At 69.8% G+C, this 51786-nt stretch carries 46 protein-coding genes and 1 riboswitch; of the genes, 34 read left to right on the forward strand and 12 right to left on the reverse strand.

From position 1 onward, the window contains the following. Positions 1 to 110: 110 nt before the first annotated feature. The gene (locus tag ACFWBQ_RS35490; RefSeq protein WP_385507161.1) at positions 111 to 941 is read left to right on the forward strand and encodes a S1 family peptidase; all 831 of its coding nucleotides are present in this window, start codon (positions 111 to 113) and stop codon (positions 939 to 941) included. A gap of 106 nt (positions 942 to 1047) precedes the next feature. On the opposite strand, the gene ACFWBQ_RS35495 is transcribed toward ACFWBQ_RS35490, so the two are convergent. Continuing rightward, entirely contained in the window at positions 1048 to 1281 is a 234-nt protein-coding gene (locus ACFWBQ_RS35495) for a hypothetical protein (protein ID WP_073803639.1), read from the reverse strand. Positions 1282 to 1715: 434 nt separating this feature from the next. Here ACFWBQ_RS35495 and ACFWBQ_RS35500 point away from each other — a divergent pair, with 434 nt between their 5' ends. The 6 genes from ACFWBQ_RS35500 to ACFWBQ_RS35525 all read left to right on the forward strand — a co-directional run bounded on the left by ACFWBQ_RS35500 (position 1716) and on the right by ACFWBQ_RS35525 (position 8506). Then, positions 1716 to 3842, forward strand: coding sequence for a type IIA DNA topoisomerase subunit B (locus ACFWBQ_RS35500; RefSeq protein ID WP_385507163.1), 2127 nt, complete (start codon positions 1716 to 1718; stop codon positions 3840 to 3842). 138 nt (positions 3843 to 3980) lie between these two features. After that, the gene (locus ACFWBQ_RS35505) at positions 3981 to 4517 is read left to right on the forward strand and encodes a DUF1453 domain-containing protein (protein WP_385507164.1); all 537 of its coding nucleotides are present in this window, start codon (positions 3981 to 3983) and stop codon (positions 4515 to 4517) included. Next, positions 4514 to 5677, forward strand: a complete 1164-nt coding sequence (locus tag ACFWBQ_RS35510) for a sensor histidine kinase (RefSeq protein WP_385507166.1) — start codon at positions 4514 to 4516, stop codon at positions 5675 to 5677. Before ACFWBQ_RS35505 ends, ACFWBQ_RS35510 begins: the two co-directional genes overlap by 4 nt. Then, positions 5674 to 6342: a response regulator gene (locus ACFWBQ_RS35515; protein ID WP_385507168.1), complete on the forward strand. Its 669-nt coding sequence runs from the start codon at positions 5674 to 5676 to the stop codon at positions 6340 to 6342. The genes ACFWBQ_RS35510 and ACFWBQ_RS35515 overlap by 4 nt, the downstream gene beginning before the upstream one ends. A 98-nt stretch (positions 6343 to 6440) precedes the next feature. Continuing rightward, a complete protein-coding gene (locus ACFWBQ_RS35520; protein WP_385507170.1) occupies positions 6441 to 6917 on the forward strand; it encodes a DUF485 domain-containing protein in 477 nt (158 codons plus the stop codon). After that, positions 6914 to 8506: a cation acetate symporter gene (locus tag ACFWBQ_RS35525; protein WP_385507172.1), complete on the forward strand. Its 1593-nt coding sequence runs from the start codon at positions 6914 to 6916 to the stop codon at positions 8504 to 8506. Before ACFWBQ_RS35520 ends, ACFWBQ_RS35525 begins: the two co-directional genes overlap by 4 nt. Positions 8507 to 8531: 25 nt before the next feature. Here the strand turns inward: ACFWBQ_RS35525 and ACFWBQ_RS35530 are convergent, their stop codons facing one another. Both ACFWBQ_RS35530 and ACFWBQ_RS35535 read right to left on the reverse strand, forming a co-directional pair. Then, positions 8532 to 9209, reverse strand: coding sequence for a response regulator (locus ACFWBQ_RS35530; RefSeq protein ID WP_385507175.1), 678 nt, complete (start codon positions 9207 to 9209; stop codon positions 8532 to 8534). Continuing rightward, positions 9206 to 10879 (reverse strand): ATP-binding protein, encoded by a 1674-nt coding sequence (locus ACFWBQ_RS35535; RefSeq protein ID WP_385507177.1) that lies wholly within the window; start codon positions 10877 to 10879, stop codon positions 9206 to 9208. Before ACFWBQ_RS35535 ends, ACFWBQ_RS35530 begins: the two co-directional genes overlap by 4 nt. Positions 10880 to 11144: 265 nt before the next feature. Here ACFWBQ_RS35535 and ACFWBQ_RS35540 point away from each other — a divergent pair, with 265 nt between their 5' ends. After that, the gene (locus tag ACFWBQ_RS35540; protein WP_385507179.1) at positions 11145 to 12170 is read left to right on the forward strand and encodes a LacI family DNA-binding transcriptional regulator; all 1026 of its coding nucleotides are present in this window, start codon (positions 11145 to 11147) and stop codon (positions 12168 to 12170) included. Here the strand turns inward: ACFWBQ_RS35540 and ACFWBQ_RS35545 are convergent, their stop codons facing one another. After that, on the reverse strand, positions 12171 to 13523 hold the full coding sequence (locus ACFWBQ_RS35545; RefSeq protein WP_385507181.1) for a citrate/2-methylcitrate synthase: 1353 nt from the start codon (positions 13521 to 13523) through the stop codon (positions 12171 to 12173). It abuts the gene before it with no gap. Between the two features lie 132 nt (positions 13524 to 13655). On the opposite strand from ACFWBQ_RS35545, the gene ACFWBQ_RS35550 reads away from it, so the two are divergent. After that, complete coding sequence (locus ACFWBQ_RS35550; protein ID WP_385507184.1) at positions 13656 to 14819, forward strand: citrate synthase/methylcitrate synthase; 1164 nt, start codon at positions 13656 to 13658, stop codon at positions 14817 to 14819. Between the two features lie 21 nt (positions 14820 to 14840). Further along, positions 14841 to 15905, forward strand: coding sequence for a CobW family GTP-binding protein (locus ACFWBQ_RS35555; protein WP_385507185.1), 1065 nt, complete (start codon positions 14841 to 14843; stop codon positions 15903 to 15905). Positions 15906 to 15933: 28 nt separating this feature from the next. On the opposite strand, the gene ACFWBQ_RS35560 is transcribed toward ACFWBQ_RS35555, so the two are convergent. Then, the gene (locus tag ACFWBQ_RS35560; RefSeq protein WP_385507188.1) at positions 15934 to 18384 is read right to left on the reverse strand and encodes a DNA topoisomerase (ATP-hydrolyzing) subunit A; all 2451 of its coding nucleotides are present in this window, start codon (positions 18382 to 18384) and stop codon (positions 15934 to 15936) included. Between the two features lie 248 nt (positions 18385 to 18632). On the opposite strand from ACFWBQ_RS35560, the gene ACFWBQ_RS35565 reads away from it, so the two are divergent. From ACFWBQ_RS35565 to ACFWBQ_RS35580, 4 genes are all read left to right on the forward strand, one after another. Further along, positions 18633 to 19994: a M16 family metallopeptidase gene (locus ACFWBQ_RS35565; RefSeq protein WP_385507191.1), complete on the forward strand. Its 1362-nt coding sequence runs from the start codon at positions 18633 to 18635 to the stop codon at positions 19992 to 19994. A gap of 26 nt (positions 19995 to 20020) precedes the next feature. Further along, on the forward strand, positions 20021 to 21403 hold the full coding sequence (locus ACFWBQ_RS35570; RefSeq protein WP_385507248.1) for a M16 family metallopeptidase: 1383 nt from the start codon (positions 20021 to 20023) through the stop codon (positions 21401 to 21403). A 192-nt stretch (positions 21404 to 21595) separates the two neighbouring features. Further along, positions 21596 to 21764, forward strand: a riboswitch (cyclic di-AMP (ydaO/yuaA leader). A 12-nt stretch (positions 21765 to 21776) separates the two neighbouring features. Then, entirely contained in the window at positions 21777 to 22571 is a 795-nt protein-coding gene (locus ACFWBQ_RS35575) for a M23 family metallopeptidase (protein ID WP_385507193.1), read from the forward strand. Between the two features lie 222 nt (positions 22572 to 22793). After that, positions 22794 to 23498, forward strand: coding sequence for a GntR family transcriptional regulator (locus ACFWBQ_RS35580; RefSeq protein ID WP_385507196.1), 705 nt, complete (start codon positions 22794 to 22796; stop codon positions 23496 to 23498). A gap of 170 nt (positions 23499 to 23668) precedes the next feature. On the opposite strand, the gene ACFWBQ_RS35585 is transcribed toward ACFWBQ_RS35580, so the two are convergent. Next, positions 23669 to 23950 carry an HPr family phosphocarrier protein gene (locus tag ACFWBQ_RS35585; protein WP_385507198.1) on the reverse strand — a complete coding sequence of 94 codons (282 nt, stop codon included), beginning with the start codon at positions 23948 to 23950 and terminating at the stop codon, positions 23669 to 23671. 161 nt (positions 23951 to 24111) lie between these two features. On the opposite strand from ACFWBQ_RS35585, the gene ACFWBQ_RS35590 reads away from it, so the two are divergent. The 5 genes from ACFWBQ_RS35590 to ACFWBQ_RS35610 all read left to right on the forward strand — a co-directional run bounded on the left by ACFWBQ_RS35590 (position 24112) and on the right by ACFWBQ_RS35610 (position 30934). Then, positions 24112 to 27189, forward strand: coding sequence for a GNAT family N-acetyltransferase (locus ACFWBQ_RS35590; protein WP_385507199.1), 3078 nt, complete (start codon positions 24112 to 24114; stop codon positions 27187 to 27189). Between the two features lie 60 nt (positions 27190 to 27249). Beyond that, positions 27250 to 27846 (forward strand): DUF5998 family protein, encoded by a 597-nt coding sequence (locus ACFWBQ_RS35595; protein ID WP_329206686.1) that lies wholly within the window; start codon positions 27250 to 27252, stop codon positions 27844 to 27846. Beyond that, the gene (locus tag ACFWBQ_RS35600; protein WP_385507201.1) at positions 27846 to 29033 is read left to right on the forward strand and encodes an alkaline phosphatase family protein; all 1188 of its coding nucleotides are present in this window, start codon (positions 27846 to 27848) and stop codon (positions 29031 to 29033) included. The genes ACFWBQ_RS35595 and ACFWBQ_RS35600 overlap by 1 nt, the downstream gene beginning before the upstream one ends. Before the next feature lie 42 nt (positions 29034 to 29075). Continuing rightward, positions 29076 to 29726: a thymidine kinase gene (locus tag ACFWBQ_RS35605; RefSeq protein WP_385507204.1), complete on the forward strand. Its 651-nt coding sequence runs from the start codon at positions 29076 to 29078 to the stop codon at positions 29724 to 29726. A gap of 539 nt (positions 29727 to 30265) precedes the next feature. Then, entirely contained in the window at positions 30266 to 30934 is a 669-nt protein-coding gene (locus ACFWBQ_RS35610; RefSeq protein WP_385507207.1) for a hypothetical protein, read from the forward strand. 48 nt (positions 30935 to 30982) lie between these two features. Here ACFWBQ_RS35610 and ACFWBQ_RS35615 read toward each other — a convergent pair whose 3' ends face one another. Beyond that, positions 30983 to 31759 carry a VOC family protein gene (locus tag ACFWBQ_RS35615; protein ID WP_385507208.1) on the reverse strand — a complete coding sequence of 259 codons (777 nt, stop codon included), beginning with the start codon at positions 31757 to 31759 and terminating at the stop codon, positions 30983 to 30985. 239 nt (positions 31760 to 31998) lie between these two features. Between ACFWBQ_RS35615 and ACFWBQ_RS35620 the strand changes: the two genes are divergently transcribed. After that, on the forward strand, positions 31999 to 32826 hold the full coding sequence (locus tag ACFWBQ_RS35620) for a sulfurtransferase (protein WP_385507209.1): 828 nt from the start codon (positions 31999 to 32001) through the stop codon (positions 32824 to 32826). Between the two features lie 82 nt (positions 32827 to 32908). On the opposite strand, the gene sepH is transcribed toward ACFWBQ_RS35620, so the two are convergent. Further along, a complete protein-coding gene (sepH, locus tag ACFWBQ_RS35625; RefSeq protein WP_385507211.1) occupies positions 32909 to 33970 on the reverse strand; it encodes a septation protein SepH in 1062 nt (353 codons plus the stop codon). Positions 33971 to 34467: 497 nt separating this feature from the next. Between sepH and ACFWBQ_RS35630 the strand changes: the two genes are divergently transcribed. Beyond that, positions 34468 to 35439: a hypothetical protein gene (locus ACFWBQ_RS35630; RefSeq protein ID WP_385507213.1), complete on the forward strand. Its 972-nt coding sequence runs from the start codon at positions 34468 to 34470 to the stop codon at positions 35437 to 35439. A 130-nt stretch (positions 35440 to 35569) separates the two neighbouring features. Here ACFWBQ_RS35630 and ACFWBQ_RS35635 read toward each other — a convergent pair whose 3' ends face one another. Both ACFWBQ_RS35635 and ACFWBQ_RS35640 read right to left on the reverse strand, forming a co-directional pair. Then, positions 35570 to 36889 carry a D-arabinono-1,4-lactone oxidase gene (locus tag ACFWBQ_RS35635; RefSeq protein WP_385507215.1) on the reverse strand — a complete coding sequence of 440 codons (1320 nt, stop codon included), beginning with the start codon at positions 36887 to 36889 and terminating at the stop codon, positions 35570 to 35572. Continuing rightward, the gene (locus ACFWBQ_RS35640; RefSeq protein WP_385507217.1) at positions 36849 to 38093 is read right to left on the reverse strand and encodes an MFS transporter; all 1245 of its coding nucleotides are present in this window, start codon (positions 38091 to 38093) and stop codon (positions 36849 to 36851) included. Before ACFWBQ_RS35640 ends, ACFWBQ_RS35635 begins: the two co-directional genes overlap by 41 nt. Positions 38094 to 38220: 127 nt before the next feature. Here ACFWBQ_RS35640 and ACFWBQ_RS35645 point away from each other — a divergent pair, with 127 nt between their 5' ends. Both ACFWBQ_RS35645 and ACFWBQ_RS35650 read left to right on the forward strand, forming a co-directional pair. Further along, positions 38221 to 39348, forward strand: coding sequence for a ferrochelatase (locus ACFWBQ_RS35645; protein ID WP_385507219.1), 1128 nt, complete (start codon positions 38221 to 38223; stop codon positions 39346 to 39348). Between the two features lie 41 nt (positions 39349 to 39389). Further along, positions 39390 to 40190, forward strand: coding sequence for an inositol monophosphatase family protein (locus ACFWBQ_RS35650; protein ID WP_385507222.1), 801 nt, complete (start codon positions 39390 to 39392; stop codon positions 40188 to 40190). A 97-nt stretch (positions 40191 to 40287) separates the two neighbouring features. On the opposite strand, the gene ACFWBQ_RS35655 is transcribed toward ACFWBQ_RS35650, so the two are convergent. Next, positions 40288 to 40461: a hypothetical protein gene (locus ACFWBQ_RS35655; RefSeq protein WP_164992724.1), complete on the reverse strand. Its 174-nt coding sequence runs from the start codon at positions 40459 to 40461 to the stop codon at positions 40288 to 40290. A gap of 362 nt (positions 40462 to 40823) precedes the next feature. On the opposite strand from ACFWBQ_RS35655, the gene ACFWBQ_RS35660 reads away from it, so the two are divergent. The 4 genes from ACFWBQ_RS35660 to ACFWBQ_RS35675 all read left to right on the forward strand — a co-directional run bounded on the left by ACFWBQ_RS35660 (position 40824) and on the right by ACFWBQ_RS35675 (position 44387). Continuing rightward, complete coding sequence (locus ACFWBQ_RS35660) at positions 40824 to 41477, forward strand: response regulator transcription factor (protein WP_073721987.1); 654 nt, start codon at positions 40824 to 40826, stop codon at positions 41475 to 41477. Positions 41478 to 41484: 7 nt separating this feature from the next. Next, positions 41485 to 42717, forward strand: coding sequence for a sensor histidine kinase (locus tag ACFWBQ_RS35665; protein WP_385507227.1), 1233 nt, complete (start codon positions 41485 to 41487; stop codon positions 42715 to 42717). A 404-nt stretch (positions 42718 to 43121) separates the two neighbouring features. Next, the gene (locus tag ACFWBQ_RS35670) at positions 43122 to 43418 is read left to right on the forward strand and encodes a DUF4193 domain-containing protein (protein WP_003965732.1); all 297 of its coding nucleotides are present in this window, start codon (positions 43122 to 43124) and stop codon (positions 43416 to 43418) included. 12 nt (positions 43419 to 43430) lie between these two features. After that, on the forward strand, positions 43431 to 44387 hold the full coding sequence (locus tag ACFWBQ_RS35675) for a hypothetical protein (RefSeq protein WP_385507230.1): 957 nt from the start codon (positions 43431 to 43433) through the stop codon (positions 44385 to 44387). Between the two features lie 3 nt (positions 44388 to 44390). Here ACFWBQ_RS35675 and ACFWBQ_RS35680 read toward each other — a convergent pair whose 3' ends face one another. Beyond that, the gene (locus tag ACFWBQ_RS35680; protein WP_385507233.1) at positions 44391 to 44846 is read right to left on the reverse strand and encodes a DUF3093 domain-containing protein; all 456 of its coding nucleotides are present in this window, start codon (positions 44844 to 44846) and stop codon (positions 44391 to 44393) included. Between the two features lie 58 nt (positions 44847 to 44904). Between ACFWBQ_RS35680 and ACFWBQ_RS35685 the strand changes: the two genes are divergently transcribed. The 7 genes from ACFWBQ_RS35685 to ACFWBQ_RS35715 all read left to right on the forward strand — a co-directional run bounded on the left by ACFWBQ_RS35685 (position 44905) and on the right by ACFWBQ_RS35715 (position 51723). Further along, positions 44905 to 45489 carry a PaaI family thioesterase gene (locus tag ACFWBQ_RS35685; protein WP_385507235.1) on the forward strand — a complete coding sequence of 195 codons (585 nt, stop codon included), beginning with the start codon at positions 44905 to 44907 and terminating at the stop codon, positions 45487 to 45489. Beyond that, positions 45489 to 46016, forward strand: coding sequence for a dUTP diphosphatase (gene dut, locus ACFWBQ_RS35690; RefSeq protein ID WP_385507237.1), 528 nt, complete (start codon positions 45489 to 45491; stop codon positions 46014 to 46016). Before ACFWBQ_RS35685 ends, dut begins: the two co-directional genes overlap by 1 nt. A gap of 1 nt (position 46017) precedes the next feature. Then, positions 46018 to 46779, forward strand: a complete 762-nt coding sequence (locus ACFWBQ_RS35695; protein ID WP_385507239.1) for a DUF3710 domain-containing protein — start codon at positions 46018 to 46020, stop codon at positions 46777 to 46779. A 376-nt stretch (positions 46780 to 47155) separates the two neighbouring features. Then, positions 47156 to 49699 carry a DUF4118 domain-containing protein gene (locus tag ACFWBQ_RS35700; RefSeq protein WP_385507241.1) on the forward strand — a complete coding sequence of 848 codons (2544 nt, stop codon included), beginning with the start codon at positions 47156 to 47158 and terminating at the stop codon, positions 49697 to 49699. Between the two features lie 55 nt (positions 49700 to 49754). Beyond that, positions 49755 to 50447: a response regulator gene (locus tag ACFWBQ_RS35705; RefSeq protein WP_385507243.1), complete on the forward strand. Its 693-nt coding sequence runs from the start codon at positions 49755 to 49757 to the stop codon at positions 50445 to 50447. An 85-nt stretch (positions 50448 to 50532) separates the two neighbouring features. After that, positions 50533 to 50949 carry an OB-fold nucleic acid binding domain-containing protein gene (locus tag ACFWBQ_RS35710; RefSeq protein ID WP_385507244.1) on the forward strand — a complete coding sequence of 139 codons (417 nt, stop codon included), beginning with the start codon at positions 50533 to 50535 and terminating at the stop codon, positions 50947 to 50949. A gap of 3 nt (positions 50950 to 50952) precedes the next feature. Continuing rightward, the gene (locus ACFWBQ_RS35715) at positions 50953 to 51723 is read left to right on the forward strand and encodes a DUF3159 domain-containing protein (RefSeq protein WP_385507246.1); all 771 of its coding nucleotides are present in this window, start codon (positions 50953 to 50955) and stop codon (positions 51721 to 51723) included. Positions 51724 to 51786: the final 63 nt, after the last annotated feature.

The following is a 51786-nucleotide window of genomic DNA, read 5'->3' on the forward strand; positions in this document are numbered from 1 at the left end:
GGGCCCGGAACCTCTTCAGGTTCCGGGCCCCACGCCTGTGTGCAGGTGCGGGCGGCTGCGGTGCGGATGACGCTGAGTGGGCATCGTTCACCCCGGCGTCAGGAGTCTTCATGCCCCGCTTTGTCGTCCGTGCCGTCCCCGTGGCCTTCGCCCTCGCGGCCGTTGGGGCTTTGATACCGCTCGCCACCCCGGCCCCGGCCACTGCGGACAGCATTGTTGTCGGCGGCCGTCCGGCCCGCGTCGCGGACAGCCCCTGGACCGTGGCACTGTCCAGCCGTGACCAGTTCGGAGGAACCCGCGACGGCCAGTTCTGCGGTGCGGTGGCGATCGCGCCCACAAAAGTGCTGACGGCCGCGCACTGCCTGGGGGAGGACGTCCTGGGTGTCGGCATCAACGAGCTCCGTGATCTGCGGGTCATCGCCGGCCGGGATGAACTGAGCGGACCCGGGGGCCAGGAAATCCCGGTGCGTACGGCATGGATCAATCCCGGTTACAACCCGCGCACGAACGCCGCCGATCTGGCAGTGCTGACCTTGGCGGGGGAGTTGCCGGAGAGCAGTGTCATTCCGATGGCCGGGGCCGGGGACACCGCGTACGAGCCGGGAACCGGTGCGACGGTGTACGGCTGGGGGGACACGACCGGATACGGCGCCTACGCGTCTGTGCTGCACGCCGCCCAGGTACGTGTGCTGTCGGACAGTGCCTGCGCGCGTGCCTATCCCGGCGGCCTGTACGGCACGTACGACGCCTCATCGATGCTCTGCGCCGGTGATACGGCAGGCGGGCGGGATGCGTGCCAGGGCGACAGCGGCGGCCCGCTGGTGGCCCGTGGGCGGCTCATCGGCCTGGTTTCCTGGGGCAGTGGCTGCGGGAGCCCCGGGAGTCCGGGTGTGTACACCCGTGTCTCTGCGGCGATCCGGTGGATGGCTGGTCAGGACTGACCGCGTCAACACCCGGGAAGTACGAGAACGGGCGGCTTCCCCTTGCGGGAAGGCCGCCCGTCGGCCGGTCCTGGACAGGCCCCTGGCTCGTCGTGGATGCGAGGTATCAGTGTTGTTCCTCGTCGGCTGCAGTCGCCTGTACGGCGGTGAGTCGATCTGTCTCATCCTGTATTTCCGCGGCGATCTTCTTGAGTTCCGGCTCGAACTTGCGACCGTGGTGGGCGCAGAAGAGCAGTTCACCGCCGCTGATCAGGACGACGCGCAGATATGCCTGGGCGCCGCAACGGTCACAGCGGTCAGCTGCGGTCAGCGGGCTCGCGGGGGTCAGAACAGTAGTCACGTCGCCTCTTCTCTAGCTCGACGAGCTGTCGTACCAGGGTCAACATCCAACCAGGCCGAAAACGTTCCCGCTCGTGGCTTTTCTTCGAAACTTCTTCTCAAGATGGCTGTCTGTTGCCGGTTGGCGGCGAATGTGCCGTATTGCGGAGCGCTACGGTTTCGCGTTGCTTGTGGTGGGGTCCGTCCGCCGGCTGGCTTGCCGGTTGTTCATGAGGACGTGCCCGGAGCCTAAATGGTTCATGCCTCGAAGGGAACGTGATGTGCACGTCACTCGGACGAATGATCGAACGCGTATGCGAGGCTGGACTAGCATAAGGATTCCCCCTGGGTGGCGTTACAACCGCTCTACCAGGCCTCGGTAGGCTCTCAGCGGCTACCTAGGCCGAGCCCGTACCCACTGGGCCCCAAAATGAAATTCAGCGAGGAGCGAACCGCGTGACCGCCGATTCCGTGCCGTCCACTGCGCTGCTGACCGGAGCAGGCGGCGCAGACAGGGACAGCTCCAACTACACCGCGCGGCACCTCCTCGTCCTCGAGGGGCTCGAAGCGGTCCGCAAGCGCCCCGGGATGTACATCGGGTCCACGGACAGCCGCGGACTTTTGCACTGCCTCTGGGAGATCATCGACAACTCGGTCGACGAGGCTCTCGGCGGCTACTGCGACAGCATCGAGGTCATCCTCCACGACGACTCCTCCGTCGAGGTCCGTGACAACGGGCGGGGTATCCCCGTCGACGTCGAGCCCAAGACAGGGCTCTCCGGCGTCGAGGTCGTCATGACCAAGCTTCATGCCGGCGGAAAGTTCGGCGGTGGCTCCTACGCGGCGTCGGGCGGCCTGCACGGCGTGGGCGCTTCGGTGGTCAACGCGCTCTCCGCCCGGCTCGACGTAGAGGTCGACCGCAACAGCTCGACCCACTCGATCAGCTTCCGGCGCGGCGTTCCGGGCATGTTTACGGAGCAGGGGCCGGACAGCCCCTTCGATCCGTCGAACGGTCTGCGCAAGGGGAAGCGAGTCCCGAAGAACCGCACCGGTACCCGGGTGCGGTACTGGGCGGACCGGCAGATCTTCCTCAAGGACGCCAAACTCAGCCTGGAAACGCTGTACCAGCGAGCGCGGCAGACGGCTTTCCTGGTGCCCGGCCTGACCATCGTCGTTCGGGACGAGCGCGGCATCGACGGCGAGGGGAAAACGGAGGAGACGTTCCGCTTCGACGGCGGAATCAGCGAGTTCTGTGAGTATCTGGCGCAGGACAGGGCGGTCAGCGATGTCCAGCGCCTGACAGGGACGGGGACGTTCAAGGAGACCGTTCCGGTCCTGGACGACCGCGGCCACATGACGGCGACCGAGGTCACCCGGGAACTGGGCGTCGACATCGCGCTGCGCTGGGGTACCGGTTACGACACCAACGTCAAATCCTTCGTCAACATCATCGCCACGCCCAAGGGCGGCACTCACGTGTCGGGCTTCGAGCGCTCCCTCACCAAGACCGTCAACGAGGTGCTCCGCTCGGCCAAGCTGCTGCGCGTCGCCGAGGACGATGTCGTCAAGGACGACGCCTTGGAAGGCCTCACGGCGGTCGTCACCGTACGGCTGGCTGAGCCGCAGTTCGAGGGCCAGACCAAGGAGGTGCTCGGCACCTCGGCAGCCAACCGGATCGTTGCCAACGTGGTGGCCAAGGAGCTCAAGGCATTCCTGACCTCCACGCAGCGCGATGCCAAGGCCCAGGCCAGGTCCGTGCTGGAGAAGGCGGTGGCAGCAGCCCGCACCCGAATCGCGGCCCGCCAGCACAAGGACGCACAGCGCCGCAAGACCGCGCTGGAGTCCTCCTCCCTGCCGGCGAAGCTCGCCGACTGCCGCAGCGACGACGTCGAGCGCAGTGAGCTCTTCATCGTGGAGGGCGACTCGGCGCTGGGCACGGCCAAGCTTGCCCGGAACAGCGAGTTCCAGGCGCTGCTGCCGATCCGCGGAAAGATCCTCAACGTTCAGAAGTCCTCCGTCTCGGACATGCTCAAGAATGCCGAGTGCGGCGCCATCATCCAGGTCATAGGAGCGGGTTCCGGACGGACCTTCGACATCGACGCCGCGCGCTACGGCAAGATCGTCCTGCTGGTGGACGCCGATGTCGACGGTGCCCACATCCGGTGCCTGCTGCTCACGCTCTTCCAGCGCTACATGCGGCCGATGGTCGAGGCGGGGCGGGTCTTCGCGGCGGTGCCCCCGCTGCACAGGATCGAGCTTGTCCAGCCCAAGAAGGGCCAGGACAAGTACATCTATACGTACTCCGACAACGAGCTGCGGCAGACGCTGCTGGAGCTGCAGCGGAAGAACGTCCGGTACAAGGACTCGATCCAGCGCTACAAGGGTCTCGGTGAGATGGACGCGGACCAGCTGGCGGAGACCACGATGGATCCGCGCCACCGCACACTGCGCCGGATCAACATCGGTGACCTCGAATCCTCCGAGCAGGTCTTCGACCTGCTGATGGGCAACGAGGTCGCGCCCCGAAAGGAATTCATCACCAGCTCGGCGGCCACGCTCGACCGCTCGCGTATCGACGTCTGACCGGGTCCACGTCTGACCGAGTCCACCCGTGGGTGGAGCAAGCTTCTCCACCCACGGTCAACCCCTGAGCCGATCCCCTGATCCCCGCGCTTCCGTAGCGTCGAAGGCCTCGAACCTTCCCGTCTCTCGGAGGCTTCCATGTCCGCGCTCTTCCCTGTTCTGGCGATCGCTGCGGTCGTCGCGCTCGTCGTCGTGCGTCAGTTCACGGCGCAGCGGATCGGTGACGACAAGCGATGGTGGGTCCTGCCGGGGATCTTGCTGATCTTCTCCGCGCGCAACGACGGAGCCCTTGATCCACATCAGGAGGCTGTGTCCGCACTGATTCTCGGAGCCGGGCTCGTGGTGGGACTGGTCACCGGCGCCGGTTGGGGCTGGACGGCCGGCCTGTGGCGCGAGCCGGACGGCTCCGTGTGGAGCAGGGGCACCAGGGCCACAGTCCTGGTGTGGGTGGGAGGCCTCGCGCTCCGCGCAGGGCTGGCCGGTGCCGGGGTGCTGCGGGGCATACACCAGGGGGCAGCCGCTCTCCTGATGTCGCTCGCGGCCATGCTGCTCGCGCGCAGCGGAGTGCTGACCTGGCGGGCCCGGAGTATGCGTGCGCGCTACGTTGGTCCGGCCGACGGCATGCTGTTGCAGCCCGCGCAGCCCGCGCAGCCCGCGTGGAAGGGTCACGTGTGAACCGCAGCACGTGGACGAGCTGGCCGTCCAAGGAGGCCCTCGCCAGAACCGCGCAGACGCGGCCGCGGGCTGCCATCGGACGACTCGTATGGGCTGCTGCGCTCGTCGGCCTCCTCTGGAGCACTTTCGCCGAAGGACGGTTTGCCCCTTGGCAGATCGCGGTCGTCCTGGTGGGAGCGGCCGGCTGCACGGCGGTTGGCGTGGCGTTCTTCCGGAAAACCCTGCAGCACCGACTGTGGCCGTCCCTGGGACTGCTGGTGCTGCTGATGGCCGCGGCGTTCGGGGCGCAGGAGGCGGGTGCTGGGGCCCTCGCCGTAGTGCTGTGGTGCGGTTGCGCCATTACAGCCCTGGAGCGGCTCCCCCTCTCCGCGGCTGTGCCGCTCACCGCTGTGGCTCTCGCCGCCTACGCGATCGTCAAGAGCGACGGGTGGCTGACCACCGTGATCACCACCGGAAGCCTGTGCTTGGGGGGATATGTCCTGCGCCTCGATGCCGAGGCCCGGGGCAACGCCCAGCGGCTCCTCGACCAGGAGCGGGCCGCGAGGGTGGCGGAGGCCGGGACGGCCGCGCTGGCCGAGCGGTCCAGGATCGCCCGCGAGATTCACGATGTGCTCGCCCACAGCCTCTCCGCGCAATTGGTGCACCTGGAAGCGGCCCGACTGCTGATCGAGCGAGAGCCTGCGGGGAAGTTCCGCGACCTTGTCCTGGAGAGAGTGGTCGCAGCGCGTTCCATGGCGCGTGAGGGCCTCGCAGAGACACGTCAGGCCCTTTCCGTGCTGCGCGGGGAGATGACTCCGGTGGAGGACTTCCTGCGGCAGCTGGTGGCCGGTGAGGCGGCCGAGGTGTTCGTGACGGGGGAGTGCAGACCCCTGGCCCCGGAGGCCTCCCAGACGGTGCGGAGGGTCGCACAGGAGGCATTGACCAATGCCCGTAAGCACGCTCCGGGGGCCGCCGTCTTCGTCCGGCTCGAGTACCTGCCGGACTCTGTCGCCCTGGAGGTGCGGGACTCAGGTGGACACAGCTCGGCGTGTGAGCTCGCTGTCAGTGGCTCCGGATACGGTCTGCTGGGGATGAGGGAGCGCGCCGAACTGATCGGCGGGACGCTGGAGGCAGGGCCGGGCGAGGAGGGGTTCGTGGTGAATCTGCGGGTGCCTGCGTGAGTGCGCGGGTGGTGGTCGCCGATGATCAGGCGGTGGTGCGCGAAGGCATCGTCATGCTGCTGGGACTGTTGCCCGGCATCGAGGTGGTCGGTTCGGCGAAGGACGGGCACGAGGCGGTTGCGCTCGTCGCCGAGAAGGCGCCCGATGTGGTCCTGATGGATCTGCGGATGCCCCGCTGCGACGGCGTCGAGGCAACGCGCCGGATCCGCAAGGAATACCCCCGCACCCAGGTGGTGGTGCTCACGACCTTCGCCGACGACGACTCGCTGTTCACGGCGTTGCAGGCGGGCGCGCGGGGCTATCTGACCAAGGACGCCCGGGGAGAGGAGATCGTGCAGGCCATCGAGGCGGTGCTGTCCGGCGAGGCCGGACTCTCGCCGAAGGTGCAGCGCCGGCTGCTGGAGCGGGTCACCGCGGAGGCCGTCCGTCCGTTGCCGTCCGAGCTGCCCGACGGGCTCACCCCCCGAGAGGCCGAGGTGCTCGTCCTGATCGCCGGGGGACTGTCCAACGCGGAAATCGCACGCGCGCTGCACATCTCCCGGGCCACGGTGAAGACTCACATCAACAACCTCTTCGCCAAGACGGGAGCGCGTGACCGAGCACAAGCAGTGCGCTATGCGTACGGCCGGGGACTCGCACACCCGCCCGGGACTTCCGTCACCTGAAATGGTGAAGCCGGGCGAATGAAGTGCCCGGGATCTTCCCGATCTGCCCATTCTTGGCTACGCGGCCGAAAAGGCTCGTGGACAAGGGAGTTGTTCGGGTGGAGAAGGAAGCAGGGTTGAAAGCCGCAGCGGTGCGGCTCGACGACCCGTGGTACGACGCGCTGGCCCCCGGATGGGGCGAGCTGGACGGTACGGGGGGCATGGCGCCCGACGGGCTGCCCGGGCCCGTGGCGCCACAGCACAATCACAGTGCCGCCGACATCTATCTCGAGGTACAGCGAAGCGCCGCCTTCCGCGAAGTGCGCCGCCGCTACCGGCGGTTCGTGGTCCCCGCGGCGGCAGCCTTCCTCCTCTGGTACTTCGCCTATGTCGTCGCGGCCACGACAGCACGCGATCTGATGGCGCAACCGGTTGCCGGTGCACTCAACGTGGCAATGGTCGCGGGGCTCGGACAGTTCGTCACCACGTTCCTGCTCACCTGGGCGTACGCGCGTCATGCCCGCCTGCGCAGGGACCGGGCCGCACTGGAGCTGCGTTGGGACACCCAGGAGATGACGAGAGGGATCGATCGGTGAGCGGAGACCATCAGACGCTGGCGTTGCTGATGTTCAGCGCGTTCATCGCCGTGACACTCGGCATCACCACCTGGGTGAGCCGGAACAGGCAGGGATCCCCGGAGGAGTTCTATGCGGGCGGGCGACTGTTCTCTCCCATGGAGAATGGATTCGCCATCGCCGGCGACTACATGTCCGCCGCCTCGTTTCTCGGGATCTCGGGACTGATCGCCCTCTTCGGCTACGACGGCATGCTCTACTCGGTCGGCTTCCTCGTCGCCTGGCTGGTCGTCCTGCTCCTCGTAGCCGAACTCGTGCGCAACTGCGGGCGGTTCACTCTCGCCGATGTGGTTGCCGCCCGCATGGCGGACCGTCCGGTGCGCACTGCGCTCGGCACCTCGTCCGTCACTGTCTCGGTGCTGTACCTGGTGGCACAGATGGTGGGTGCAGGCAGCCTCGTCGCGCTACTGCTCGGTGGGACGAGCGACACCGCCCGGTCCTGGACCGTCGTCGGGGTCGGCGCACTCATGGTGATCTACGTATCGCTCGGCGGTATGCGCGCCACGACCTGGATCCAGATCGTCAAGGCCGTCCTGCTGATGGCCGGTGCTCTCGCGCTCACCGTGCTCGTCCTCGTGCATTTCAACGGAAACGTCAACACTCTGCTCAACACCGCCGCCGAACGCAGCGGCCACGGCAAGGAGTTTCTCTCGCCCGGACTCAAGTACGGCGGGAGCTGGACGGCACGCTTCGACTTCATCAGCCTGGGCCTGGCGCTCGTGCTCGGCACGGCAGGCCTGCCGCACATTCTGTCGCGCTTCTACACGGTGCCCACGGCCCGAGCCGCCCGACGCTCCGTCGTCTGGTCCATCGGACTCATCGGCAGCTTCTACCTGATGACGATCGTGCTCGGGTTCGGAGCGGCCGCCCTGGTCGGCTCGGCAGATGTACGGGCGTCGAACGCCTCCGGTAACACCGCTGTCCCGCTCCTGGCACTCGTCCTCGGAGGCGGGGAGGGATCCACGGGTGGCACGGTTCTGTTCGCTGTGGTCGCAGCCATTGCCTTCGCGACCATTCTTGCCGTCGTCGCCGGGATCACGCTGGCCTCCTCCGCCTCCGTCGCACACGACCTCTATGCCTCGCTGCGGCGCCCGGGGTCAAAGCAGCGCAGCGAGGTCACGGTGGCCAGGACGGCAGCAGCGGGCGTCGGAGTCGTCGCCATCGCACTGGGGCTCCTCGCCCAGGATCTCAACGTCGCGTTCCTGGTGGGACTGGCCTTCGCGGTCGCAGCCTCGGCCAACCTTCCGGCGCTGCTCTACTCGCTGTTCTGGCGGAACTTCACCACACGGGGGGCGGTCTGGTCCGTCTACGGCGGGCTGATTCCCGCGGTCCTGCTCGTCCTGCTCTCGCCGGTCGTCTCGGGGAGCCCGGCGTCCCTCTTCCCGGGCATGGATTTCCAGCTCTTCCCGCTGGAGAACCCCGGGCTGGTGTCCATTCCGGCCGGATTCCTGGCCGGCTGGATCGGCACGGTCACCTCCACCGAGCCGCCCGACGCAGCCAAGCACGCGGAGGCCGAGGTCCGGTCTCTGACCGGCGCAGGTGCGGCCTGAGGACCGTCCCGCTCCTGCCGCCGGCTCAGGCGCCCGAAGCCCAGGTGTACCGGTGTTCCGGGCGGCCCGTCTCGCCGTACCTCAGGGACAGCCGCACCCGTCCGGTTCGCTCCAGCAGTTTCAGATAGCGCTGGGCGGTCTGGCGGCTCATTCCGGCGCTCTCCGCGATCTCCTGCGCGGAGAGCGGTCCGTCGGAGGTGCGCAGGGCTTGCCGGACCAGCTCGGCGGTGGTCGGCGAGTGCCCCTTGGGAAGGTCGGACTCCCCAGTGGCCCACAGGGCACCGAAGAGCCGGTCCACCTCTGTCTGCTCGGCCTCGCCACCGCCCTCGAAGGTGTGACGCAGGGCTGCGTACGCCTCCAGCTTGGTCCGCAGCCCCGCATACGTGAACGGCTTCACCAGGTACTGCAGGGCTCCGTGGCGCATCGCCGCCTGAACGGTCGCGACGTCGCGTGCCGCCGTCACCATGATCACGTCGGTGTGATTGCCGAGCCCCCGCAGCTCCCGCACCAGGGTCAGGCCGTTGCGGTCCGGCAGATAGTGGTCGAGGAGGATCAGGTCGATGGGTGTTTCACCGATCCTGGCGAGGGCCTCGGTGGCCGAGTGGGCTTGGGCTGCCACGCGGAATCCGGGCACCTTGGAGACATAGGCCGCGTTGATCTGCGCAACCCTGATGTCGTCGTCCACGACCAGGACTTCGATCACGGGGTCTCTCCTGCCGTCGCCGGTTGCGCGGGTGTCGCCATCCCGTCCGGGGCCCGTTCGCCCAGGGCCTCCGGCAGGACGACCGTGAACACGGCCCCGCCCTCCGGGGAATCCGACACGGACACGCTGCCGCCCTGTCGCTCCGCCAGCCGCCGCACCAGTGGCAGGCCCAGCCCGCGTTTGCCGTGGGCAGGGAGCTCCTTGGTGGACCAGCCCTCCATGAAGATCGATTCGTGGCTGCCCGACGGTATGCCCGGGCCGCTGTCGTGCACGCGCAGGACCACCGTACGGCCGTCGGCCCGCAGTTCCACTTCGATCCGGGCGTCCATCGACCCCGCGGCGGCGTCCAGGGCGTTGTCGACCAGATTGCCGACGACCGTCACGAGACCGCGCGGGTCCACCAGCCGGTCCGGCAGGAGGGTGCCGGGTGCCATGCGCAGGGCGACGCCGCGCTCCGCGGCCACCGTCGTCTTGCCGACGAGCAGCGCAGCCAGCAGCGGGTCGTGGACCTTCTCCGTGACCTGCTCGGCTGTCGCCCGGTGGACGCCGACGACTTCGGTGACGAACTCCATCGCGTCGTCGTGCATCTCCAGCTCCAGGAGTCCCAGGAGGGTGTGCAGCCGGTTCGCGTGCTCATGGTCCTGGGCGCGGAGGGCGTCGATCAGGCCACGGGTGGAGTCGAGCTCGCGGCCGAGGTTCTCGAGCTCGGTCCGGTCGCGGAGGGTGGCCACGGCCCCGCCGTCGTCGGTCGGCATCCGGTTGGCGAGCAGCACCCGGGTGCCGCGGACCGTCACCAGGTCGTGCCCGACCACCCGGCCTGCCAGTACATCGGCGGTCCGCCCGGCTCCCAGGGCCTCGTCGAGCGGGCGGCCCGCAGCATCGGGACCGAGGCCGAGCAGACGCTGGGCCTCGTCGTTCAGCAGCCGGATGCGTCCCGTGCGGTCGAGGGCGACCACACCTTCACGGATGCTGTGCAGCATGGCCTCGCGCTCCGTCAGCAGCGCGGAGATGTCGGAGAACGCCAGGTCATGGGTCTGCCGCTGCAGGCGGCGCGAGATCAGATAGGCGGCGAGCGCTCCCACGGCCAGAGCTCCGCCGGCGTACGCGAGCAGCCCTGGGATCGCCGCGAGCAGCCGGGCGCGGACGCTGTCGTACGCGATGCCGACGGAGACGGCGCCCACGATCCGGTCCGCTTCGTCGCGCAGCGGCACCTTGCCGCGGGCGGAGCGGCCGAGCGTGCCGCTGTCGATCTCCATCACGGACCTGCCCGCGAGCGCCGTGCTGGGGTCCGTGGAGACGACTGCGCCTATCCGGGCGGTGTCGGTGTGCGACCAGCGCACCCCGCGCCTGTCCATGACCACGACGTATTCGGCGCCGGTGGACCGCCTGATCCGCTCGGCCACCGTCTGGACGGGGCCGTCCGGGACCGGGGCCGTGGTGAGCAGCGACGAGGCGATCTGGGGCTGCGCCGCCGTGCTCTGCGCGATCGCGAGGGCCCGGCGCATCGCCTGGTCGTCGAGCTGGTCGCTGAGCGGCGCCAGGAAGAGGCCGGTGACCAGTGCTGTGACTCCGGTGATGATGGTCAGCTGCATCAGGAGGACCTGCGAGAAGACCCGCTTCGGCCAGCCGAACCGGCGGGGTCCCCGGACGGTGGTCGGTGGGGCGTTCATCGTATGAACGGTAGAGGGCATTCCGGTCCTTCCTGAAATCCGTTCCCGTTGATCTTCCGCTGACGCACCGGAACGCTCGAGTCGGAGGGCTCGACGCTGGAGAGCTTGCGGCAGCGGAGTACTGCTCCCTCGTCCGCGTACCACCGCCGATCTGCCATCTGCAGACCCCTTGCCTCCCGGCGCTCGATCTGTGAGCGTTCTAGGGGTTTCCACGGTTTCCACCGCAGCGCAATCTTCTTGCGGTTCTTGCGCTAATCTTGCGTTCATGACGCGACGACTTGCTCAGGTTGCCCAGAAGGTAGGAGTCAGCGAGGCCACGGTCAGCCGGGTGCTGAACGGTAAGCCGGGCGTCTCCGACGCGACACGGCAAGCCGTCCTCTCCGCGCTGGACGTCCTCGGTTACGAGCGCCCCACGCAGCTGCGCGGCGAGCGGGCCCGGCTGGTCGGACTCGTCCTGCCCGAGCTGCAGAACCCGATCTTCCCGGCCTTCGCCGAAGTGGTCGGCGGCGCGCTCGCCCAGCAGGGGCTGACTCCGGTGCTCTGCACCCAGACCAAGGGCGGGGTCTCCGAAGCCGACTACGTCGAGCTCCTGCTGCAGCAGCAGGTGTCCGGAGTCGTGTTCGCCGGTGGGCTCTATCACCAGGCCGATGCCCCGCACGACCACTACAAGGTGCTTGCCGACCGCAAGATCCCAGTGGTTCTGATCAACGCGGCCATCGCTCATCTCGGATTCCCCGGGGTCTCGTGCGACGACTCGGTGGCCGTCGAGCAGGCGTGGCGCCACCTCGTCTCGCTCGGTCACGAACGGATCGGGTTCGTCCTCGGCCCGTCCGATCACGTGCCCTCGCAGCGGAAACTCGCCGCTGCCCGGGCGCTCGCCGAGGAGGCGGGGACGACGGTGCCGGACGAGTGGGTGGCCCGGGCGATGTTCTCGCTCGAGGGCGGGCAGGCCGCTGCCATGCGGCTGCTGGACCAGGGAGTCACCGGCATCATCTGTGCCAGCGACCCGCTCGCCCTGGGCGCGGTGCGCGCGGCGCGCCGCCGCGGACTGTCCGTGCCTGCGGACGTCTCCGTCGTCGGCTACGACGACTCGGCATTCATGAACTGCACCGAGCCGCCGCTGACCACGGTCCGCCAGCCCATCGAGGCCATGGGCCGGGCCGCGGTGGAGCTGCTCTCGGTGCAGATCGCAGGACGTGCGGTGCCGTCCGACGAGCTTCTCTTCGAGCCGGAACTCGTGGTGCGCGGCTCCACGGCTCAGCCGCCACGAGAAAATTCCCGCGGATTGTAGCTAATTTGCAGGAGCGGCCCGCGGTAGAGGTGCGGGACGCAGCGCCGCCGCGGGCAGAGGCTGCGGCGGGCGAGGTCCTGTGTACTGCCCGCTGGGCCGCATCCGCAGGGGCCGCTCCGTGTACTCCTCCAGTGCATGGGCGATCCAGCCCGCGGTGCGGGACACGGCGAACACCGTCTCGCCCGCCTCCGCGGGCATGCCGCAGGCGACCGACAGGACGGCAAGCGCCAGGTCGACATTGGCGTGCAGAGGGGTGTGGCGGGCGGTGGTGGCGACCACGTCGCGGGCCGCAGCCAGCGCCGGGGCGGCCTGCGGCACGTCGTCCAACAGGGTGAACAGGACCTGGGCGCGCGGATCCTCACCCGTGTACAGGCGGTGCCCCAGCCCCGGCACGCGGCGGCCGGCACGGAGATGGTCGGCAACGACCGGGGACGCGCTGCCCCGTTCCACGACCTCGGACAGCATGCGGTGGGCCAGTCCGCTCGCGGCGCCGTGCAGGGGCCCCTCCAGTACGCCCAGCCCTGCGGAGACCACTGCGTACGGATGGGCGTGGGCGGACGCGGCGACCCGCGCAGCCAGCGTCGATGCCGCCAGGTCATGGTCGGTGAGCAGTGCGAGAGCTGTGTCGAGCACGGCCAGGGCCGCCGCGTCGGCCGGTTGACCGGAGAGCCTCGGCCACAGCTGCCGGGCGAGGGACGCGGAGACGCCGTTCGCCCCGTCGTGGCTGCGGGCCGGCGCCTGTTCTCCGACGACAGGCAAGGCGGCCACCAAGGTGGGGATCAGGCTGCGTGCGCTGCTGAGAACCCCCTGGGGTGAGAGATCGAACCGCAGCGGATCGGCTGCCGCGGCTGCGACGACCGCGACCCGCAGCCGGTCCGTCGAGCCGCTGTGTGCCGGGAGTGCGGCGACCGTCTGCCGCGCGGCAGCGAGCGATTCGGGGGGCGCGGTGAAACGGACGCCCGGACGGAGCTCGCCGGTCCAGATCCACTCCGCGACTTCCTCGTAGCCGTAATGGCGGGCGAGCTCGGTGGCGTCGACACCGCGGAAGTAGTACCTGTCGTGCTCGATGAGCGTGATGCCGGTACGGAAGACCAGCTCGCCCGCCGCGGGAACAGGCTCCCTGCGTGAGGTCCGCCGGACCAGGGCAGCGACCTCGGCGGCGTCGAACGTGCTTCCGCGCCCCCCAGGGGTCCGCCTGCTGCTGAGCTGTCCCCGGCTCACGTAGGCGTACACGGTCTCGGGCTTCACCCCGAGCAGTTCTGCCGTCTCCCGTGTGGTGAGCCTGCGCGCCTCCGTGGGGTCTTCGCCACCGGCGCCTTCGGTGTCGGCCCCGTGCGCGGCCTCATGCGTCATGGTGCCCACCGTATCCATATCCATCGGCATCCATCGAGACTTCGTATTGATTTAATCAATGTTGACACGAATTAAATCAATCATAGACAGTTGAATCAATGTTAAATCGACTGTCGGAGGAGAGACCCGCAAATGTCTGCCTTGAGGACCGGAACCGCTCCGCTCGACGTACCCCGCGGTCTCGCCGGTGTGATCGTCACCGACACCGCACTCGGTGATGTGCGCGGGCGCGAGGGCTTCTACCACTACCGGCACTACTCGGCGATCGAGCTGGCGCAGAGCCGCAGCTTCGAGGACGTCTGGTACCTGCTGTTCCACGGCGAACTCCCCGACCGCGCCGCGGGCGCCGGCTTCGCTGCCCGCACGGCCGGTCTGCGCCGTCTGCCGGACGAGGTGCGCGCCGCGCTGCCCGCCATCGCACGCGCGGGCGCGGTCTCCGGTCCGCTGGCCGGCCTCCGCACCGCACTCTCGCTGTTCGGGGCTTCGGCCGGATTCCGCCCGGTGTACGACATCGGGGCGGACCGCCGCCGTAGCGACGCGCTCGCCGCCTGCGCCGCCGTTCCCACCGTGCTGACCGCCCTGCACCGGCTCGGCCAGGGTCTCGAACCGGTCGAGCCGCGTGAGGACCTGCCGTTCGCAGCGAACTACCTGTACATGCTCACCGGCGCCGAGCCGGCCCCCGCACGGGTCAGGGCCGTCGAGCAGTACCTCATCTCCACCATCGACCACGGCTTCAACGCCTCGACGTTCACGGGCAGGGTGGTGGCGTCCACCGGCGCGGACGTGGCCGCGTGTCTGGTCGCGGCGGTCGGAGCGCTCTCCGGACCGCTGCACGGCGGCGCGCCCAGCCGGGCTCTGGACACGCTGGACGCCATCGGGACTCCGGACCGTATCGACGGCTGGATCCGGGAGCAGGTGCTCGCCGGGGGCCGGATCATGGGCTTCGGACACCCCGTCTACCGCACCGAGGACCCGCGCTCACGCATGCTGCGTTCGATCGCACAGAGCTTCGGCGGACCGCTCGTCGACTTCGCCGTCGAGGTCGAGCGGCAGGTGGAGGCCATCCTCGCCGAGCTCAAGCCGGGGCGTGAGCTGCACACCAACGTGGAGTTCTACGCCGGGGTCGTCATGGAGCTCTGCGGTCTGCCGCGCGAGATGTTCACCCCCACGTTCTGTGCGGCGCGTGTGGTCGGATGGAGCGCCAATATCCTGGAGCAGGCGGAGGACTCGAAGATCATCCGCCCGGCGGCCCGCTATGTGGGAACGCCCCCGGCGCAGCCCGTACCGGCACCCTGACAGACCCGAGAAAGGCCCACGTTGACCCCGCCCCGCGCCCCGCAGATCCCGGTCGTCGTCCTGGCGGGGTTCCTGGGATCCGGCAAGACGACCCTGCTCAACCATCTGCTCCGCAACCGCGCCGGCAACCGGATCGGCGTGATCGTCAACGACTTCGGCTCCATCGAGATCGACGCCATGGCCGTCGCGGGGCAGGTCGGGTCGACGATCTCGCTGGGCAACGGCTGTCTGTGCTGTGCCGTCGACGCGAGCGAGCTCGACACCTTCCTGGAGAAGCTGACCAGGCCTGCCGCCCGGCTCGATGTGATCGTCATCGAGGCGAGCGGTCTCGCAGAACCCCAGGAGCTCGTACGGATGCTGCTGGCCAGCGACAATCCGCACATCCGGTACGGGGGACTGGTCGAGGTCGTGGACGCCGCCGAATTCATGACCACGCGGGAGCGGCACCCCGAGATCGACCGTCATCTCGGGATCGCCGACCTCGTCGTGCTGAACAAGACGGACAGGGTGGCGCAGGCGGAACTGGACGCCGTGAGGGAGGCAGTTGCGGCGGCCGGCAGCAGGGCAGCTGTCATCGGCGCCGAGTTCGGACGGATCGATCCCGAGCTGCTCGTCGATCCCGTACTGCGGCCGGACGGTGACGACACCGCCCGGCAGCTGACCTTCGAGGACCTTCTTCCGGAGACGGACGACGAGCACGAGGGCCATCTGCACGCGGCGTACGAGAGTGTCTCCTTCACCACCGATGTGCCGATGAACCCCCGGCGGTTCATCGAGTTCCTCGACTCCAGACCCGAAGGCCTCTACCGGATCAAGGGATTCGCCGACTTCGGCGCAGGCGACCCGGGGAACAGATACACCCTGCACGCCGTCGGCAGGTTTCTGCGCTTCGTCCCGCAGCCATGGCCACGGGACGAGCCGAGGCGCACGCAGCTGGTGCTGATCGGTTCCGGTATCGACGCGGAGGCGCTGCACAAGGGGCTCTCCGACTGCCCGGAGGCGGGCCAGGACGCCACCGAAGAACTGGAGCGCAGCATGTGGGGCATCCTGCGCTACGTGCGACAGCCGGACGACGACGAGGCCTGAGCGGCCCCGGCGTCGTCCGGCCGGGTGTCTAGAGCGGTCCGGCGATCACGGAGACCGGGCTCATCAGCGGTGTGCCCGAGCCGTCGCGCCGTGGATCCGGGGCGGGCAGTTGTGCCGGCGCGCCGCTCTTCTGTGCGGCGCGGGCCGGAACACCGCCTGCCCAGGCGAACACCAGGACGTCCTCCCCCTTGAGGAAGCGTTGGCAGCGCACCCCACCGGTGGCCCTGCCCTTGCGCGGATACTGGTCGAACGGAGTGAGCTTCGAGGTCAGCTCCGAGTCGTCCAGCGTGCCGTGCGACCCGGCCACCGTGAACACCACGGCGTCCACCGCGGGATCCACCGCCGTGAACGAGAGCACCGCGGCTCCCGCCGTGAGCTTGACGCCCGCCATGCCGCCCGCCGGGCGCCCCTGCGGGCGCACCTGCGCCGCCGGGTAGCGCAGCAGTTGTGCGTCGGACGTGATGAAGACCAGGTCCTCCTCGCCCGTACGCAGCTCCATCGCGCCGACGATGCGGTCGCCGTCCTTGAGCGTGATGACCTCCAGCTCGTCCTTGTTGGCCGGATAGTCGGGCACCACGCGCTTCACCACCCCCTGCAGGGTGCCGATCGCCAGGCCGGGCGACTCCTCGTCCAGCGTGGTGAGGCAGATCAGCTCCTCGCCCGTCTCCAGCGTGAGGAACTCCGCGATCTGAGCCCCACCCGAGAGGTTGGGAGCCGCATGAGTGTCCGGCAGCTGCGGCAGATCGATCACCGACAGCCGCAGCAGGCGCCCCGTGGACGTCACCGCACCCACATCGCCGCGCGCCGTCGCGGGGACGGCCGAGACGATCACATCGTGCTTCGTGCGCTTGGCGTCCTCGGCCGCCACGACCGGGTCGGCGTTGGCCGTACGGGCCAGCAGGCCGGTCGACGAGAGGAGCACCCGGCACGGGTCGTCGGCGACCTCCAACGGTACGGAGGCAACCTGCGAACCCGCCGACTCCAGCAGCACCGTGCGCCGGTCGGTGCCGAACTTCTTCGCCACCGCGGCCAGTTCGCCCGAGACGAGCTTGCGCAGCTCCGCGTCCGACTCCAGGATCGCCGTCAGCGCGGCGATCTCGTCGCTGAGCCGGTCGCGCTCGCTCTCCAGCTCGATCCGGTCGAACCGGGTGAGCCTGCGCAGCGGGGTGTCCAGGATGTACTGCGTCTGGATCTCGCTCAAGGAGAAGCGCTCGATCAGCCGCTCCTTGGCCTGCGCGGAGTTGTCGCTGTCCCGGATGAGGCGGATGACCTCGTCGATGTCCAGCAGGGCGACGAGAAGCCCCTCGACCAGATGCAGCCGGTCCCGGCGCTTGGTCCTGCGGAACTCGCTGCGTCGGCGCACCACCTCGAAGCGGTGGTCGAGATAGACCTCCAGGAGCTCCTTGAGCCCCAGGGTGAGCGGCTGCCCGTCGACCAGCGCCACGTTGTTGATGCCGAAGGACTCCTCCATCGGCGTCAGCTTGTAGAGCTGCTCCAGCACGGCCTCCGGTACGAAGCCGTTCTTGACCTCGATCACCAGCCGGAGACCGTGCGACCGGTCGGTGAGGTCCTTGACATCGGCGATGCCCTGGAGCTTCTTCGCCGAGACGAGGTCCTTGATCTTGGCGATCACCTTTTCCGGGCCGACGGTGAAGGGAAGTTCGGTGACGACGAGGCCCTTACGGCGTGCCGTGACGTCCTCTATCGCGACGGTCGCACGGATCTTGAACGTGCCGCGCCCTGCCGCGTACGCATCCTTGATGCCGCCGAGACCGACGATCCTGCCACCGGTCGGCAGGTCGGGTCCCGGGACGAAGCGCATCAGGGTCTCGAGGTCGGCGTTCGGGTGCCTGATGAGATGGCGGGCGGCGGCGATCACCTCGCCGAGGTTGTGCGGGGGCATGTTGGTCGCCATACCGACCGCGATCCCGGACGCCCCGTTGACCAGGAGGTTCGGGTACGCCGCCGGGAGGACGACGGGCTCCTGCTCCTGGCCGTCGTAGTTCGACTGGTAGTCGACCGTGTCCTCGTCGATCGACTCCGTCATCAGCGACGTGGCGTCGGCCATCCGGCACTCGGTGTACCGCATGGCGGCCGGTGGGTCGTCGTTGCCGAGCGACCCGAAGTTGCCGTGTCCGTCGACGAGGGGCAGGCGCATCGAGAACGGCTGTGCCATGCGCACCAGTGCGTCATAGATCGATGCGTCACCGTGCGGGTGCAACTTGCCCATCACTTCGCCGACGACACGGGCGCACTTCACATACCCGCGGTCGGGGCGCAGCCCCATCTCGTTCATCTGGGACACGATGCGGCGGTGCACGGGCTTCATGCCGTCGCGGGCGTCGGGCAGAGCCCTGGAGTAGATCACCGAGTACGCGTACTCGAGGAAGGAGCCCTGCATTTCGTCGACGACGTCGATGTCGAGGATCTTCTCCTCGAAGTCGTCCGGCGGCGGGGTCTTCGTGCTGCGGCGGGCCATCGCGGCTGCGACTCCTTCACAGATTCTGTCGGGCAACCTCAGGTTCTGACGCCGACCATTGTGGACCGCCGTTCTGACAACGCCGACCTCGACCCGTCCGAAGTGCTCTCAGGGGCCCCTCCGGAGCCTCTGTTTACGGCAGCATCTACGACAACATTCACCGATCGGGAACTTCGCCAGGTGCCGGTGCGCTTGCTTACAGTGGCAGGTCCGGCAGGAAATCCTGTATCGCGATCGAAGGGACGTACATGCCCATGGGTCACACGGCCACAGCCCAGGCCGGTTCCGGCGGCTTGACGGCGACCGAGCACCGCTTGGCCAACGGCCTGCGCGTGGTGCTCTCCGAGGACCATCTGACCCCGGTCGCCGCGGTCTGCCTCTGGTACGACGTCGGTTCCCGTCACGAGGTCAAGGGACGCACCGGTCTGGCTCACCTGTTCGAGCACCTGATGTTCCAGGGATCCGGCCAGGTCAAGGGGAACGGACACTTCGAGCTGGTGCAGGGGGCCGGCGGTTCCCTCAACGGCACCACCAGCTTCGAGCGCACCAACTACTTCGAGACGATGCCCACCCACCAGCTGGAGCTCGCTCTGTGGCTCGAGGCCGACCGGATGGGCTCGCTGCTCGCCGCGCTCGACGACGAGTCCATGGAGAACCAGCGCGACGTCGTGAAGAACGAGCGCCGTCAGCGCTACGACAACGTTCCGTACGGCACGGCGTTCGAGAAGCTCACGGCCCTTGCGTACCCGGAGGGCCATCCGTACCACCACACACCGATCGGCTCGATGGCCGACCTGGACGCGGCGACCCTGGACGACGCGCAGGCGTTCTTCCGTACGTACTACGCGCCCAACAACGCCGTGCTCTCGGTGGTCGGCGACATCGACCCGGAGCAGACGCTCGCCTGGATCGAGAAGTACTTCGGCTCCATCCCCTCGCACGACGGCAAGCAGCCGCCGCGCGACGGCACACTGCCCGGCACCATCGGCGAGCAGCTGCGCGAAGTGGTCGAAGAGGAGGTTCCCGCGCGTGCGCTGATGGCCGCCTACAGGCTGCCGCACGACGGCACTCGCGAGTGTGACGCCGCAGACCTGGCGCTGACCGTGCTCGGCGGCGGCGAGTCGTCCCGGCTGCACAACCGCCTGGTCCGCCGCGACCGTACGGCGGTGGCTGCGGGATTCGGGCTGCTCAGGCTCTCCGGAGCGCCCTCACTGGGCTGGCTGGACGTCAAGACGTCCGGTGGCGTCGAGGTGCCGCAGATCGAGACGGCCGTCGACGAGGAGCTGGCCCGCTTCGCAGCCGAGGGCCCCACGCCCGAGGAAATGGAGCGGGCGCAGGCCCAGTTGGAGCGCGAGTGGCTGGACAGGCTCGGCACGGTCGCGGGCCGCGCCGACGAACTGTGCAGGTACGCCGTGCTGTTCGGCGACCCTCAGCTCGCCCTGACCGCGGTGCAGCGGGTGCTCGACGTCACCGCGCAGGAGGTCCAGGCGGCCGCCCAGGCGCATCTGCGTCCCGACAACCGGGCGGTCCTGGTCTACGAGCCGGTCGAGCCGGCGGACGAGACCGAGGATGCCGCAGGCACCGACGACCACGAGGGGGCCGGCAAGTGACCGACGCCGCCGTGACTGGAGTAGCGATGGAGTACCACCCGCAGCCGACCGCAGGCGAGGCCAGGCCCTGGGCCTTTCCCGCACCCGATCGCGGCGCTCTGCCCAACGGCCTGACCGTGCTGCGCTGCCACCGCCCCGGCCAGCAGGTCGTCGCCGTGGAGATCCACCTGGACGCGCCGCTCGACGCCGAGCCCGAGGGCCTGGACGGCGTGGCCACGATCATGGCGCGTGCGCTGTCCGAGGGCACCGACAAGCACTCCGCGGAGGAGTTCGCCGCCGAGCTGGAGCGCTGCGGCGCCACGCTCGACGCGCACGCCGACCACCCCGGCGTCCGGGTCTCCCTGGAGGTCCCGGTCTCCCGGCTCTCCAAGGCGCTCGGTCTGGTCGCGGAAGCGCTGCGGGCACCGGCCTTCACCGAGAGCGAGGTGGAGCGCCTGGTGGGCAACCGGCTCGACGAGATTCCGCACGAGCAGGCCAACCCTGCCCGGCGTGCCGCCAAGCAGCTCTCCAAGGAGCTCTTCCCCGCCACGGCTCGGATGTCCCGTCCGCGCCAGGGCACCGAGGAGACGGTGCGCCGGATCGACGCAGCGGGCGTGCGCGCCTTCTACGACGCCCATGTCCGCCCGTCCACCGCGACGGCCGTCATTGTCGGTGATCTCACCGGGGTCGATCTGGACACGCTGCTCGCGGACACCATCGGCGACTGGGCGGGCAACGCCGGCCAGTCACGCCCGGTGCCGCCGATCACCGCGGACGACACCGGCCGAGTGGTGATCGTGGACCGTCCCGGAGCCGTGCAGACGCAGCTGCTGATCGGCCGGATCGGCGCCGACCGGCACGACAGCGTGTGGCCCGCCCAGGTGCTGGGCACGTACTGCCTGGGCGGCACCCTCACCTCCCGGCTGGACCGCGTCCTGCGCGAGGAGAAGGGCTACACCTACGGGGTCCGGGCCTTCGGCCAGGTACTGCGTTCGACGGCACCGGGGTCTTCCTCCGGCGCGACCGGCGCCGCGATGCTCGCCATCAGCGGCTCCGTGGACACGGAGTCCACGGGGCCGGCCCTGGACGACCTCTGGAAGGTCCTGCGCACCCTGGCGGCCGAGGGGCTCACGGATGCCGAGCGTGAGACTGCCGTACAGAACCTCGTGGGGGTCGCCCCGCTGAAGTTCGAGACGGCGGCATCGGTCGCGGGCACCCTCGCCGACCAGGTGGAGCAGCACCTCCCGGACGACTACCAGGCACAGCTGTACGCACGCCTGGCCGAGACCGGCACGGTGGAGGCGACGGCCGCGGTGGTCAACGCGTTCCCCGTGGAACGGCTCGTCACGGTCCTCGTGGGAGACGCTTCGCAGATCGCTGAGCCCGTCAGGGCGCTGGGTATCGGCGAAGTATCGGTCGTCAGCGGCTGACAAAGCAGTACAGAGCGGACCCCGGCGAGTACGTTCTCGCCGGGGTTCTACTTTTTGTCCGACTTTACGAAGAACATTCATGTATGACCTGTGGGATGTGCGACAAAGCGGCCTGTCCGTTTGGTGATTGAAAGTCGCCCGGCCTAGCGTCGGCTCGGCTGTCCGCCAGACGTATGCCGCATCCGCGGCGCCGGACAGTCATCGCCGAGTCCCCGTCAGGCGCGAGCCTGGGGAGCCGGGGACCCACGCAGTCCCTGGGGTGAATCGGATGCCTGCGTCTCGTACGAGGCGGAGGGGTCCGTAGGAGACCTTCCTGCTCCGAACCCGTCAGCTAACCCGGTAGGCGAGAAGGAAGGAAAGGATCAGCCCCTCCATGGCGTTCACCCGTGCCACCGGGAAGCACCGTGCCCCGAGCCGCCTGACGCGCAGCAGCGCGAGGGTCGCCGGAATCGCGGCTCTGGCCACCACCGGTGTCATCGGCGGTATGGCCTCCCCGGCTCTCGCCGCGGACTCCGAGACCCTCACCGTCAGCAACACCGGGCTGACCCAGGCCGTTGCCATCGACACCACCCTCGCTGCCCAGATCGACGCCCAGGCCGAGGCGCAGCAGCACCAGGCCGACGTGGCGGCGAAGGCGAAGGCCGAAGCTGCGGCCAGGGCGAAGGCCAAGGCCGAGGCGAAGCGCAAGGCCGAAGCCCGCGCCAAGGAGGTCCGTGAGGCCAAGGCCCGCGCCGCCCGCGCCGCGGAGCGCGCCCGGCTGAACGCCTTCCACCTCCCGGTAGCCGGCTCCTACGTGACCACCGCCTACAAGTCCGGCGGGGCCCTCTGGTCCTCCGGCAGCCACTCGGGCGTGGACTTCCGCGCCGCGTCCGGCAGCTCCGTCGTCGCAGTCGGCGCCGGTACGGTCGTCGAGGCGGGCTGGGGAGGCGCGTACGGCAACAACATCGTGCTCCGGATGACGGACGGCACGTACACGCAGTACGGCCACCTCTCCTCGATCGGCGTCTCCGTCGGACAGAGTGTCACCTCGGGGCAGCAGATAGGCCTGTCGGGCTCGACCGGCAACTCCACCGGACCGCACCTGCACTTCGAGGCGCGGACCACCCCGGAGTACGGGTCCGACATGGACCCTGTCGCCTACCTCCGCGCACACGGTCTCCAGGTCTGAGACCTCGCACCGCACAGCTTCCCGAAGGCCCCGGCACCCCGCCGGGGCCTTCGTCGTGCCGCCCCGGGAAGGCTTCGCTCCGGAGCTCCGCAGAAGTACTCACCGGCCAGAAGATATCCATGGATTCCGCTCTGCCATCGGAAATTGCGGCTGATTGCAATAGAGTCACAGAACAGGCGTCGATCGGCCGCGTTTCGCGGGGATTAAGGCGGAGGTTCGGACATGCGCATTCCCGCGCATTCGGTATGCACGGCAATCCGTGACGACATCGTCTCCGGTGTCTTCGAACGCGGCAGCCGCCTCACCGAGGAGGTGCTCGCACGTCGTTACGGGGTCTCCCGTGTCCCGGTACGCGAGGCACTGCGCACCCTGGAGTCCGAGGGGTTCGTCGTCACCCGCCGGCACGCCGGTGCCTGTGTCGCCGAGCCCACGGACCAGGAGGCCGCCGACCTCCTGGAGATCCGGATGCTCCTGGAGCCGTTGGGTGCCGCGCGCGCCGCTCAGCGTCGCACCGAGGCGCATCTGAAGGTGCTGCGAGGCCTGGTCAGGCTGGGGCAGGAGCGGGTTCGCCGGGGTGAGGGGGAGGATCTGCGCTCGCTCGGCGGCTGGTTCCACGAGACGCTGGCGCAGGCGTCGGGCAGCCCCGCCCTCATCGCGCTGCTCACCCAGCTCCGGCACAAGATCGCCTGGATGTACGCAGTCGAGCAGCCGGTCCGTCCCGCCGATTCCTGGGCCGAGCACGGCGCCATCGTGGACGCGGTGACGCGCGGTGACGCGGAGCGGGCCAGGATGCTCGCCGCCCAGCACGCCGAGCGGGCCACCGCCGCCCACCGGCTGCGGCACACGGACCGGGCGGGCCGCACACCCGGCCAGGCCCGGGTGAGGACTTCGCAACCTTCTGTAAACATCGCAGGTGTCCGGCATTAACAATGGCGCCGTATACAAAGAAGAGAATTCGGGAGGGCTTTCTTTTTGCTGCCCGAATTCCGGCCGTCCGTGCAGTCGTACGCGACTTCCCGGAAACGAAAAAACCACGGCTCCCGATGGGGATACCGCGGCTTTGTCGATGCAGTAATTCCGGTCCGGACCGGCCGGAATCAGACGGTCTCCGGAAGCTCCTCGAGCCCCTCGGTGACCAGCTTCGCCAGACGGTCCAGGGCGGCTTCGGCGTTGTCCGCCTCGGACGCGAGCACGATCTCCTCGCCGCCCTGGGCGCCCAGGCCGAGCACCGCGAGCATGGAGGCGGCGTTCACCGGGTTGCCGTCGGCCTTGGCGATCGTCACGGGGACGCCGGAGGCCGTGGCGGCACGGACGAAGATGGAAGCGGGGCGGGCGTGCAGGCCCTCGGCCCAACCGACGTTGACGCGGCGCTCAGCCATGGTTCTGCCCTTCACGTATCAATGGTTGTCTAGACCAGTCTCTCATGCAGTGCGTACTGCTGTGCCCGGCTTCCGGCCCAGCCGCCACCGCCGATCGGCTCCCTCAGACTGCCCGCGCACCGATCCGTCCGCGACCGGTGCGACGGCCGTAGGCTTTGCCCATGGAGCCCACGCCGGAGCAGAGTCCGCATCACGCGTACCCCGACCACTGGGAAGCGGACGTGGTGCTCCGCGACGGTGGTACCGCCAGGATCAGGCCCATCACCACGGACGATGCCGAGCGGCTGGTCAGCTTCTACGAACAGGTCTCCGACGAGTCGAAGTACTACCGCTTTTTCGCCCCTTACCCGCGTCTCTCCGACAAGGACGTGCACCGCTTCACCCATCACGACTACGTCGACCGGGTGGGTCTGGCCGTCACGATCGGCGGAGAGTTCATCGCGACCGTCCGCTACGACCGGATCAACGAACAGGGCAGACCGGCCTCCGCCCCCGCCGACGAGGCCGAGGTCGCCTTCCTCGTCCAGGACGCCCACCAGGGCCGGGGTATGGCTTCGGCACTCCTCGAACACATCGCGGCGGTTGCCCGCGAGCGGGGCATCCGGCGGTTCGCCGCCGAGGTGCTGCCGGCGAACAACAAGATGATCAAGGTGTTCCGGGATGCCGGCTACACCCAGCAGCGCAGTTTCGAGGACGGTTCGGTCCACCTCACACTCGACATCGAACCCACCGCGGAGTCCCTCGCCGTCCAGCGCGGCCGTGAACAGCGGGCCGAGGCGCGCTCCGTACAACGCCTGCTGGCCCCCGGCTCCGTCGTCGTGGTCGGCGCCGGCCGTGCCCCGGGCGGAGTGGGCCGCACGGTGCTGCGCAACCTTCTCGGCTCGGGCTTCACGGGACGCACCTACGCGGTGAACCGGTCCTTCGCCGCCGAACCGGCAACGGTCGACGGAGTGCCCGCGTACCGCTCCGTGGGCGAGATCGGCGAACAGGTCGACCTCGCGATCGTCGCCGTCCCGGCCGACCGGGTGCCGGAGGCCGTGGCCGACTGCGGTGAACACGGGGTCCAGGGCCTCGTCGTCCTCTCTGCCGGTTATGCCGAGCGCGGCGCCGAAGGGCGGGAGCGCCAGCGCGAACTGGTCCGGCAGGCCCGTTCGTACGGGATGCGGATCATCGGTCCGAACGCCTTCGGCATCATCAACACCTCCGACAGCGTCCGGCTGAACGCCTCCCTGGCCCCCGAATCGCCCGCACCCGGACGCATCGGGCTGTTCACCCAGTCCGGCGCGATCGGGATCGCCGTACTGTCCGGCCTGTACCGGCGCGGCGCGGGGCTTTCGACGTTCATCTCCGCAGGCAACCGGGCCGATATCTCCGGCAACGACTTCCTGCAGTACTGGTTCGAGGATCAGGACACCGATGTGGCCCTGCTCTACCTCGAATCGCTCGGCAATCCGCGCAAGTTCACCCGGCTCGCCCGCCGGACCGCTGCCGTGAAGCCCGTGGTGGTCGTCAAGGGCGCCCGGCACAGCGGCTCCACCCCGCCCGGCCATGCCGTTCCCGTGAGCCGGATCCCCGACGCAACGGTCTCCGCGCTGATGCGCCAGGCCGGCGTGATCCGCGTCGACACGGTCACGGAGATGGTCGACGCGGGGCTGCTGCTCGCCGATCAGCCCTTGCCGGCCGGTCCCCGGGTGGCGATCCTCGGCAACTCCGAATCTCTCGGCCTCCTCACCTACGACGCCTGCCTCGCCGAAGGGCTTCGCCCGCGCCCGCCCCGCGACCTGACCACTGCTGCCGGGCCGCAGGACTTCCGGGACGCGCTGGCCGAGGCGCTCACCGACCAGACCTGCGACGCCGTGATCGTGACCGCGATCCCCTGGGTGGGAGAGAACGGCGAAGCGGAAACGGGCGAAGGCGAGGTGCTCGCGGCGGCCCTGCGCGAGGCGGCCGCCAAGGGCCCGGCCAAGCCGGTCGCCGTGGTGCACGTCGAAATGGGCGGTCTGGCAGAGGCCCTGGCCGCAGCCGCGAGCACGGCCACCCCGCCGGGAGGGGCGAAGCCCGGAACGGACGGCCAGGAGGCAGGCGGAACGGGTTCGGCGGGGCCCGGGGCGCGGGCAGCTGACGGATCCAGGACCGGCACGCCGGCGCCGGGCCCGTACGTGACACGTGGCGGTGGCGCTTCGGCCGGTGGGAGGGGGCCGGGTGCGCCCTCGGCCGAGGCGCAGCGGCCGGATGCATCGCGGGCCGGCACGGCTGCCGCCCGGGAGGGCACCGGCCGGGCCGATGCCGCCGGGCCCGGGCCGGCCGGCACCGTTCAGCACGGCGACCGGCCCGGCGGCGCGTGGCACCCGCAGCACCGGACCGGGCGGATCCCCTCCTACCCGGCAGCCGAGCGGGCTGTCCGGGCGCTCGCCGAGGCCGTGAAGTATGCGCAGTGGCGGCGGCAGGCGGCCTCGCCCGGAAAGATTCCCGAGTTCCTGGACGAGACCATCGACGAGCCGGGGGCAGCCACCCTGATCGAGGCGCTGCTCGGCCCCAGCCCCGACCCGAAGGGCCGCCCGCTCACCCACGACGAGGCCGCCGAACTGCTCGGCCGCTACGGCGTCACCGTACGACCGGCCCTCCCCGCCCTCGACCCGGAGGCCGCCGTCACAGCCGCCGCGCAGCTCGGCTACCCGGTGGCCCTCAAGACCACCGCCCCCCACCTCCGTCACCGCGCCGACCTCGGCGGCGTCCGGCTCGACCTCGCCAACGAGAGCGCACTGAGCCGGGCCTACGGGGAACTGACCGAGCTGCTCGGCACGCCCGCCGAGCTACGGCCCGTCGTCCAGGCCATGGCGCCACGCGGGGTCGACACCGTCGTACGGGCCTCGATCGACGCCGCCGCGGGAGCCGTCCTCTCCTTCGGCCTGGCCGGCGCGCCCTCCGAGCTGCTCGGCGACATCGCTCACCGCCTCGTACCGGCCACCGACCGCGATGCCGCCGAGCTGATCCGGTCCATCAGGGCGGCGCCGGTGCTGTTCGGCTGGCGGGGCTCCGCGCCCGCGGACACCGCGGCGCTCGAAGAGCTCCTGCTGCGGGTGTCCCGCCTGGTCGACGACCACCCCGAGGTGGTGTCGGTCGCGCTGGAGCCCGTCGTGGTCGCCACGCAGGGCCTGACCGTTCTCGGGGCAAGTGTCCGGCTCGCGCCGCCTCCGGCCCGTACCGATCTCGGTCCCCGCAGACTCCCCAACTACTGACCGCAGCCGACCTCAGCAGGGCGTCCCCGGCATCCACCGGCCCCCCGTAGGATGGTCCGTATGGCAAAGACCGGTACGACGACCCAGGGGCTGCGCGCGGCGATCGAGCGCAGCGGCTACTACCCGGCCCTCGTGGCCGAGGCGGTTGAGGCCGCCGTCGGCGGTGAGCCTGTCGCTTCGTACCTGGTGCACCAGGAGACCACCTTCGACTCCAACGAGGTGCGTCGCCATGTCACGGTCCTGGTCCTGACGGACACCCGCTTCATCGTCAGCCACACCGACGAGCAGGCCGCCGACACGAGCTCCCCGACGCCGTACGCCACGACGTCCACCGAGTCGGTCAAGCTCGACCGGATCTCCTCCGTCGTGGTCAGCCGAGTGGTCGCCGACCCCGAGAAGTACGTGCCCGGCACCCTGCCCCGCGAGGTCGTTCTCACCATCGGCTGGGGTGCGGTCTCCCGGATCGACCTCGAGCCCGCCGCCTGCGGCGACCCCAACTGTGAGGCCGACCACGGCTACACCGGCAGTTCCACCGCCGACGACCTGAGCCTGCGGGTCAGCGAGGCCGGCGACGGACCGGACACCGTGCGCCAGACCCTGGCCTTCGCCCAGGCCCTCTCCGAGGCCACGGCCGCGACCGCGGCGACCGGCCGCTGATGGTGCAGCCGGCCTGGCAGGACCCCGTTCTGCTCGCTCTCGACAGCGCCCCCGTTCCCGAGTACGGCAGCGGCTCACTCGCGGATCTGCTCCCGACGCTCGCCGCAGGGCAGGGCGTACCCGGCTTCGAGGCAACGATCGCGGAGCTGACCCCCGCCGACCGGAACTGCGTCTTCCTGATCGACGGACTCGGCTGGGAACAGATCGAGGCCCACCCGGACGAGGCGCCCTTCCTGTACTCGCTGCTCCCGACGTCCCGCGGCGGCACAGGCCGCCCGATCACGTCGGGCTTCCCGTCCACCACGGCGACCTCGCTCGCCTCCGTCGGTACGGGGCTGGCGCCCGGCGAGCACGGCCTTCCCGGCTACACGGCGCGTAATCCGGAAACCGGCGAGCTGATGAATCAGCTCCGTTGGAAGCCCTGGACCCCGCCCAAGGTCTGGCAGCCGTATCCCACCGTCTTCCAGCTCGCCGACGCGGCAGGCGTGCGCACGGCCCAGGTCTCCGCACCCACCTTTGAGCAGACCCCGCTCACCAAGGTCGCGCTCAGCGGTGGCTCGTTCCTCGGCCGGCTCTCCGGCGAGGACCGGATGGACCTGGCCGCGGAGCGGCTCGCCGCCGGTGACCGGTCGCTCGTCTACACGTACTACAGCGAGGTCGACGGCAAGGGGCACCGGTTCGGCGTCGACTCCGACGCCTGGCGGGGCCAGCTGATGTACGTCGACGGGCTGGCACGGCGCCTCGCCGAGCAGCTCCCGCCCCGCTCGGCGCTGTACATCACCGCCGACCACGGCATGATCGACATCCCGTTCGACGAGCAGTCCAGGATCGACTTCGACGAGGACTGGGAGCTCCGCGCCGGAGTCGCCCTGCTCGGGGGCGAGGGCCGGGCCCGTCATGTGTACGCGGTCCCCGGGGCGGAGACCGATGTTCTGACCGTCTGGCGTGAGGTGCTCGGCGAGCAGTTCTGGGTGGCGAGCCGGGACGAGGCGATCGCGGCCGGCTGGTTCGGCCCGCGGATCGACGAGCGGGTCTACGGCAGGATCGGAGACGTGGTGGCAGCCGCACACGACGATGTGGTGATCACCGCCTCGGTCAACGAGCCCCATGAGTCGGCGATGGTCGGCATGCACGGTTCGCTGACTCCCGTGGAGCAGCTCGTCCCGCTCCTCGAAGTACGCTCGTAGCTCGCTCCCCCCACGTACGACCCGAAAGGCGCTCAACTTCTCATGCCCGAGCTTGTGTTCTTCTCCGGAACGATGGACTGCGGAAAGAGCACGCTGGCTCTCCAGATCGGCCACAACCGGTCGGCCCGCGGTCTGCAGGGCGTGATCTTCACCCGCGACGACCGGGCGGGTGAGGGCAAGCTCTCCTCGCGTCTGGGGCTGGTCACTGACGCGGTCGAGGCCGACGAGGGTATGGATCCGTACGCCTATCTCGTCGACCGCATCACGCGCGGAGGCCGGGTGGACTACGTCATTGTGGACGAGGCCCAGTTTCTTGCTCCCGGGCAGATCGACCAGCTCGCCCGGGTCGTCGACGACCTCGGACTCGATGTTTTCGCGTTCGGTATCACCACCGACTTCCGGACGAAGCTGTTCCCCGGATCGCAGCGTCTCATCGAGCTGGCTGACCGGATCGAGGCGCTCCAGGTCGAGGCGCTGTGCTGGTGCGGCGCGCGTGCCACCCACAATGCCCGCACGGTGGGCGGCGAGATGGTCGTCGAAGGCGCGCAAGTAGTGGTCGGGGACGTGCACCAGATGGCGGACGAGGTCGGCTACGAGGTGCTGTGCCGACGTCATCATCACCGCAGAATGACCAGCGCGGCAGTGCATGCGGGCGCCCTGTCGCCGGACGTACTGCCCGTCGCATCCGACTAGCGGGTCCGCAAACGCGTCACAGGCGGCCAAGTCGGCGTTGTGGACTCCCAGTTCGCGTAGCCTGAGGGGGACAAGCGCAGGGTGCGCCCCGTTTCCTCGCGACGAGCAGACGCGTCGTCGGCGGTATCGGCAATCTGCGCGGCAACACCGCTGGCCGGCCCTCGGAGGACCCGTTACCGGTGGGCGCGATCGACAGTTGTCCGGTTACCGGCCAATCGGACCAATCTTCATCGGGCTGATCCCAATCGGGCCAATCCGTAGGGCCTTTGGATCCGGACAGCTGGGGGAGGGGATGGGTCCGGCGCCGTTGTCGGACCTCTTCGGCGCGCGCGTGGCGCGGACCCCAGCAACGGACGACCCCTGCCGACGAGCGGTCCGGCAGGCCGACACAGGTGGAGACGCACGTGGGCATACGCAGCGCGACAGTGAACGACGCACGGAGCATACGGGGCGACAGAACCACGGGTGGCGAAACGGACAGCCGTCAGGGCGCGAGCCCTCGATGCGACGGCGGCGCGAAAAGAGTCCGGGACTCGGCCGTGAACGGCAGGGGATCCGTCGTCGCCGCAGTCGGTGACGGATCGGACTCCCGCACCGTAGCGCCGCCCACCCGGCCGGTCTTCGTCGACACCACCGGGAAACGCAGCCGTACCTGGCGCCGTGCAGGGACCATTACTGCGCTCTGCTGTACCTGTTACGCCACGACCGTGGTCGCCGCGCTGGTCGGAGGCGACTCCAGCGCGCCCTTCTTTCAACTGCCGCGGGCGATGGGCCTGGAGCGCGAGGTGGGAGAGTGGCCGGCCGAGTCCCGGGACGAAAACCGTGCGGCCTCGGCCACCGAATCCGCGCTCGGCACGCCCGGTCCGGTGACACCCGATCAGGCACGCCTGTCGGTGACCGCGCGGCCCACCGTTCAGCCGCCCCTCGAAGCGTCCTCCGGCCCCGCGGGCATCCCCGCCGTGGACGTGAGGCCCGCCGCGCCCGGCGGGACCACGCAGACCGGTGGGGGCGGCGAGGAATCCCCGAGCGAGCCCTCGGCTCCGGCGCCCGCTCCGGCACCCGCTCCGGAGACCGGAAGCGGCTCCGGAACCGAGACTCCGGCCGACGGTGGTGACGACACGCAGGGCCCGGAGGCCGAGGACCCGCCCGGCGGGCCGCTCGGCGATCTGCTGGGAGGACTGCTCGGCGGGCTGCTGGGAGGCGCCTGACCGACCACGAACGCCGTCGCAGGATGACGAGCGCGGCACGGGCCGGGCTCAGCGGCCCGCCGACCGTACGATCGTGAACACCGCGCCCTCCGGATCCGCGACTGTGGCGAGCCGCCCGTTCGATGCTTCTCTCGGCGGCTGCAGAACGTGTCCGCCGAGCTCCACCACGCGCGCAGCGGCGTCGTCGGTGTCGGTCACCTCGAAATAGGTCATCCAGTGCGGTCCCCGGTCGCGCGGCAGAGCATGGCCCACCCCGTGGAGGGCCGCCACGGGGCGGCCTTCCAGATGCAGTGTCTGGTAGTCGAAGTCGGCCGAGACGACCGCCTCCGTCTCGAACCCGAACACGGCCTGGTAGAACTTGGCGACCGAGGACGTCTCGCGTGTCACCAGCTCGTTCCAGACAGGGGTTCCCGGTGCGCCCGCGAGGGCCGTGCCGAAATGCTCTGCGGCCTGCCAGAGTCCGAAGACCGCGCCGCTCGGGTCGGAGGCGATGGCAAGGCGGCCCGCATTCCCGGCGTCGATCGGTCCGACTGCGACTGTTCCGCCGCAGGCGCGGATCACCTCCGCGGTGAGATCGGCGTCCTCGGTGGCGAGATAGGTGGTCCAGGCGATCGGCAGGTGCCGGTCCGGGGGAAGCTGTCCGATGCCTGCGACTTCCTTCCCGTGAAGCAGTGCACGGACGTACGGCCCCAGCTCTTCGGGTCCCGGCCGGAACTCCCAGCCGAACAGATTGCCGTAGAACTCCTGGGTCGTGGTCAGGCCGTGCACGATCAGACTCACCCAGCAAGGTGCTCCGGGCGTACGCCGGGCGGCAGCCTCGGTCATCTTCTTATCTCTCCTCGGACCATCGTCGTGGCCGTACGGGGGGAACGGGGCCGGTACGCCGTCCAGCGGTACGGATACGGGTGTGTACGCTCCGTGCAGATGCTCGCACCACCGAGCTCCAGAGACACCCCGGCCGCGCCGTATTTTCCGGGTTCTGGATTCGTGAAGCCCGATTTGATGTGGTAAGTCCTTTTCGGCATCACGTTCTGGGGGCCGCCCTCTGCGCGAAGATGGCACCTATGAAGCCCATCATTACCGCATCCGAATACGCGAGCGAGTCGGCAGGGCCACGTCCGCCGGTGCTCCTGGACATCCGCTGGCAGCTGGGCGGTCCTCACGGCCGCCCCGATTACGAGGCCGGGCACATCCCCGGCGCGGTGTTCATCGATCTCGATGCGGAGCTCGCCGGTCCGGCGGGCGGCGGCGGCCGCCACCCGCTGCCCGGCCCGGAAGGCTTCGGAGCGGTCATGCGGCGGGCCGGCGTCTCCCACAGCACGCCGGTGGTGGTCTACGACGGCGGCCAGGGCTGGGCGGCGGCCCGCGCCTGGTGGCTGCTGCGCTGGGCGGGGCACCCCGACGTCCGGGTGCTGGACGGAGGTCTCGCGGCATGGACCGGCGAGCTCTCGACGAAGGTGTCGGCTCCTGTCGAGGGTGATTTCCGGCCCGAACCGGGTGCGCTCCCGCTGCTGGACGCGGACGCTGCCGCCGCACTTGCCCGCTCCGGTCTGCTGCTCGACGCGCGGGCCGCGGAGCGCTACCGGGGTGACGTGGAGCCGATCGACCGGGTGGGCGGCCATATCCCCGGCGCGGTATCGGCCCCGACCGTGCTGAACGTGGCCGAGGACGGTCGATTCCTCCCCGCCGGATCGCTGGCTTCCCGCTTCTCGGCCCTGGGGGCCGACGGCGAAACCGAGGTCGGTGTCTACTGCGGCTCGGGTGTCTCGGGCGCCCATGAGGTGCTGGCGCTGGAGATCGCCGGATACCGGGCGTCGCTGTACGCGGGTTCCTGGTCCGAGTGGTCCTCGGACGAGTCCCGCCCCGTTGCGACGGGGCCGGACCCCAGGTAACGCGACCGGCATCCGGACAGAGCGGGGGCCCGTACGCAGCGGCGTACGGGCCCCCGTCATGTTGCGGACATCCGGATGGTCCTCAGTCCTGCTTCTTCCGGCGTGTGCCGAAGACGATCTCGTCCCAGCTGGGCACCGCGGCCCGGCGACCGGGACGGACTCCGTCCGCCTCGGCCTGCCGGTCCGTCGTCCCGGTCAGCCGGTCGCGGTGGCCGGCCACCGCGCGCGGCATCAGCACGTCCGCGTAGGCGGAACCCGCACCCGCGGATGCCGCAGCCGCCGGTGGCTCGTCGGCCTCCGGCTCCTGGGCGGCGGGTTCGATCGCGGGCGGTTCGGGCTGCTGAGGCCGCTCCGGGACGATCATGTCGCCACGGAAGCTCGGTACCGCCTCCAGCAGGCTCGTCAGCGAGTCGCGCTCGCCGGCCGACACACCGCTGATGCGCTCCTCCGGCTCCGGTGCCGGGGGAGTGGGGCGCTCGATCTGACGGTCGAGCGCACGGTCCAGCGGCCGGTCGCGCGGCAGCCGTGCGATCCGAGGCACGAACGGGAAGCTGGGCTCCGGCGCAGCGACGTCGTCCGTCTCACCGATCAGTGAGCGCGCTTCGTCGTCCACGGCCTGGACCAGCCGTCGCGGCGGGTCGTACGTCCAGCTCGCCGAGTGGGGTTCGCCGGCGACCCGGTACACCAGGAGGACTTCCCAGGTGCCGTCGTCCCTGCGCCAGGAGTCCCACTGGACGGTTTCCTTGTCGGCGCCGCGCAGCAGGAGACGCTCCTGCACCGCCTCGCCGAGCTGGGGGCCGGTGTTCTCGCCGGGACGGCGCACGGGAGTCTTCCGGGCCCGCTCGGCCATGAAGGCACGCTCCGCGAGCACAGGGCCCTCGAAGCGGCGCACACGGTCGACGGGGATTCCGGCGAACTGAGCGACTTCCTCCGCGGAGGCACCGGCTCGTATCCGTGCCTGGATGTCGCGGGGCCGGAGGTGGCTCTCCACCTCGATCTCGATCTGGCCGAGCCGGGCGCGGTCATTGCGCACGGCGGCACGCAGCCGCTCATCGATCGGAAGCGTGTACTCCGTGCTGTCCGCAGCCTTGAGCACCAGTCGTGTGCCGTCGTTTGAGACGGCCACGACACGCAGTTCGGGCATGGGAACCTCCCGGGTGGTGCCTGCCGACGTCACGTGCGTCGCTGCTTCCGCTAGTCGAGTGTGGCCTGCCCGGGTGCAGCCTGCCACAACCTTGCCAAGTTACCCGGCGTGTCGGGCATTGGCCCTGGATCGCCACCATGGCACGGTTACCTATTGCGACACATAGTGACCGAATGGTCGCTCTGTGTTGCAGGCGCCCGTGCGATGCCGCGGCGCCGCCGGTTCGAGTGCCGTCTTCGGCCCCCTTCCGCAGGTCCCGGATACCCATGTGGGAGTCCGGCCCCAGGGCTCGCCACAGTACTCCATTCGGGCCACGTGGGTGGACCGGCGCGCCGCCGAAGTTCTCGCCGGGCACGGGAGTTGGGCTACCCGGTTGTCAGTGATATGCCCTCAATGAGTGTGCTGCTTCACACAATCTCCAGAATCGGAACTATTCGCTTCGCTCATATGTCCCTTCTTGGTGCAGGGTGGGGTAGTTGTCGAATCAAGGGCTGGTAATGGTTCAGAAGCCGCAAAGGGATGCGGAACCCGGGCAGAAGCGCATAGATCTGAGCCTGCCGCAGGTTGCGGGCAGCGCCGTGGCCGCGGTTGCCGCGGCGGTGATGGCTTCGCAGCTGGGTGTGTACGGAACGATTGCCGGCGCGGGCGTGATGAGTGTCGTCGCCACCTGCGGGGGCTCGGTCTTCCAGCACTTCTTCCGTCGCACGGGTGAGCAGATCCGCGAAGTCACGGTCCAGACGAAGCATCCGGCCGGCCGTCAGGTGGCCGTACACACGCGGGAGACGGCCCCGGAGGCGGTCCTGCGGCCGGGTGACGATGCGACGACGGTCCTGCGGCAGGGTGACGACGCGACGACGATCCTGCGCACGGTGAAGTCGGACCCGGGGCGTACGCAGCTGCTGAGGGCCGACGCGGACCCCACGAAGCTGCTCGGGGCGGTCCGCCCCGACGCGTACTCGGACGCCCGGACACACGGCACCCGGATCCGGGGCCGACGGCGCTCGGTGCTCGCAGCGGTCGCCGTCTTCGCCCTGTCGATGGCCGGTATCACCGCCTACGAACTGGTCTCGGGCAACGACCTCAGTGGCGGCGGGGGAACGACCGTCGGCTCCGTCGTACGCGGCGAGCGCGACACGGGAACGACCGCTCCGAAGCCGTCGGGCAGCACCGGCGAGGAGCAGGACGGTGACCGGGGGAGCGAGCCGGGCAGCGGGGGCGGCACCACGCCCGGGACGGACGAGGGCGAGGGGCGGAGCGCCGCCCCGGACCCGGCTCCGGACAACAGTGCAGGCTCGTCGGCAGACCCCGGCACCGCACCTTCCGCCCCCGCCGGAGACGCAACCCCGGGTCCCACCGCCACCCCGACGGCGCCCGGCGACGGTGTTCCGGCCGCACCTGACCCGAGCGGTTCCGGTGACACCCCGGAGCAGGAGGACGGGGCCACCGCCGGCACGGGCACCGGCCGGTGACCGACTCTCCGCGAACGGACGGTCCCTGCACGGGCGGGCACTGCACGGGCGGTCCGCGAACGGGCAGTCCTTGTACGGCCGGTCCGCGCACCGCCGGTTCACAATCCGGCGGCCCCCGCACCGCCGGGGTTCAGTCGCCGAGAACGCGCCGCAGATAGTCGTTGGCGAACAGCCGGTCCGGGTCGAGACGGTCGCGTACGGCGGTGAACTCGCCGAACCTCGGGTAGGCCCCCGCCAGATAGTCGGCGTCCCGGGTGTGGATCTTTCCCCAGTGCGGGCGGCCGGCATAGCCCGTCATGATCTGTTCGACAGCCGTGAAGTACGTCCCGTGCGGGGTGCCGCGGTACAGGTGCACGGCGATGTACGCGCTCTCGCGGCCGTAGGCCGTGGACAGCGCGATATCGTCCGCGGGCGCCGTCCGGACCTCGACCGGGAAGCCGACCCGAAGCGGTGAGCGCTCGACCATGGCCTTGACCTCGCGCAGCGCCTCGACCGCAGCCTCGCGCGGCAGCGCGTACTCCATCTCGACGAAGCGCACCCGCCGGGGACTGGTGAAGACCTTGTAGGGGACATCGGTGTACGTGCGGGCCGACAGGGCACGGCTGGAGAGCTTGGCGAGGGACGGGATGGCCCCCGGGACGGCCCGGCCGACCGAACAGGCGACCTGGAATATCCCGTTGGAGAGGAGCTCGTCCTCGATCCAGCCGCTGATCCTTCCGGGCGGATCCGCAGGGCCCGCGCTGCGGTTGTTGCGCTTGGTGTTGCAGTTGCCGGTGTGGGGGAACCAGTAGAACTCGAAGTGCTCGTTCTCGGCGACCAGCTGATCGAAGTCGGCTGTGACCTTGTCGAAGGTCATCGGCTCCTCGCGTGCCCTGAGCAGAAAGACCGGCTCAACCGCGAGGGTGATTGCGGTGACCACACCGAGTGCGCCGAGCCCGATCCGGGCGGCGGCGAAGACATCCGGGTTCTCGCTCTTCGAACAGCGCAGCACCCTGCCGTCCGCGGTGACCAGTTCCAGCGCGCGGATCTGTGCGGAGATGGACGCCGAATCGCGGCCGGTGCCGTGGGTGCCGGTGGAGGTGGCCCCGGCGACCGTCTGCTCCATGATGTCGCCCATGTTGGTGAGCGACAGTCCCTCGCGGGCGAGCACGGTGTTGAGACGCTTGAGCGGGGTGCCGGCCTCGACGGTCACCGTCATCGCCGTACGGTCGACCTCCCGGATCCCGGTGAGCAGACCGGGGCGGATCAGCACACCGTCGGTCGCCGCTGCCGCGGTGAACGAATGACCGGTGCCGACCGGCTTCACCGTCAGGCCGTCCTCGGACGCCCTGCGGAGGACCTCGGCGAGCTCGTCGACGGAAGCGGGGGACACGTCCCGTACCGGCCGGGCGGTGACGTTGCCTGCCCAGTTACGCCACGTGTTCGTCGTCCGTGCGTAGGTGTCGGTCATCTTCCCCGCGCCCTCCCGTAGGAACCGGCTCGGCGAGCCGGCGATACCCCAGGAACGCCACCGCGGCCGCGAGCGCTCCCGCCACGGCGGGCACCGCGTACCCCGCCTCGGCCCCGGAGGCGTCGACCACCCAGCCGGCGGCGGAGGAGCCGAGCGCCACTCCGACAGCGAGCCCGGTACTGGTCCAGGTCATGCCTTCGGTGAGCTGGGTGCGCGGTACGTGCTGTTCGACGAGGGCCATGGTGGTGACCATCGTCGGTGCGATGGCGAGACCCGCGACAAAGAGCGCCACGGCCAGGAACGGCAGGCTCCCGGCCAATTGGAGGGGGATCATACTCACGGCCATCGCGCAGACCCCCACCAGCCATCTCGTGGACGGCTTCCCCTTGAGGTGCAGCAGGCCGAAGACGGCTCCGGCGAGACACGAGCCGAGCGCGTAGACCGCCAGTACGAGGCTGGCCGCCGCCTTGTGGCCGCGCTCCTCCGCGAAGGCCACCGTCACCACGTCGACCGCTCCGAAGATCGCGCCCGTGGCGACAAAGGTGACCACCAGGACCTTCAGGCCGGTCGAGCGGAGCGCCGAACCGCCCGAGTGGTGCTCCTTGGGATGCGGTCTCGGCTCGGTGGCGCGCTGGGCCGTCAGCCAGAAGACGCCGATCACCAGGAACACGGCTGCGAGCAGCGGCCCGGCCTCCGGGAACCACGCGGTGGACAGGCCGATGGAGATGATCGGCCCGAAGATGAAGCACACCTCGTCGACGATCGACTCCCAGGCGTATGCCGTGTGCAGCTGACGGCCGGAACCCCGGTAGATCTCGGCCCAGCGTGCCCTGACCATCGAACCCACGCTCGGGACACAGCCGGCCCCTGCGGCGAAGACGAAAAGGGTCCAGTCCGGCAGCCGCTGCTGAGCACAGATCAGGAGCCCCGCGACCGCCGCGACCGAGACCATGCTGACCGGGCGCAGGACACGGCGCTGCCCGTACCGGTCGATCAGCCGGGAGATCTGCGGCCCCATGACGGCCGCGGCCATGGCGAGCGTCGCCGAGAGTGCACCGGCGAGCCCGTAGCGGCCGGTGATCTGGGAAACCATCGTCACCACGCCGATCCCCATCATGGACAGCGGCATCCGGCCGAAGAATCCTGCCGCCGAGAATTCCCTGGTGCCGGGGGCGGCGAAGATGGCGCGGTAGGGGCTGGGCAAGGGGAGCTCCGATGAAGCCTGTCAGGCGTATAGATGGCTGATACAGCTTACGGGCGGTTGCAGGCCCCGGGGACCGGTACCGATGTCGGCTTTCGCCGTGCCGGAGGCGGGTGGCAGGATCGGGTGCATGTCCGATCTGCGCGATCCCGCTCTCTACGACGCCCTGCTGCTGCTCTCCTTCGGCGGCCCCGAAGGCCCGGACGACGTGGTCCCGTTCCTGGCGAATGTGACCCGGGGCCGGGGCATCCCCGAAGAACGTCTGAAGGAAGTGGGCAAGCACTACTTCCTGTTCGGCGGCGTCAGCCCGATCAACGCGCAGAACAGGTCGTTGCTCGACGCGCTGCGCAAGGACTTCGCCGAGCACGGCCTCGATCTGCCGGTGTACTGGGGCAACCGCAACTGGGCGCCGTACCTCACCGACACGCTCCGCGACATGATCACGGACGGCCACCGTCGTATCGCCGTCCTCGCCACCAGCGCCTACGCCTCGTACTCGGGGTGCCGCCAGTACCGCGAGAACCTTGCCGAGTCGCTGGCCGTCCTGGAGGCCGAAGGGCTTCCGGTGCCGCGCGTGGACAAGCTCCGGCACTATTTCAACCACCCCGGCTTCGTGCGGCCCATGGTGGACGGTGTGCTGGCCTCGCTGGCGGACCTCCCCGACGATGTCAGGGCGGGTGCCCACCTCGCGTTCACCACGCACTCCATCCCGGAATCCGCGGCCGACGCCTCGGGCCCGGTGGAGGCGCACGGTGACGGCGGCTCCTACGTGGCGGAGCACCTCGACGTCGCCCGGGTGATCGTCGACGCGGTGCGCGAGGAGACCGGAATCGACCACCCGTGGCAGCTCGTCTACCAGTCGCGCAGCGGCGCCCCGCACATCCCGTGGCTGGAACCCGATGTCTGCGACCACCTGGAGACGCTCCACGGCGCCGGTGTCCCCGCGGTCGTCATGGCCCCCATCGGCTTCGTCTCGGACCACATGGAGGTCCTGTACGACCTCGATACGGAGGCCACCGCGAAGGCCGCAGAGCTGGGGCTGCCGGTCCGCCGGTCCGCGACGGTCGGCGCGGACCCCAGGTTCGCAGCGGCCGTGCGCGAGCTCCTCGTGGAGCGCACCGCCGCCGAACAGGGGAGCCCGGTGGAACGGTGCGTCCTGGGCGCCCTCGGCGCCTCCCACGACCTCTGCCCGGCCGGGTGCTGTCCGGCCAGGACCCCCAGGCCCGCAGCTGCGGGCGCCGACAGCCCGTATGCCTGAGACCCCGGTATGCCAGCCGGCCGGAACACCCCTGGAGCGTTGTGACCGACCCCTTCCTGTCCGAACTGCTCGACCTCGCCCTGGAGGCGGCCCGCCGGGCCGGAGCCCTGCTGCGTGACGGCCGCCCGGCCGACCTGGGGGTGGCCGCGACGAAGTCCAGTCCCATCGATGTCGTCACCGAGATGGACATCCGGGCGGAGAAGCTCATCACAGGCTTCCTCTCCGAGAGGCGCCCCCGCGACGGTTTCCTCGGCGAGGAGGGCGCCAGCGCCGAGGGCAGCAGCGGCATCCGGTGGGTCATCGATCCGCTCGACGGCACGGTGAACTACCTCTACGGGCTGCCCACCTGGGCCGTCTCCATCGCTGCCGAGCGCGACGGCGAGCGGGTCGTCGGCGTGGTCGAGGCCCCGATGCGCCGCGAGACGTTCCACGCGGTGCTCGGCGGCGGCGCGTACCTGAACGGTGAGGCCCTGACCTGCCGCCCCGCCCCGCCGTTCGGCGAGGCCCTCGTATCGACCGGCTTCAACTACGTCACCGAGGTACGCACCCACCAGGCCGCCGTGGCCCAGCAGCTGATCCCGAAACTGCGCGACATCCGGCGCGGCGGATCGGCCGCGGTCGACCTCTGCGATGTCGCAGCGGGCAGGCTCGACGGCTACTACGAGCGCGGACTGCACCCGTGGGACCTGGCGGCCGGTGATCTCATCGCCCGCGAGGCCGGAGCGCTCACCGGAGGCCGGCCGGGGCTCCCGGCGGACCGCGACCTGACCGTCGCCGCGACCCCGGGCGTCTTCGCGCCGCTGCAGGCACTCCTGGAGGAGCTGGGAGCCTGGCACGACTGAGGCCGGCGCGAAGGCCACTGGTGGCGCCCGGGCGGGCGCAGACGTACGGGAGGGCCCCGAGGTGCCGTAATCGGCTCCGGGGCCCTCTCGTGGCGGCTCAGACGCTTGTGGCGCCGATTTCGACGCCGTGCTCGGCGGCGAGGCGGTGCAGGTCGTCCAGCTCTCCCTGCTCAACATCCGCGAGGAAGTCGTCGCCCGTCTCGCGAGCCCTCGTGAGGTCGGACTCGGTGGTCTTGATTCGTTGCAGCAGACCTGCGGTGAAAGCGTCCATGGAGCGCCCCCTCATCGTGGGTCGGTGGCACGGGGGTGTGCCCGGGATTCCTCCGGCCAGCGGCCGGAGGGCGGGTGATCACGCAATCCCTCTGGGAGCAGGGCGGGCTGTGGTACGCCACGTGCATGGCGTGATCGCGGGTGTGAAATCGTCCTCCCCGGACCGCATGCCGGAGAAACCTCAACTGGCCTGGGAATCCGATGAATTCCCGGGAGCCGCAGGCCGGGCCGCGTCGCCTTACCGCCGGTTTATGCGCGTTACGGGCAGGATGGACGCGCACAGTCGGTGCCGCTGACGTGCAGCGAGCGGCCGGAACGAGGGCCGCTCGCCGTATTTCTGGAGATCTAGGGAAGGACTGCGCCGTGCGCGTACTCGTCGTCGAGGACGAGCAACTGCTCGCCGATGCGGTGGCCACCGGGCTGCGCCGGGAGGCCATGGCCGTCGACGTCGTCTACGACGGAGCGGCGGCCCTGGAACGCGTCGGGGTCAATGACTACGACGTCGTCGTGCTGGACCGGGACCTCCCGCTGGTGCACGGCGACGACGTCTGCCGCAGGATCGTCGAGCTCGGTATGCCCACCAGGGTCCTCATGCTCACCGCGTCCGGGGACGTCAGTGACCGGGTCGAGGGTCTGGAGCTCGGCGCGGACGACTACCTGCCCAAGCCCTTCGCCTTCAGTGAGCTGACCGCGCGGGTACGGGCCCTGGGGCGCCGCACCACGGTCGCGCTGCCGCCCGTTCTGGAGCGGGCCGGCATCAAGCTCGACCCCAACCGGCGCGAGGTCTTCCGGGACGAGCAGGAGATCCAGCTCGCCCCGAAGGAATTCGCCGTGCTCGAGGTTCTGATGCGCAGCGAGGGCGCGGTCGTCTCGGCCGAGCAGTTGCTGGAGAAGGCCTGGGACGAGAACACCGACCCGTTCACCAACGTGGTGCGCGTGACGGTGATGACCTTGCGCCGCAAGCTCGGGGAACCGCCTGTCATCGTTACCGTGCCCGGCTCCGGATACCGGATCTGAGCGCCCGGTGCCAGCCTCCCCGGCGCCCGTGAAGGCGCCTCCGAAACCGACCTGGGAGCCCAAGCCGCAGGAGCCGCCGTACCCCTGGCTGCGCCCGACCATCCGGATACGGCTCACGCTGCTCTACGGGGGCATGTTCCTGATCGCGGGCATTCTGTTGCTCTCGATCATCTACATGCTGGCCGCACAGGCCCTGAACGTGGGCAGCGACCTGCCGTTCCAGATCGTGAACGGCCAGGTCACCAGTGAGGTGTGCGCACTGCCGAAGAAGGCGAGCCCGGAGGCGTTCAACGCCGCCATGAACGCCTGCGTCAACCAGCAGCGACAGCAGGCGCTCGATTCCCTGCTGAACCGCTCGCTGCTGGCCCTCGTGGGCCTCAGCATCATCGCCTTCGCCTTCGGCTACGCCATGGCCGGCCGCGTCCTGTCCCCGTTGGGCCGGATCACCCGCACCGCACGCCGGGTGGCCGGAACGGACCTGTCCCGCCGGATCGAGCTGGACGGCCCGGACGACGAGCTGAAGGAGCTCGCCGACACCTTCGACGAAATGCTGGACCGCCTGGAGCGGGCCTTCACGGCGCAGCAGCGATTCGTCGGGAACGCCTCGCACGAGCTGAGGACGCCGCTCGCGATCAACCGCACCCTGCTGGAGGTGCACCTCTCCGACCCGGAGGCCCCTATGGAGCTCCAGCAGCTCGGCAAGACACTCCTTGCCACCAATGAGCGCAGCGAGCAGCTGGTCGAAGGCCTGCTGCTGCTCGCCCGCAGCGAGAACCAGATCGTCGAGCGCAAACCGGTGGACCTCGCCGAGGTCGCCGACCGCGCCATCGACCAGGCCCGCGCCGAGGCCGCGGCGAAGGCGGTGGAGATCCGCGGCGAGCGGGCTCCGGTCGTCGTCCAGGGCAACGGTGTCCTCCTGGAGCGGATCGCGCTGAACCTCGTACAGAACGCCGTGCGCTACAACGTGGCGGAGGGCGGCTGGGTGGAGGTCACCACGGAGCTCCAGCCCGGCCAGGCGCTCCTGGTGGTCTCGAACACAGGTCCTGTAGTGCCTGCCTACGAGATCGACAACCTCTTCGAGCCGTTCAGGCGGCTGCGCACGGAACGTACAGGCAGTGACAAGGGGGTGGGGCTCGGCCTGTCGATCGCGCGGTCCGTCGCGCGGGCACACGGAGGCCGTATCATCGCGGAGCCCCGCGAGGGCGGTGGTCTCGTGATGCGCGTCACCCTGCCGGTCTGAGAGGCTTCGCGGTGTGAAGCCGCATTGGATCGCTCTGTTCGCTTTGGGCGGAATTTTCGGGCGCACGTCCCGTTTACTCCCTGTGTGATCGATCACAGGAGCCATTTTCGGTCCTTCTACTCTCGGTGATCACGTCTCTGCCGGAAAGCCGGGAAACGTCCGGGTTTCCGGGGGTCGATATCACGGGAAGTACACGGGGTGGCACCCGTGAACAGCAGCATTCGGACCGTGTACGGTCCCCATCGCCACCCAAGCTGATCGCCCCAGGGAGATCCGGTTGGGTGTCGATCGAGTAACAGACCTTGATGTGAGGCAAAATCTCCGCCTCAGGTCGGGCACAAGTCCGGCCTCTCACGCGTTACGTGCGCTGAGACACCGCAGACACCCAAGAGGGGGAGAGCGACATGGCAACGGATTACGACACCCCACGCAAGACCGACGACGACGTGGACCAGGACAGCCTCGAAGAGCTCAAGGCTCGTCGGAGCGACAAGACGGCATCCGCCGTCGACGTGGACGAGTTCGACGCGGCAGAGGGACTTGAGCTGCCCGGCGCAGACCTGTCCAACGAAGAGCTGGCCGTGCGGGTCCTGCCCAAGCAGGCCGATGAGTTCACCTGCATGAGCTGCTTCCTGGTGCACCACCGGAGTCAGCTGGCCCGCGAGAAGAACGGCCAGCCCATCTGCCGCGACTGCGACTGAGGCAGGTCGGCCGTGGCAGGCGACACACCGTTCCGGAAGCGGCGCTTGCGGCGCACGAAGTCGTCGGAGGCGTATCAGGGCGGCACAGGCCCGGCAGAAGGCGCAAGCACTCCTGCCGAGCATCCGGCCGCCCTGCCGGCCTCTCCCGGCTCGTCTGACGACGAGCGGGGCCGGTCGGCCTCGCTCGAAGCAGTCCGGGCAGCAGGATCGCCGGAGTTGCCCGGCCAGGAAGGCACGACGGGGCCCACGACCGGGGCAGGCCGTCCGGGAAAACTGAAACGGGGCGTACGAAAGGGCGGGGAGAGCACCAGAGCAGTAGTCGGCCGGCTGGCCGACCGGATCATCGACACGGCTCCCCGCGTCCCTGTGCGCGACCTGGCCACGCTGCGCAAGCAGTTTCCGGGGCTGGGTCCCGAAGAGCTCGCCGACAAGCTCGTCGCGGGCGCGTGCAACGCCACCGCCACCGTCGGCGCAGGTATCGGGGCGGCGGCCATGATGCCCGTACCACCCGCCATGCTGGCCGAGCTGGCCGCCGAGATCACCGGCGTGGCAGCCATCGAGATGAAGCTCGTCGCCGAGCTCCACGAGGTCTACGGCCGACGCCCGCCGGGCAACCTCGGGCAGCGCAGTACCGCGTATCTGACGTCCTGGACGGAGGAGCGCGGAATCGACGTCTCACGCCCCACCACGCTGAACGCGGCGCTGGGCGGGCAGATGAAGCGCGAACTGCGTCAGCAGATCATGAAGCGCATGGTGCGTGACCTGCCCAATCTCATTCCGTTCATGATCGGCGCGGCAGTGGGCGCGATGATGAACCGCCGGGACACAAGAAAGCTGGCCGACCGGGTCAGGAGCGATCTGCGCAAGCAGCAGGTCACCTGGGACCGGCTTCCCGAGCTTCCCCCGCTGGAGCAGCCCCCGGTGCCCGCGAAGGAGCTGCCGAAGGGGCTCGACGATCCGGGCCAGTAGACCTCAGGCGGGTACGCCCGCGAGGGCGGTCACCAGAGCCTGCGGCTCCCGGGTCGAGAGATAGACGTAGGGCGTGGGATCGTCCGGATCCGTGACCTTCACCCGCACCGCGGTCGGGATGTAGCTGCGCAGCAGCATGAAGGCGCGGGGATCCGCCTTGTACGAGCGCCATGCGCGTGCTTCCTCCGCGTCCAGCACCTCGGCGTCGCCGAGCGCCGACAGCGGGATCCGTGCCTCGCCCGCGACGAGGGCGCCCGCAATCACCCGGACGCGTGCCGAGCCGTACGAACTCACCACCACGGCCGCCGCGGCCGTGCCGCCGGCCAGGCCGCCGAGCATGGGCAGCGTGCCGAGCGGCAGGAGCATCAGGGCACAGGCGACGCCGACTCCGAAGGCGATGAGCCACCACGAGCGGGGTGCGGTGAGACGTTCGTCGAAGGGCGGTGCGGAAGGCTGCATGAAGCCAAGCTTGGCACGGCGCGACCTGCGATCGGCCGCGCGGGTAAGGTCTGCGCCTGTGAGTGGAACATCTACAGGTCTGACACCCCCTGCCGACGCCTTGAAGCCGGACCGGCACCCCGATGCCCCGGCACCGGGCACGCTCCTCGGGTCGCACTACGAGCAATGTTTCGGCTGCGGCGGTGAGCAGCCGCACGGGCTGCACCTCCAGGCACGGGCCGGAGAGGGCGTGAGCGTCACCGCCGAATTCACCGTGAGACCCGCCCACCAGGGTGCTCCGGGGCTCGCGCACGGTGGTGTGCTCGCCACGGCGATGGATGAGACGCTCGGCGCGCTGAGCTGGCTGCTGCGGGTGATCGCGGTGACCGGACGGCTGGAGACCGACTACGTCAGGCCGGTACCGGTGGACACCGTGCTCTTCCTGGATGCCGAAGTCACCGCCGTGCACAGGCGGAAGATCTTCTGCCGGGCCACAGGCCGGATCGGCGGCCCCGAGGGGCCCGTCGCGGTCCGTGCCGAGGCCCTCTTCATCGAGGTCAAGATGGACCACTTCATCGACAACGGCCGGCCGGAGGAGATCCGGGCGGCGATGGCCGACCCGGACCAGGTCAAGCGGGCCCGTGCTTTCGAGGTGAACCCCTGATGCGCCACCCCGTCGACGTACTGATCCGCCGGGTCGACCCGGACGTGCCGATTCCCGCGTACGGACACCCGGGCGATGCCGGTGCCGATCTGGTGACCACCCTGGCTGCCGAACTCGCCCCCGGCGAGCGGGCGGTGCTCCCGACCGGGGTGTCGATCGCGCTGCCCGACGGGTACGCGGCGTTCGTGCACCCCCGCTCCGGCCTCGCAGCCCGCTGCGGAGTGGCCCTCGTGAATGCCCCAGGGACGGTAGATGCCGGGTACCGTGGGGAGATCAAGGTAATCGTGGTCAATCTCGACCCACGCGAGACCGTGCGGTTCGAGCGGTTCGACCGGATTGCCCAACTGGTCGTCCAGCAGGTCGAGAAGGTGCGCTTCCACGAGGTGGCGGAACTCCCCGGTTCGGCGCGGGCCGAGGGGGGCTTCGGGTCCACCGGCGGTCACGCCGCCGTGGACAGCGTCAGGGGCGGTAACACCCAGGGTGGGAACAGCTACGCTTCGGTCGTATCCGACCGGGAAGGACAGTGACGTGTTCGGACGTCGCAAGAACAGTGGTTCCGCCGAGGACACGGCGGACGAAGCGCGCGAGGCCGAGCAGGTCGCCGACGAGCTCGATGGGGCCGCGGCCGGCTCGCGCCGGAGGAACCTTCCGCCTGCCCCCAGGCCGGACGGGCCGTGGGACAGCTCCGAGGTCTCCCAGCCCGGCGAGGGCCGTGTGGACCTCGGCGGCATCTTCGTGCCCGGAGTCGAAGGCATGGAGCTGCGGGTCGAGGTCGCCGGTGACGCGATCGTCGCCGCCACCGTCGTGCTGCGCGACAGCGCGGTCCAGCTGCAGGCCTTCGCCGCTCCCAAGAGGGAGGGCATCTGGGGCGAGGTCCGTGAGGAGATCGCCTCGGGCATCACCCAGCAGGGCGGGATCATCGACGAGGTCGAGGGCCCGCTGGGCTGGGAGCTGCGCGCGCAGGTCCCCGTACAGCTCCCCGACGGGAAGAACGGCGTACAGCTGGTGCGCTTCATCGGTGTCGACGGACCTCGCTGGTTCCTGCGCGGAGTGATCTCCGGTCAGGGTGCCGTGCAGCCGGAGGCGGCCGGACTCCTGGAGACGATCTTCCGGGACACCGTGGTCGTCCGTGGTGACGGCCCGATGGCCCCGCGCGACCCGATCGTCCTCAAGCTTCCCAACGACGCCCAGATGGTGCCGGAGGTACAGCAGGAGGACCAGGAGAGCTCGAAGTTCTCCGGTGGCATGGGCCACCTCCAGCGCGGACCCGAGATCACCGAGGTGCGCTGAGCGACTCGCACAGCCTCTTTCGGCCGGTGGGCCGTACCCCTTCACCGGGGTGCGGCCCACCGGCCGTTGCCGGTGTGTGTACCCCGTGCACGTACCGGCGGCGACGGTGAAGGTCCTCGATCCGCACCATGAGCCCGTCGGCCGGGTCCTCAGCCCTGCCGCTCCGTCCGCCCGGCTTCGCCGGCCGGGTCCTGGAGCCCGGCGACAGCCGCATCGCCGAGCGGGCGTGAACAGCGGGCACGCCCGGGGTCGCATCAGAATCCCGTCAATACGGACCCCGCGCCCACCCCTGGCCCCATATGCCGGAAATTATCGGGGTAGCTTCTGAAGCGGCTGCCGGATCGGCGGTGGCCGGTTCAGAGAAGACAATGGGGCCATGGCACGCGGCAAGCTTCGTATCTACCTGGGTGCGGCACCAGGCGTCGGCAAGACGTACGCGATGCTGTCCGAGGCGCACCGCCGGGTGGAACGGGGCACGGACTGCGTCGTCGCGTTCGTGGAGCACCACGATCGGGAACGCACCGAGGTGCTGCTGCACGGCCTCGAACAGATCCGCCGGCGCGAGATCGAGTACCGTTCCGCGGTCTTCGCGGAGATGGACGTCGACGCAGTCCTGGAGAGGGCCCCCGCCGTCGCCCTGGTGGACGAACTGGCCCACACCAACGTGCCCGGCTCACGCAACGCCAAGCGCTGGCAGGACGTCGAGGAGCTCCTGAAGGCCGGCATCGATGTGATCTCCACCGTGAACATCCAGCACCTGGAGTCGCTCGGTGACGTCGTCGAGTCGATAACCGGTGTACGGCAGAAGGAGACCATTCCCGACGAGGTGGCACGCAGGGCCGACCAGATCGAACTTGTCGACATGTCGCCTCAGGCGCTCCGCCGCCGTATGGCGCACGGCAACATCTACCGGTCCGACAAGGTCGACGCGGCCCTGTCCAACTACTTCCGCCCCGGCAACCTCACCGCCCTGCGCGAGCTGGCCCTGCTCTGGGTCGCCGACCGGGTCGACGAGTACCTCCAGCAGTACCGCGGCGAGCACAACATCCGTACCACCTGGCAGGCCCGCGAACGCATCGTCGTGGGCCTGACCGGCGGCCCCGAGGGCCGTACGCTCATACGCCGCGCGTCCCGGATGGCGGCCAAGGGGTCCGGCAGCGAGATCCTCGCGGTGTACATCGCCCGCAGCGACGGACTGACGTCCGCGTCGCCCAAGGAGCTCGCGGTCCAGCGCACCCTCGTCGAGGACCTCGGCGGCACCTTCCACCACGTCATCGGCGACGACATACCCTCGGCGCTCCTCGAATTCGCCCGGGGCGTCAACGCCACCCAGATCGTCCTCGGCTCCAGCCGGCGCAAGGCCTGGCAGTACATCTACGGCCCCGGAGTCGGCGCCACCGTGGCCCGTGAGTCGGGCCCCGACCTGGACGTCCACATCGTCACGCACGAAGAGGTCGCCAAGGGACGCGGACTGCCCATCGCCCGCGGCGCCCGGCTCGGTCGCACCCGGATCATCTGGGGCTGGGCGGTCGGCGTCGCCGGACCTGCCCTGCTCACGCTGCTCCTGCGCGGCCTGGAGAACGGCCCCGGGCTCGCCAACGACGTCCTGCTCTTCCTCTTCCTGACCGTTGCCGCGGCCCTGCTCGGCGGGCTGGCGCCCGCGCTCGCCTCGGCCGCCGTCGGCTCCATGCTGCTGAACTACTGGTTCACACCACCCACGCACACCCTGACCGTGCAGGACCCGGAGAACTTCGTCGCCATCGTGATCTTCTTCGCGGTGGCCGTCGCGGTCGCCTCCGTGGTGGACCTGGCGGCCCGCCGCACCCACCAGGCGGCACGGCTGCGCGCCGAGTCGGAGATCCTCTCCGCCCTGGCCGGGAGCGTCCTGCGCGGTGAGACAGCTTTGGACGCCCTGCTGGAACGGGTCCGCGAGACCTTCGGCATGGAGTCCGTCGCCCTGCTGGAGCGGGCCAGCGACGTCGATCCGTGGACCTGCGCCGGATCCGTCGGCCCCGCCCCGGTGGCCCGGCCGGACGACGCCGACGTCGACATGCCGGTCGGCGACAACATGGCACTCGCCCTCTCCGGCCGGGTGCTGCCCGCCGAGGACCGCCGCGTGCTCGGAGCGTTCGCGGCGCAGGCCGCGGTGGTCCTTGACCGGCAGCGCCTGGTGGGGGAGGCCGAGGCCGCCAGGCGGCTGGCCGAGGGCAACCGGATCAGGACCGCGCTGCTCGCCGCCGTCAGCCACGACCTGCGTACCCCGCTGGCAGCCATCAAGGCTGCCGTGAGTTCGTTGCGCTCCGACGACGTCGCCTGGTCCGACGAGGACGAGGCCGAGTTCCTCGCAGCGATCGAGGACGGCGCCGACCGGCTGGACCATCTGATCGGCAATCTCCTCGACATGTCCCGCCTGCAGACCGGCACGGTCACCCCGCTCATCCGGGAGATCGACCTCGACGAGGTCGTGCCGATGGCCCTCGGAGGGGTCCCCGAGGGCAGCGTCGACCTCGACATCCCCGAGACGCTGCCGATGGTCGCTGTCGACCCCGGGCTGCTGGAGAGGGCGGTCGCCAACATCGTGGAGAACGCGGTCAAGTACAGCTCCGGCAAGGAACGCGTCACGGTCGCTGCGAGCGCCCTGGGCGAACGCGTCGAGCTACGGGTGGCCGACCGCGGCCGCGGCGTCCCCGACGAGGGCAAGGAACGCATCTTCGAGCCCTTCCAGCGCTACGGTGACGCCCCGCGCGGCGCGGGAGTCGGCCTGGGGCTCGCCGTCGCCCGGGGCTTCGTGGAGTCCATGGGCGGCACGCTCGGGGCAGAGGACACCCCCGGCGGCGGACTCACCATGGTTCTCACGCTCAAGGCGGTACGCGGACAGGTCCGGGCCGGCCCCGGCCTGCCCGTTCAGGTCACCTCGTGAACTTCCCGGGGCAGACCCCCACCCCGTACACATATTCCGGAAAGGCAGGAACGCGATGACCCGGGTGCTTGTGGTCGACGACGAGCCGCAGATCGTACGCGCCCTCGTGATCAATCTGAAGGCGCGCAGGTACGAGGTGGACGCGGCGCCCGACGGGGCGACCGCCCTGCAGCTCGCCGCTGCCCGCCACCCCGACGTCGTCGTCCTGGACCTCGGACTGCCCGACATGGACGGCGTCGAGGTGATCAAGGGACTGCGCGGCTGGACACGCGTGCCGATCCTCGTGCTTTCCGCCCGTCACACCTCCGACGAGAAGGTCGAGGCACTGGACGCCGGGGCCGACGACTACGTCACCAAGCCGTTCGGCATGGACGAGCTGCTGGCCCGGCTGCGCGCGGCGGTACGCAGGGCCGAACCGGTCGGCCAGGACGGCGCCGACGACCTCGTGATCGTCGAGACGCAGGGCTTCACCGTGGACCTGGCGGCGAAGAAGGTCCAACGGGAGGGCCGCGATGTGCGGCTCACGCCCACGGAATGGCACCTCCTGGAGGTCCTCGTCCGCAACGCCGGCCGGCTCGTCAGCCAGAAGCAGCTGCTCCAGGAGGTGTGGGGGCCCTCGTACGGCACCGAGACCAACTATCTGCGGGTCTACATGGCGCAGCTGCGCCGCAAGCTGGAGACCGACCCCTCGCACCCCAGGCACTTCGTGACCGAGCCGGGCATGGGCTACCGCTTCGAGAGAGGCTGACCGGCTTCGGGGGCGACCTTGGTCACCCGTTCGGGTGGAAACCCCAGGGCCAGCCCGTACCACAGGAGACCGGTACCCTTCGGGTATGAGCGCTGTTCCCCGATTCGAGAAGGCCGGCAGGGCCGAGAAGCCGTCCGGCCGCTTCCGCCGCATGCTCGACCGGCTGTCCAGCTCCCAGGAGGACCTGGAGTCCGAGGAGCTGCAGGAGGACACGCACGCCTCGGGCTGCACGCGCATTTCCGAGTGCTCGGACCGCCAGATCGTCAAAGTGGCTGGTACCTTGCGGACGGTCACCTTGCGCCCGCGGGCCGGAGTGCCCGCCCTGGAGGCGGAGCTCTTCGACGGCACCGCGCCGCTCGACGTGGTCTGGCTGGGCCGGCGTTCCATCATCGGCATCGAGCCGGGCCGCAAGCTCATAGCCTCGGGTCGCGTCGCCATGAGTCACGGGCGCCGGGTGCTGTTCAACCCCAAATACGAACTCCGACCACTCGGCAAGGAGTAGCCGGTGACGTCTCTCGACAAGCCGACGCCCGACACGGACCAGCCCCGACGCACCGACCAGCCGGACGCCGACGCGAAAGCGGTCACGGAAGCCGCGCTCTTCGAGGCCTTCGGTGGCGTGCGCGGCATGGTGGAGACAGTCCTTCCCGGGCTGCTCTTCGTCACGATCTTCACGGTCAACAAGGACCTGAAGGCCTCGGCCATCGCCGCGCTGGCGCTGTCCCTCGTGCTCGTCGTCGTACGGCTGATCCGCAAGGACACCGTCAAGCACGCCTTCAGCGGCGTCTTCGGCGTGGCCTTCGGTGTGGTCTTCGCGATGATGACGGGCAACGCCAAGGACTTCTATCTGCCGGGCATGATCTACACGCTCGGCCTGGCGCTCGCCTACCTCGTCACGACCCTCGCCGGGGTTCCGCTGATCGGCCTGATACTGGGCCCGGTCTTCAAGGAGAATCTCTCCTGGCGCACCAGGAACCCCGGTCGCAAGAAGGCCTACGCCAAGGCCAGCTACGCGTGGGGGCTGATCCTGCTCGCCAAGTGCGCGGTCCTCTTCCCGCTGTACTGGTGGGCCGACACCACGCAGCTCGGCTGGGTGCTGGTCGCACTCAAGATCCCGCCGTTCCTGCTCGCGGTGTATCTGACCTGGGTCTTCCTCGCCAAGGCGCCGCCGCCCATCGACGTGTTCGCCGAGATGGAGGCGGAGGAGGAGGCCGAGAAGGCCCGCAAGGACGCGCAGAAGGCCCGGGCCGCCGAGGCCCGGAACTACGAGGTCTGACCCGGCCCGTACACGCGCACGCACGTGAGAGGGGCCCGGAACCGTGACACACGGTTCCGGGCC

The organism is Streptomyces sp. NPDC060035 (assembly GCF_042736635.1).
Lineage (GTDB): Bacteria > Actinomycetota > Actinomycetes > Streptomycetales > Streptomycetaceae > Streptomyces.

Excerpts from the sequence above, each read along its gene's own strand:
- ACFWBQ_RS35630 (WP_385507213.1), top strand. The coding sequence starts at position 34,468 with ATGGTTCAGAAGCCGCAAAGGGATGCGGAACCCGGGCAGAAGCGCATA.
- ACFWBQ_RS35655 (WP_164992724.1), bottom strand. The coding sequence starts at position 40,461 with ATGGACGCTTTCACCGCAGGTCTGCTGCAACGAATCAAGACCACCGAG.
- ACFWBQ_RS35620 (WP_385507209.1), top strand. The coding sequence starts at position 31,999 with ATGAAGCCCATCATTACCGCATCCGAATACGCGAGCGAGTCGGCAGGG.
- ACFWBQ_RS35595 (WP_329206686.1), top strand. The coding sequence starts at position 27,250 with ATGGCAAAGACCGGTACGACGACCCAGGGGCTGCGCGCGGCGATCGAG.
- ACFWBQ_RS35505 (WP_385507164.1), top strand. The coding sequence starts at position 3,981 with ATGTCCGCGCTCTTCCCTGTTCTGGCGATCGCTGCGGTCGTCGCGCTC.
- ACFWBQ_RS35705 (WP_385507243.1), top strand. The coding sequence starts at position 49,755 with ATGACCCGGGTGCTTGTGGTCGACGACGAGCCGCAGATCGTACGCGCC.
- ACFWBQ_RS35580 (WP_385507196.1), top strand. The coding sequence starts at position 22,794 with ATGCGCATTCCCGCGCATTCGGTATGCACGGCAATCCGTGACGACATC.
- ACFWBQ_RS35585 (WP_385507198.1), bottom strand. The coding sequence starts at position 23,950 with ATGGCTGAGCGCCGCGTCAACGTCGGTTGGGCCGAGGGCCTGCACGCC.
- dut (WP_385507237.1), top strand. The coding sequence starts at position 45,489 with ATGCGCCACCCCGTCGACGTACTGATCCGCCGGGTCGACCCGGACGTG.
- ACFWBQ_RS35710 (WP_385507244.1), top strand. The coding sequence starts at position 50,533 with ATGAGCGCTGTTCCCCGATTCGAGAAGGCCGGCAGGGCCGAGAAGCCG.
- ACFWBQ_RS35575 (WP_385507193.1), top strand. The coding sequence starts at position 21,777 with ATGGCGTTCACCCGTGCCACCGGGAAGCACCGTGCCCCGAGCCGCCTG.
- ACFWBQ_RS35535 (WP_385507177.1), bottom strand. The coding sequence starts at position 10,879 with ATGAACGCCCCACCGACCACCGTCCGGGGACCCCGCCGGTTCGGCTGG.
- ACFWBQ_RS35635 (WP_385507215.1), bottom strand. The coding sequence starts at position 36,889 with ATGACCGACACCTACGCACGGACGACGAACACGTGGCGTAACTGGGCA.
- sepH (WP_385507211.1), bottom strand. The coding sequence starts at position 33,970 with ATGCCCGAACTGCGTGTCGTGGCCGTCTCAAACGACGGCACACGACTG.
- ACFWBQ_RS35600 (WP_385507201.1), top strand. The coding sequence starts at position 27,846 with ATGGTGCAGCCGGCCTGGCAGGACCCCGTTCTGCTCGCTCTCGACAGC.
- ACFWBQ_RS35590 (WP_385507199.1), top strand. The coding sequence starts at position 24,112 with ATGGAGCCCACGCCGGAGCAGAGTCCGCATCACGCGTACCCCGACCAC.
- ACFWBQ_RS35605 (WP_385507204.1), top strand. The coding sequence starts at position 29,076 with ATGCCCGAGCTTGTGTTCTTCTCCGGAACGATGGACTGCGGAAAGAGC.
- ACFWBQ_RS35560 (WP_385507188.1), bottom strand. The coding sequence starts at position 18,384 with ATGGCCCGCCGCAGCACGAAGACCCCGCCGCCGGACGACTTCGAGGAG.
- ACFWBQ_RS35540 (WP_385507179.1), top strand. The coding sequence starts at position 11,145 with ATGACGCGACGACTTGCTCAGGTTGCCCAGAAGGTAGGAGTCAGCGAG.
- ACFWBQ_RS35645 (WP_385507219.1), top strand. The coding sequence starts at position 38,221 with ATGTCCGATCTGCGCGATCCCGCTCTCTACGACGCCCTGCTGCTGCTC.
- ACFWBQ_RS35550 (WP_385507184.1), top strand. The coding sequence starts at position 13,656 with ATGTCTGCCTTGAGGACCGGAACCGCTCCGCTCGACGTACCCCGCGGT.
- ACFWBQ_RS35680 (WP_385507233.1), bottom strand. The coding sequence starts at position 44,846 with ATGCAGCCTTCCGCACCGCCCTTCGACGAACGTCTCACCGCACCCCGC.
- ACFWBQ_RS35700 (WP_385507241.1), top strand. The coding sequence starts at position 47,156 with ATGGCACGCGGCAAGCTTCGTATCTACCTGGGTGCGGCACCAGGCGTC.
- ACFWBQ_RS35545 (WP_385507181.1), bottom strand. The coding sequence starts at position 13,523 with ATGACGCATGAGGCCGCGCACGGGGCCGACACCGAAGGCGCCGGTGGC.
- ACFWBQ_RS35490 (WP_385507161.1), top strand. The coding sequence starts at position 111 with ATGCCCCGCTTTGTCGTCCGTGCCGTCCCCGTGGCCTTCGCCCTCGCG.
- ACFWBQ_RS35565 (WP_385507191.1), top strand. The coding sequence starts at position 18,633 with ATGCCCATGGGTCACACGGCCACAGCCCAGGCCGGTTCCGGCGGCTTG.
- ACFWBQ_RS35615 (WP_385507208.1), bottom strand. The coding sequence starts at position 31,759 with ATGACCGAGGCTGCCGCCCGGCGTACGCCCGGAGCACCTTGCTGGGTG.
- ACFWBQ_RS35570 (WP_385507248.1), top strand. The coding sequence starts at position 20,021 with ATGGAGTACCACCCGCAGCCGACCGCAGGCGAGGCCAGGCCCTGGGCC.
- ACFWBQ_RS35670 (WP_003965732.1), top strand. The coding sequence starts at position 43,122 with ATGGCAACGGATTACGACACCCCACGCAAGACCGACGACGACGTGGAC.